Below are 56,955 nucleotides of genomic sequence, written 5' to 3'. Positions count from 1 at the left end.
CGAAGACCAGCACCGCCCGCTCCGGCATCAGCTCGTGCAGCCGCCGCTCCACGGAACCCGGGCGGGCCGGTGGCACCACCATCGCCTCGGGCGGCGAGCCCCAGCGCGGTGCGGCGATCACCGTGCCCCGGTAGCTGCCGAAGCCGACCAGCGCCACCGCCTCGTCGCCGTGCCGCTCCCGGGCCAGCTGACCAATGTTGATCATCCCGTCCGCGGCCATGTCGGTGGCCCGGGCATCCCCGACGTGCGTGTTGTGCGCCCAGACGATCCCCCGGGCGCCCGGACCGTACCGGTCCAGCAGCCGGTCCAGGGTGTCCTGCATGTGGGTGTCGCGGATGTTCCAGGAATCCGGACCACCGGCCACCATCGCCCGGTAGTAGCGCTCCGCACCGGCCACCACCTCCGCGTTCTGCCAGGCCGAGAAGCGGTCCGGGCCGTCCGAGAGGGCCTGTTCCCGGGTCCGCGCCAGCAGTCGGACCACCTCCTCCTCGCACCGGGCCGAGACGAACCGGCTGGCCGCGCCGTACTCCTCCACCCGTTTGCCGTACGGCTCGAAGCACCGGTACGCGTCCTGCGCCGCCTCGAGCGAGCTGGGATCCTCCTCCCCCAGGTAGTCGAAGATCGCCTGCATCGACTCCCAGAGGCTGTACACGTCCAGCCCGTGGAATCCGGCTCGCCGGTCCGCCGGCCGCTCCAGGTTCCACGCCCGCAGCCACCGACTGAACCGGGACACCTCGGCGTTCGCCCACATCCAGGTCGGCCACCGCTCGAACCGCTCCAGCGCGCTCTGCGGCTCGACGATCCCACCCGCGGTGGCGGTGACCGAACGGTTCACCTGGTCGCAGTCCGGCCAGTCGCCCTCCACCGCCACGAACGAGAAACCGCACTCGGCGATCAGCCGTCGGGTGAGCTGCTCCCGCAGCCGGTAGTAGTCGTAGGTGCCATGGGTCGACTCGCCGATCATCACCACCCGGGCATCCCGGACGCGCTCCAGCAAGGGGTCGAAGTCGCTCGGCGCGCCGAGCCGCTGAACCAGCATGGCGGCCGGCTACCCGACGTCCGCTGCGACAAACCGTCGGCGTGCCGCGGGCCGACACGCCGTCGGAGCCGGTGTGTCGGCGCGTGGAGTGGGTAGCCGGCCGGCATGACCGTCACCGGGGTTCAGTTGCAGGAGTACCTGGCCGGGCTCGACTACCCGGTCTCCCGCGAGGACCTGGTCCGCTGGGGCCAGGAGAACGGGGCCAGCACGGCGATGTTGCAGATGCTCCACGCGCTGCCGGCGGAGCAGTTCGATTCGCCGGCCGAGCTGAGCGAGGCGCTGAAGACCCTCGCCTGACCGGCGTCGGAAGGGACCGGGTGGTCCCTTCCGACGCGGCGGTCACCGGCGGAGAGCAGCCGGATCCGGGCGGCCCGCCACGCCGCTCGATCGTGAGGTCAGGCGGGGAGGGTTACGGTGCGGGACTCGGTGCGGGCGGTCTCGGCGGCGGCGAGGATGGCGACGACGTCGCGGCCGAAGCGGACGTCGCACTGGTGGTCCCGGGTGCCGGTGCGTACCTGCTCGATCAGTTGGTCGATCGCCACGCCGAACGCCGTCGCCGGTTCGCTGTCGCCGTTCGGCACGGTTTCGATGCCGTTCTCGCCGTAGAACACGAACTCCCGGGTCATCGCCTCGGTCGGGGCGTCCAGGCTCAGGGCGGCGCTGCTGGTGGCGCCCCCCTCGTGCGTGAGCAGCAGGTGCACGGTCCCGCTCAGGCCGTCCATCGCGGCCACCCGGGTCACCCGGCCCAGCACCGGCAGGATGATCGAGAGCGCGTGCGGGCCGATGTCCCAGAGGGCGCCGTGCTCGCGGCGCCACAGCGAACCGCCGTACGGGCTGCCCTCCTGGAAGATCGAGGCGAACGCGGTGGTCCGGCCGTGCTGCCAGCCTCCGACGGCGGCGGTCGCGGCGAGGAACGCGGTCACGTTCGGCTGGAACCGCTGGGTGAAGAAGATGACCGAGGCCACGCCGGACGCCTCGGCGGCGGCGACCACCCGGTCCGCGTCGGCGACGGTGAGCGCCAACGGCTTGTCCAACAGCAGGTGCCGGCCGGCGGCGGCCGCCCGCGCGGCGATGTCCGCCTGGATGTCCGGTGGCAGCGCGACGGCGATCGCCTCGCACGCGTCGATCAGCGCGTCCACGTCGGCGTACGCCGGCACCCCGTACCGCTCGGCCAGGAAGGCGGCCCGCTCCGGGTTGCGCCCCCACACGCCGACGAGTTCCGCGTCCGGGTGTGCGTGCAGCGCCTTGCCGTGCGTCTCGATCGCCCAGTGACCGGTGCCGAACAAGCCGAACCGCAGCACGAGTACCTCCACCGTTCTCACCCTCGCCGCGGCGACGCCACGGACGTGATCCACGCTAGTCGCCCCGTCGGGGGCGCAGGCGGCGGGTCGACCAACCGGCAACCTCACCGGCGGCCGGATCCACCAGCGACGAGCGCCGCGAATGCTGAGGACACCCCCGATGCGCGCCTGTCGAGCTGCCCCATATCCGGGGCAGCTCGACAGCGAGCGGCTGGACGCCGAGCAACCATCCCGCACTGCTCGGACAACACGACGGTCGACGGGGCGGCTGCGGTTACTACGGCGGTTAGTAGGCTGTGCCGGTGACCGAGGCAACGACCGGGTGGAGCCCGATGACCAGCGCAGCGGCAGCCGCAGCCGCCGACTCGCCGGTGGACGGGGTCCTGGCGACGGCATCGATCGTGCTGTCGCTCGCCCTCGCGGTGTGGGCGCTGGTGGCTGCGCTGCGCAACCGGCCGCCGGACCGGACGCAGTTCATCGGCCTGGCCGTGCTGGAGTTGGCGCTGCTCGCGCTGACCGTGGTGGCGCTGGTCGCCCTCGGGGGCGGCGAGCGTCCGGGCGAGCCGGGGGCGTTCGCCGGATATCTGGTGACGGTGGTCTGCCTGCCGCCGCTGGCCGCGGTGCTGGCCCGGATGGAACCCACCCGCTGGGGCTCCGGCATCGTCTGCGCGGTCTGCCTGGTCACCCCGGTGGTCGTGGTCCGGTTGCAGCAGACCTGGGAGGTGCTCGGTGGTTGAGACGTCGGCGCCGCGACGCGCCACCAACACCGGGCCGGGGCGACTGCTGATCGCGGTCTACCTGCTCTTCGCGATCGCCGCCACCAGCCGCGCCGGGCTGCAGATCGCCACCAAGTTCGACGAGGCGCCGGTGGCGTACCTGCTCTCCGCGGTCGCCGCGCTGATCTACATCGTGGCCGCCGTGGGGCTGGCCCGCGCCGGGCACACCGGGCGCCGGATCGCGCTGCTCTGCTGCTCGGTGGAACTGGTCGGTGTGGTCGCGGTGGGCATCCTCAGCCTGGTCGACCGGGAACTCTTCCCCGACGAGACGGTCTGGTCGCAGTTCGGCAGCGGCTACGGGTACATCCCGCTGGTGCTGCCGGTGCTCGGCCTGTTCTGGCTCTGGCGTACCCGCCGCGACCCGGCCTGAGCGCCGACGGCGCCGTACCCGCCGGCCCGGGACGACCGGACGGCCGCCCTTGCGGTGGGAAGGGCGGCCGTCGAGGTGCGGTCAGTCGCGCGGGCCGCCGGCGACGTAGATGACCTGGCCGGACACGAAGGACGCGCCCTCGCTGACCAGGAACGAGATGGTGTGGGCGACGTCCTCCGGGCGGCCCGGCCGGCGTACCGGGATCTCGGCGGCGGCGTGCTTCTGCAGGTCGTCGAAGTCCACCTTCATCCGCGCGGCGGTCGCGGCGGTCATGTCGGTGACGATGAAGCCGGGCGCGACCGCGTTGACGGTCACCCCGAACGGCCCCAGCTCGATGGCGAGCGTCTTGGTGAAGCCCTGGAGGCCGGCCTTGGCGGCGGAGTAGTTCGCCTGGCCCCGGTTGCCCAGCGCGGAGGTGCTGGAGAGGTTGACGACCCGCCCCCACCTGCGCTCCACCATGTGCTTCTGGGTGGCCTGGCTGAACAGGAACGCGCCGCGCAGGTGCACGCCCAGCACGGTGTCCCAGTCGCCGTCGGTCATCTTGAACAGCAGGTTGTCGCGGAGCACGCCGGCGTTGTTGACCAGCACGGTGGGCGCGCCCAACTCGGCGGCGACCCGCTCGACGGCCGCCTCGACCTGGGGCCGGTCGGACACGTCGGCGCCGACCCCGAGGGCGCGGCCACCGGCGGCGGCGATGGCATCCACCGTCTCCTTGGTCGCCGACTCCTCGATGTCGACCACGGCCACGGCCATCCCGTCGGCGGCCAGCCGGCGGGCGGTGGCCGCGCCGATGCCGCGTGCGGCTCCGGTGACGATGGCGACGCGGGGCTCCTCCGACATGATTACCTCCCGGTAACTTGAGCTCGATCGAAGGAGCTTAACCCGCACTCAGGAAGTTCTCCTATACGAAAGGATCTTGTCGGCGTACGGTCTCGTCCGGTCCTCCGATCGATGCCCTTGCCCGGCGACAACCATCTCGGCGAGTGCATCCGGAGGCGTCGCCGTCCCCTCAGGCGGCGACTGGAGCAGTAGACGAGGCAAGGACGACAACCCGTGAAGTTCCCCCGTCCCCGTGGAGCCCGGCTCGCCGCCGTGGTCTCCGCGGTTCTGGCGGTGACCGGAGGCTCACCAGCCCTGGCCGCCGCTCCCGACCCGGCGGCTCAGCCCGACCGGAAAGCCGCGGCCCCCGCGGCGCACGACCTGCCCACCCCACCCGGCACCCACTCGGTCACCCTGATCACCGGTGACGTGATCACCACCCGGCGCGGCGCGAACGGCGGCACCGTCGACGCGCGGCGTCCGGACGGCACCCCCACCCAGGTGCGGGTGGTGGAATCCGGCACCGACCTGTACGTCTACCCGCAGTCCGTGCTCCCGTACCTGGCCGCCGGCACCCTGGACAAGCGGCTGTTCAACGTCACCGGGCTGATCGCCGACGGGTACGCCGACGCCAAGGTCGATCACCTGCCGCTGATCGTGTCGTACACCGATGCGGCGGCCGGGCTCCGGACCGGCGCCGTGCCGACCGGAGCGACCCGCACCCGCGCCCTGAGCAGCATCAAGGGTGCCGCTCTGCACGAGGACCGCGACCGGGCGGACGAATTCTGGGCCGCGATCACCCCCGCGGCGAAGTCGCCCGCCGGGGCCTCCGGCGGCACGGGACGCTTCGGCGGCGGGATCGCGAAGATCTGGCTGGACGGGCGCGTACACGCCGACCTCGCCGACACCACCGCGCAGATCGGCGCCCCCGAGGTGTGGGCCGGCGGTGACACCGGCGCGGGCGTACGCGTCGGCGTGCTGGACACCGGCATCGACGCCGGCCACCCCGACCTGGCCGACCGCATCGCCGAGTCGGCCGTGTTCGTACCCGGCGAGGAACTCACCGACCGGGTCGGACACGGCACCCACGTCGCCTCCACGATCGCCGGCACCGGCGCCGCCTCCGCCGGGCGCGAGAAGGGCGTCGCCCCGGACGCCCGGCTCGCCATCGGCAAGGTGCTCAGCGACGAAGGGTTCGGGTACGACTCCTGGATCCTCGCCGGCATGGAGTGGGCGGCCCGGGAGGCCGACGCCACCGTCATCAACATGAGCCTGGGCTCGAACCAGCCCACCGACGGGACCGACCCGATCAGCCAGGCGGTCAACACGCTCAGCGCGGAGACCGGCGCCCTGTTCGTCGTCTCCGCGGGCAACCTCGGCGCGCCGGGCACCGTGACCGCCCCGGGCGCGGCGGACGCCGCGTTGACCGTCGGCGCGGTCGACGCCGACGACCAGCTCGCCTACTTCTCCAGCCAGGGGCCACGGATCAGCGACGAGGCGATCAAGCCGGAGCTGACCGCGCCGGGCGTCGGCGTGCTGGCAGCCCGGTCGCAGTACTCGCCCGGCGAGGGCTTCTACGAGCGGCACGACGGCACCTCGATGGCCGCGCCACACGTGGCCGGCGCCGCCGCCCTGCTCGCCGCGAAGCACCCGGACTGGACCGGCCAGCAGCTCAAGGACGCGCTGGTCAGCACGACCAGGGCGACCCCGCAGTACGACGCGTACCAGGCCGGCACCGGCCGGGTCGACGTCGCCGCGGCCGTACGCGCCCCGGTCGTCGCCACCGGCGCCGTCTCCACCAGCGTGCGGTACGAGACCGCGAAGGCGGGCGGCAGCACGCACCCGGTGACGTACACCAACACGACCGGCCAGCCGATCACGCTGGACGTGGCGGTGGACGCCCCGACCGCACCGGCCGGGCTGTTCAGCCTGTCCGCGACGCGGCTGACCGTACCCGCGCACGGCACCGCCGCCGTCACCCTGACCACGGACACCTCCCGGGCCAGCGCCGGCAGCCGGTACACCGGCCAGCTCGTCGCCACCGGAGCCGACCGGGCCGTGCTGACCCGCACCGCGATCGGCGTGGGCACCTACACCCCGTACCACGCGCTCCGGCTGGAACTGACCGACCGGGCCGGCAAGCCGGCCCCGGGCCTCATCGAGCTGGGTCAGCCGGGCAGCTCCGAGCCGGCCTTCATCAACACCGACTCCGACGGCACGGTGCAGCTGAACCTGCCCGAAGGCGTCTACTCGGCGATGAGCTTCCTCAACGTCACCGGCAGCCACGGGCCGAACTCGCTGGGCCTGGCCCTGCTCGGCGACCCGGACATCGACCTGCGCGCGGACACCACCGTCCGGCTGGACGGCACGGCGGCCCGGCGGATCCAGTCGCTGGTGCCGCAGCCGACCGCCGACACGTTCGCCCGGCTGGACTACTACCGGTCCGAGGGGGCCGGCCGCTGGCGCTCGTTCATCGAGGGCGCCGTGTTCTACGACAGCTTCTGGGCCCAGCCGACCAGTCACGACGTCACGCACGGCGACTTCTATGTCGGTGCGCGGTGGCGCCGGGAGCAGCCGGAGCTCAGCGTCGGCACCGCGACCGTCGACTTCGACGACGTGGTGCGGCAGCAGGGCACCACCCAACTGCCGAAGGGCCGGTGGACGCTGCCCGCCGTGTACGCCGGCAACGGCGCGGCGAGCGACTACGCCAAGCTGGACGCCCGCGGCAAGGTGGTCGTGGTCCGGCACAACGAGGCGGTCGGCGACTCCGAGCAGGCCGCGGCGGCGACCGCCGCCGGGGCCAGGCTGATGGTGGTGGTGAACGACAACCCGTGGCGCGAGGTGCGCGACTACGGGGTCGACTTCTTCACCCCCACGCCGATCGAGGTGGCGCTGCTCAGCACGGACGAGGGCGAGGCGCTGATCCAGCGGATCCAGCGCGGCCCGACGAGCGTCGAGGTGGCGTCCCAGCCGGTCGCCGACTACGCGTACGACCTGGCCCAGGGCTACCACAACCGGATTCCGCGCGAGCTGACCCGGACCGAGACCCGCACGACGCTGGCCCGGATCGACGTGGGCTTCGGCGTCCCCACCCCGCAGACCCGGGGTGGTGAGTTCCGGTTCGACTGGCCGTCGTACTCGGACTGGGGCATCGGCCGGACCAGCAACCGGCCGCTCGCCCCGGTCCGCACCGACTGGGTGTCCACCGGCGACCTGTACCAGTGGGGCCAGGAGGCGTACCTCGAATCCGGCACGTACCAGATCGACACCCGGACCAGCTACCGGGCCGGCAGCGGAGGCACGGAGCAGTTCTTCGAGCCGATCGAACGGCCGCACCTGAACAACAACTTCAAGCTGCCCACCCGCTCCGGTGACAACCTCAACCTGGACGTACCCGGTTGGGGCGGGGACGACCACGTCGGCATGGCGCTGAACGGGGCCGAGCAGACCAACCAGCTCTACCAGGGCGACAAGCTGCTCGGCCAGAGCAGCAGCACGTGGGTGAGCGGCACCGCGCCGGGCACGGGGGATCTGCCGTACCGGCTGGTCGTCGCGACCAGGCAGGACCCGGCCGCCGGCCGGTACTCCACCCGCACCGAGACGCAGTGGCGGTTCCGGTCGACGGCACCGGCCGCCGGTGTCGAGTCGAGTGTGCTGCCGCTGCTCCAGCTCGACTACGCGGTCGACACCGACGCTGCCGGCACCGCGAAGGGCCGTACCGACCTGACCGTCTCGGCCGCACAGCTCCCCGGGGCGGCCGGTGCCGGCCGGCTCGGGCCGGTCACGTTGGAGGTCTCGTACGACGACGGCGCGCACTGGCAGAGGCAGACGCTGGACGGGGCGCAGGTCGGCTCCGGGACGGCGCACCTGCGGGCACCGAAGGGCGCGGCGTACGTGTCGCTGCGCGCCAGCGCCACGGACCGCTCGGGCAACTCCGTCGAGCAGACCGTGATCCGCGCCTTCGGCGTGCGCTGATGATCGTTGCGTGACCGCGTGTCGTCCGGCCGGCCTCGGGTCGGCCGGACGACACGCGTGCGGCGAAGAACCGCACGGGCGGTGGTCAGACTGCCGGTGCCCGGCAGAGACGGATCCAGCGGTAGCCGTGACCGGAGAGCTTGAGCCGGTCCAGTTTGCCCACCTCGTCGTAGCCCCGGTCGGTGAGCACGTCGATCGGCAGGTCGGCCTCCGCTTCGAGGGTGCTCAGGTCCACCTCGACGTCCTCGGTGCCCAGGTTGTGCAGGAAGACCATCGTGCCGGTGGGACCGTCGGCCCGGTGGGCGAGCACCCCGGGCGGCATCGGCACGTCGATGTGGACGGTCGTGCCGGAGCCGATCTCCGGTGCCTCCCGCAGCGTGCGGATCATCCGCTCGAACCAGCCGAGCAGGGACCGTGGGTCCTTGCGCTGGGCGGTCACGTTGACCCGGTCGTAGCCGAACTCGCCCTTGTCGATGACCGGCCGTACCAGCTTCTCCGGCTCCGCGGTGGAGAAGCCGCCGTTGGGCTGGTACGACCACTGCATCGGGGTACGGATGGCGTCGCGCCCCCGCAGCGACAGATCCTCGCCCATGCCGATCTCCTCGCCGTAGCGCATCACCGGCGTGCCGCGCAGCGAGAACTGCAGGGCGTACGCCAGCTCGATGTGCCGGCGGTCGTTGCCCAGCATGGGGGCGAGTCGACGACGGATGCCCCGACCGTAGAGCTGCATCTCCTCGCTCGGGCCGAACTTCGCCAGCACGTCGTTGCGCTGGTCGACGGTGAGCCGGGAGAGGTCGATCTCGTCGTGGTTGCGCAGGAAGGTCGCCCACTGGGCGCCCGCGGGCAGCTTCGGGGTGTCCCGCAGCGCGTCGATGATCGCCTCCGGGTCCTCCCGGGCGAGGGCGAGCATGAGCCGGCCGTTGAGCATGAAGTCGAAGAGCATGTGGATGCGGTTGCTCGACCCGCCGCCGTCGCCGAAGTAGACCGGTAGCTGGTCCGGCTCGACGTTCGCCTCGGCCAGCAGGACGGCGTCGCCGCGGCGCCACTGCACGTGCTGGCGCAGCTCGGTGAGGAACTCGAAGTCCTTCGGCGAGTTCGGGTTGCCCGGTTCGGTCTGCTCGATGATGAACGGCACCGCGTCCATCCGGAAGCCGGAGACGCCGAGCTGGAGCCAGAACGAGGTGATCTTCTTGATCTCCTCGCGGACCTTCGGGTTGTTCACGTTGAGGTCCGGCTGGAACCGGTAGAAGCGGTGGTAGTACCAGGCCTTGGCGGTCCGGTCGTAGCTCCACGTCTCGTGCTGCTCACCCGGGAAGACCATGCCCTGGTGCCGGTCGTCCGGCTCGGTGTCGGACCAGACGTACCAGTCGCGGTACGGCGAGTCCGGCGAGGAGCGGGCCGACTGGAACCAGGGGTGCTGGTCGGAGGTGTGGTTCACCACCAGGTCGATGATCACCCGGATGCCCCGGTTCTGCGCCTGGTGCAGCAGCTCGGCGAAGTCGCCGAGGGTCCCGAGTCGCGGATCGACGGCGTAGAAGTCGGTCGCGTCGTACCCGTCGTCCTTGTTGGGCGACGGGTGGATCGGGTTCAGCCAGAGGCAGGTCACCCCCAGCCGCGCCAGATAGTCCAGCCGCCCGATCAGACCACGGAAGTCACCGATCCCGTCGCCGTCGGAGTCGGCGTACGTGTCGACGTCGAGGCAGTAGACAACGGCTTCGGAGTACCAACGCTCACCCATGTCGAAGGAACATCTCCGGTCGATCACCATGGCAAACCCGGGCGACGCACGGCCGGGCCCATCCGGGGGTACGGTGCCGATCATGGAAAACGGACTGGTGCCCCCGAGTGAACCGTTGGACTGGGCCCGGGGCGTCTGGCTGCACCCGCCGGTGCGCGCCGAGGAGGGGCCGACGGGCGAGCTGGTGGTCGAGCCGGCGGCGGAGAGCGACTTCTGGCGGCGGACAAGCTACGGCTTCGTGCACGACAACGGCCCGGCCCTGCTCGCGCCGTTGCCGGTCGGCACCGCCATGGAGGTGAGCTTCACCCTCGACCTCACCGGGCAGTTCGACCAGGCCGGCGTACTGGTCCGGGTGGACGAGCGCACCTGGGTGAAGACCGGCGTCGAGCTAAGCGACGGTGAGCTCTCACTCGGCGCGGTGGTGACCCGGGAGTTCTCCGACTGGTCGCTGGCGCCGGTCCCGCAGTGGGCGGGGCGGGAGGTGACCGTGCGGGTCAGCCGGGCCGGGGACGCGCTGACCGTCCGGGCCCGGGTGGACGACGAGCCGTGGCGGCTGGTCCGCCTCGCCCCGCTGGACCCGCAGGCCGAGGCCACGGCCGGCCCGTTCTGCTGCGCGCCGCTGCGGGCCGGGCTCGCCGTCCGGTTCAGCGGCTGGCGGCAGGGGCCGGCCGACACCGCGGTGCATCCGGACCACTGACCGCCGGATCAGCGTGGCCCGGCTCACCCGCAGGTGTGGGTCGGGCGTTCCGGGGTATCACCGTTGGATCCCCGGCACCTGTGAAAGGACGACCAATGGCGCTCGCCCAGAACGTCGACCCGTCGCAGTTCACCGGGTTGACCGGCTGGGTGGCGGACGTCATCGAGGCGATGGGGCCGCTCGGCGTGGCGCTGCTGGTGGCGTTGGAGAGCATCATCCCGCCGATCCCCAGCGAGGTCGTGCTGGCGATGGCCGGCTACCTCTCCGCCGAGGGCCGGTTCAACGTGGTGCTCGTCGTGCTCGCCGCGACCGTCGGCTCGCTGGTCGGCGCCCTGGTGCTCTACTGGCTGGGCGCGGCGCTCGGCGAGGAGCGGCTCAAGCGCTGGCTGGACCACATCCCGCTGGTCGACCGGAGCGACCTGGAGAAGGCCGACCGCTGGTTCGAGCGCCACGGCCGGTGGGCGGTGCTGATCGGCCGGGTGGTGCCGGTGGTACGCAGCCTGGTGTCGGTGCCGGCCGGGGCGAACCGGATGCCGCTGGGCGAGTTCGTGCTGCTCACCACGCTGGGCAGCGGCGTGTGGAACACCGTCATCGTCGGGCTCGGCTTCGCCCTCGGTTCACGGTGGCAGGAGGTCGATCGGTACAGCAGCTGGTTCAACTACGCGATCTTCGCGATCTTCGCCTTCATGATCGTGAGCTGGGTGGTCAAGAAGGTCCGGAAACGCCGCGCGCGGCGCGACCGGCAGTCGGTGACCGCCGGCCGCTGACCCGCGGCAGAGGTACGGGTGAGAGGGGTTCCCTTCTCTACCGTAGGCGTTAACAGGGGGCCCTTCCTTTCAGTACTGCGCGGTGATCGAGGTGAACTCCCAGGTGTTCTGCGCGATGCCGGAGCAGTTGGAGACCACGCCACCGCCCGGGCAGGGCCGGTCCCGGTTGACCGACCAGAAGGTGAAGCGGGACAGGTTGCGGGCCCTGGCCCAGTCCCGGATCTGGGTCCAGGTGGCCGGCGAGGTCAGCTCCTGCTGGTCGGAGAGACCGTTCATCCCGGAGATCCCCATGTGCGCGTACGCCGTCGCGTCGGACCAGCCGAAGGCGGTCTTCAGCGCGTTCTTCAGCCCCTCCGCCGCGTTGACCGTGCTCTGGTACATGTTCGCGCCGCCGCCGAAGTCGAACGGCATGATGGTGAACGTGTCGATGTTCGCGCCGAGGGCGGCGGCCTGGTTGATCAGCCGGGTGCCCCAGTAGTTCGGTCCGGTGGTCGAGGTCCCGAAGGTGACGATGGTCTTCAGCCCCGGGTTGTTCTGCTTGACGATCTTCAGCGCGCCGAGGATCCGGTCCTGGACCACCTCGTTCTCGAACTCGTCGCTGTTCTCGATGTCGATGTCGATCGCCTTCAGCCCGAACGCGTCGATCACCTGCTGGTAGGCGCCCGCGAGGGCACTCGCCGAGGAGCAGTTCGGCCCGAGCTTGTTGCCGCTCCAGCCGCCGATGGACGGGATCACGTCGCCGCCGGCCGCCCGGATCGCCGCGATGGTGCTGGCGTGCGCGCCGCCGGTGAGCGGGCCGGAGCCGTCCCAGGCCGGGGTGCAGCCGCCGCCGGAGAGCAGGAACGCGATGGTGAACCACTTGACCCCGGTCGCCGACATGACGGTTCCGGGCGCCGGCGGGTCACCCCAGCCCGGGTAGAGGTAGGGCGCCACCGCCATCGAGCCGCCACCACCGGTGCAGCCGGTGGTGCTGGCCGGGACCGCGGCCGAGCGTGCCGACTCGCCGGCCGAGTTGTACGCGGCGACGGTGTAGCTGTGCGCCGAGCAGGCGGCCAGCCCGGAGATGGTGGCCGAGGTGCCGGTCACGGTGGCCCGCACGGTGGAGCCCTCGTACACCCGGTAGCCGGTCACGGTGCCACCGACCGCGTTCCAGGCCAGTGAGACCGCCGACGTGGTGCTGCCGGTGACCCGCAGGCCGCCCGGGGTGGCCGGAGCGCCCGGCGGGGTGGTCGGGCCGCCGGCGCAGGGCGCGCCGTTGACGGTGCAGCCGGTCGGGTCACCGGTGCCGCTGACGATGAAGCCGAACGAGGTGCTCGCCCCCGCCGCGAGCGTGCCGTTCCACGACTGGTTGCGGGCGGTGACGTGCTGCCCGGCGGAGCTGACCAGCGCGTCCCAGGCCGAGCCGACCGTGCTGCCGGCCGGCAGGTCGAACTGGACGTTCCACGAGGTGATCGTCGAGGCGGTGTCGTTGGTGACGGTGAACCTGGCCTCGTACCCGCTGCTCCAGCTGGAGGTGCGGACGAAGGCGGCGGTGGCGGCGGACGCGGCTGGCGGCGCCACGAGGGTGGCCGCGACCAGGGCGGCGGCCAGCGCGACGGCGAACGTGGCCGCGCGGGGGGAGCGGAGTTTCACGGGTGGCCTCCAGGGACCGGTGTGGTGGGGGATTCCGTCCGCGCGGCGCGGGGGCGCCGCGCGGACGGGGAATGCCGGCGCCCGGCGGGCACCGGGGTCAGGGCAGGGTGTCCAGGTGCGGGGCGAGGGTGCGGGCGAAGCCGTTGCCGTTGCTGACGTCCCAGTTCACCGACCAGGTCATCGCGCCCCGGATGCCCGGGTAGGTGCGCGGCGGCCGGAAGCTGCCGCAGTTGGTGCCCCCGGCCAGGCAGTCCAGCGCGGCGGTGACCACGCTGGGCGCGACGATGCCGCCGCCGGCCGCGCCCGGGCCGGCGGGCAGGCCGAGGCCGACCTGGTCGGGACGGAGACCGGCCTCCAGTTGGATGCAGGCCAGCGCGACGATGAAGTTCACCGTGCCCTGGGCGTACGCGGCGTTCTGGTCGCAGCCGAGCATCGCGCCGGAGTTGTAGTACTGGGTGTTGACGACGGTGAGGATGTCCTTGATGTCCAGGGCCAGCTTGAAGTAGCCGCTGGTCGGCGACTGCATGTCGATGGTCTGGGGCGCCATCGCGATGATCAGGCCCGCGCCGACCCTGGCCCGTAGCGCGCGCAGCGCCTGCGCCATGTACGTCGGGTTGAGCCCGTTCTCCAGGTCGATGTCGATCCCGTCGAAGCCGTAACGCGCGATCAGCGCGGCGGCCGTGTCGGTGAAGGCGGTGGCGCTGGCGGCGTCGTTGACGGCGACCCGGCCGGCCTCGCCACCGACGGAGAGGATCACCTTCTTGCCCCGGCCGTGCAGGGTCCGTACGTCGGCGGTGAAGTCCGCATCGGTGTAGCCGCCCAACGCGGCGGCCAGCCCGGGGTCGACGCCGAAGGTGAGCGCACCGGGCGTCGCCGTGGCCTCGGCGAAGGCGACCGCCACCACGTCGTACTCGGCGGGGACGTCGCGCAGTCGTAGCTCGACGGCAGGGTTGTCGAAGTTGTGCCAGTAGCCGGTGAGCAGGTGCTTCGGCAGCCCTCCGGTGGGCGGCGGGTTCGTCGGTGGCGGAGTGGTGGGGGGCGGGGTGGTCGGCGGCGGGGTGGTCGGGGTGGTGCCGCCGCCGCAGGGCGCGCCGTTGAGCTGGCAGCCGGTCGGCGAGCCGGAGCCGCTGGCCAGGAAGCCGAAGGAGACCGAGGCGCCGGGGGCGATGCTGCCGTTCCAGGACCGGTTGGTGAAGGTGTGCCGCTGGCCGGAGGAGCTGAGCAGCGCGTCCCAGTAGCTGCCGAGGGTGCTGCCGGCCGGCAGGTCGAAGGAGAGGCTCCAGCCGTTGATGGTGTAGCCGCCTCCGTTGGTGATCGTGTACTTCCCCTCCCAGCCGGAACCCCAGTCGGAGGTCTTGACGAAGCTCGCCGTGGCCCCGGCGGCGAAGGCCGGCAGTGCCACCCAGGCCGCGCCGAGCGTCGCGGCGAGGGCGGCGACCAGGGACAGGACAAGGGCTCTGGAACGCTTCATGCGACCCTCCACACCCGGATGGGCATCCATGGACGTCAACGTTGCCGCTAATTATTAAGACAGTTAACTGTTTCTGTCCAGGGGTCGACGCACATGAATGGGCCCCCGCCGCGCGGAGCGCGCGACGGGGGCCCGACAGGCGGACCTGTCGATCTAGCCGGTGCTCGCCGGTGCCGCCTGCGGCCGGCGCAGCACCGCCTGCTCCAGCGCCGACCAGGCGGTCGCGGCCACCAGGTAGATCACCGCGGCCAGCGGCAGCACCAGCGCCACCAGCACCGTCGTGTACGGCAGGAGCGGCAGCAGCCGGCCGAGGGTGGCGGCGCCCGGACCCTCGGTGGGCGTACCGGCCACCGTGCCGACCGCGGTCGACGCCCGACGGGCCCGCCGCGAGGACCACCAGGCCAGCACCAGCAGCACGGCCAGCAGGACAGCGAAGAGCGGGCCGGCCATCCCGGTCAGCCCGTCGGCGAGATGGTGTCCCAGCGGCACTCCGGCCAGCCGCTCGTCGAGCAGCCCGGTGCCGCCCTCGTCGGTGCTGAAGAGCCGGTACAGCACCAGCAGGAACGGCGCCTGGATCAGCAGCGGCAGGCAGCCGGTGACCGGGTTGGCGCCGGCGAAGCGGTACAGCGCGAAAATCTCGCTCTGGAGCTTCGCCGGGTCGTCGGCGTGCTGCCGCTGAAGCTCACGCACCTGCGGGGCGAGCGCCGCGCGGCGCCGTTCCCCGCGCACCTGGGCGACGGTGAGCGGCGAGATCAGCAGCCGGACGGCGACGGTGAGCAGCACGATGGCGGCGGCCGTCGCGGCGCCGCCGGTCAGCGGTTCGAGCAGGGTGGTGAGCCAGGAGAGCGCGGTGCCGGCGGCGCCGACCGCGTCGTGCAGTGGTGCGAAGGCGAGCATGGGTGACCCCTCGGTCCGATTCCGGTGCGGTCCTCCCTCCGGCGGCACACGCCGGGTGGGACCGATGACGACGGGATCGGCCGCGTGGCGGCGCGGCGCTACGCGGCCGAGGGGTGCCCGGGCGCACGCGGGCGGGGCCGCCCGGCGGCGTCCGGGTCGACCTGCCGGGGTACCCGACGGCTGCGGGCCCGTGCCCGCAGCCCGGCCCAGCGCCGGGCGGCGCCCGGCCCGCCCGAGTGGGCGACCACCCGCGCGGCGAGCAGCGCGGTGAGCAGAAGCAGGGCGGTCAGCGCCGCGCCGGCGAGCAGGTCGGCCGGGCGCTCGGAGAGCAGGGTGAGCTGGGCGAGCGCGTACGCCCACGCGCCCCAGACGAACCCCAGCGGTACCTGCACGGGGTCAGCCTAGGACCCGGTGTCACGCCGGCCGGCCCGATCGCGGCGACCGACCCGGATCCGGCGGCCCGCGATGCCCGGGTACGACCGGCGCGGCGAGATCGCGAGGCGCGCCGAGGGCGGCGCGCGGTGGCCGGGCGACACGCGGGCCGACGCGCCGGTGCCACGTTTCCCGCCATCGCCACTGTGGGTAACCAGGCGACCGACCGGCGCGGATGGCCCGCGACCGGCAGGAACGGACGGTGGTGGCGATGACCGGCCAGGTGGCGGAGGCCCCCAGCGGTACGGCCGAGGCGGTGGACCTGCTCACGGTGGGTGTCGAGGAGGAGTTCCTCCTCGTCGACCCGCACACCGGGGCCGCGGTACCCGCCGTCGACCTGGTCCTGGAGCAGGTGCCGGCCGAGCTGCGCGGGCAGGTGGAACGGGAGTTCCAGACCAGCCAGATCGAGATCGGCAGCCCACCCGGCCTGGAACTCTCCTCGATCCGGCACTCCCTCGGCGTGCTGCGCACCGCGCTCGCCGACGCGGCCGAGCGGGCCGGCGTACGGCTGCTCGCCATCGGCACCGGCCCGGTGGACGGTCCGGTTCCGCCGGTGGTGGACAAGCCGCGCTTCGACCGGATGGTCGAGCGGTTCCGGCTGCTGGTGCCCGGTCCGGGCAACAACGGCATGCACGTGCACGTCGGGGTGCCCGACCCGGAGACCGGAGTGCAGGTGCTCAACCACGTCCGGCCCTGGCTGCCACTGCTGCACGCGGTGACCACCAACTCCCCGTTCGCCCGGGGTGAGGACACCGGCTACGCCAGTTGGCGCTCGGTCGAGTGGGAGCGCTGGCCGTCGGTGGCGCCGACGCCGTGGCTGGAGTCGCACGAGCACTACCAGCGGCTGATCCGCCAGCTCATCGCCAGCGGGGTGATGCTCGACGAGGGGATGCTCTACTGGTACGCCCGCCTGTCGGCGAAGTACCCGACGGTGGAGCTGCGGATCGGCGACGTCTGCCCGTCGGTGGACGACGCGGTGCTGGTCGCCGCCCTGGTCCGGGCTTTGGTGGCCACCGCGATGGACGAGGTTCGCGCCGGCCGTCCGGCCCTGCGGACCGACCACCACCTGCTGGTCGGCGCACACTGGCGGGCCGCGCACGACGGCCTGGAGGGCGACGGCGTGGACGTGACCACCGGCGAACTGCGCCCGACCTGGGAGCTGCTGGACGAGTTCGTCGACCGGCTGCGGCCGGCGCTGGAGCAGCACGGCGACTGGGCCGAGGTGACCGACCTGCTCGGCGGGCTGCGCCGGCACGGCACCGGCGCCGCGCGGCAACGCGCGGTGTTCGCCCGCACCGGTCGGCTCGCCGACGTGGTGCAGGACGTGGCGCGACAGACCCGCGGCTGATCACCGCGTGACAGGATGATGCCGTGGCGCAACGACTGATCGTCATCGGTGGAGACGCCGCCGGCATGTCGACGGCGTCCCAGGCCCGACGCCGGCGGGGTCGCGACGATCTGGACATCGTCGCCTTCGAACGCGGGCACTTCACCTCCTACTCGGCCTGCGGCATCCCGTACTGGATCAGCGGCCTGGTGCCCGAACCCGAGCAGCTCATCGCCCGCGAGCCCGAGACGTTCCGCAGCGAGTACGCCATCGACGTGCGGATGCGGCACGAGGTGACCGCCATCGACCTGGAACGCCGCGAGGTGGTCGCCCGGGACCTGGAGGGCGGCGGCGAGGTCCGCGAGCGCTTCGACGAGCTGATGTACGCCGCCGGCGCGGTGCCGGTGAAGCCGCAGTGGGCGCACACCGACGCCGACGGCGTGTTCGGCATGCAGACCCTCGACGACGGGGCGGCGCTGCGCGACTGGCTGGTGGCCGAGCCACGGCCGCATCGGGCCGTGGTGGTCGGCGGCGGCTACATCGGGGTCGAGATCGCCGAGGCGCTGATCCAACGCGGCCTCTCCGTCACCCTCATCGAGCAGGCCGACCAGCCCATGTCGACGGTGGACGCTGACATGGCCGAGCTGGTCGCCGACGCCATGAAGGGGCTGGGCATCCACATCCGTACCGGCCTCGCGGTTACCGACCTGGAACAGCGCGACGGCCGGGTGTCCGCGGTCGTCACGGCCGAGGGGCCGATCCCCACCGACGTCGTGGTCCTGGGTCTGGGGGTACGCCCCAACACCGCGCTCGCCGAGGCGGGCGGGCTGCCGCTCGGCCCGACCGGCGGGATCCGGGTGGACCGGCGGATGCGGGTGCCGGGCCTGCCCGGGGTCTGGGCGGCCGGCGACTGCGTGGAGACGCTGCACCGGGTCAGCGGGTTGCCGGTGCACGTGCCGCTGGGCACGCACGCCAACAAGCAGGGCCGGGTGGCCGGGATCAACATCGGTGGCGGGTACGCCACGTTCACCGGCGTGATCGGCACCGCCGTGACCAAGGTCTGCGAGCTGGAGGTGGGCCGGACGGGCCTGCGCGAGCGGGACGCCACCGCGGCGGGCTTCGAGTTCGTCTCGGTGATCGCCGAGTCGACCAACCGGGCCGGCTACTACCCCGGTTCCCGCCCGATGAGCGTCAAACTGATCGCCGAACGGCCCAGCGGGCGGCTGCTGGGCGCGCAGATCGTCGGCTGGTCCGAGGCCGCCAAACGGATCGACGCGCTGGCCGTGGCACTGTGGAACGGCATGACGGTGGACGAGATGACCCAGCTCGATCTGGGCTACGCTCCGCCGTACGCGCCGGTCTGGGATCCGGTGCTGATCGCCGCCCGCAAGGCCGTGGACGTGCTCACCGCCGTCGGCCGCTGACCCCCCTCGTGAAGGACTCGCTGGTGACGCCAGCCCGGCCAACCACCCGCCGCCGCCCCACCATGGTGGACGTGGCCCGCCACGCGGGCGTCAGCCTGAAGACGGTGTCCCGGGTGGTCAACGACGAGCCGGTGGGGCGGGAACTGGTCGACCGGGTGCTGGCGGCCATCGCCGAGCTGGGCTTCCGGCGCAACGACATCGCCCGCAACCTGCGCTCGGGTCAGGTGAGCGCCACCATCGGCCTGCTCATCGAGGAGATCGCCAACCCGTTCTACGCCACCCTCGCCAGCGTCGCTGCCGAGGTGGCCGCCGTGCACCGGACGCTGTTGATCACCGCCTCGTCCGAGGAGGACCCGGCGCGCGAGCGCGCCCTGCTCGCGGACCTCACCCAGCGGCGGGTCGACGGGCTGCTGGTGGTGCCCGCCGGCGACGACCACTCGTTCCTGCGCCGCGAGGTGGAGCTGGGCATGCCGGTGGTGTTCCTGGACCGCCCCCCGGAGCGGCTGCTGGCGGACGCGGTGCTGCTGGACAACCAGGGTGGCAGCCGGGCGGGCATCCGGGCGCTGCTGGACGCGGGACACCGCCGGATCGCCCTCCTGCTCGGGCCGCTGAGGACGTACACCATGCGGGAGCGGTTGGCCGGCGCGCGGGCGGAGCTGGCCGGCGCCGGGGTGCGGGACGAGGCGCTGCTGCGCGACGGCATCACCTCGCCGGAGGAGGCCGAGCGGGCGGCCGCCGCGCTGCTCGACCTGCCCGACCCGCCCACCGCCTTCTTCTGCGGCAACAACCGGCTCACCGTCGGCGCGCTCCAGGAGTTGCACCGCCGGGGCAGTACCGCGGCGCTGGTGGGCTTCGACGACTTCGAGCTGGCCCACCTGATGCCCCGGCCGCTGACCGTCATCGGCTACGACTCCAGGGAGCTGGCCCGGGTGGCCACCGAACGACTGTTCCAGCGGATCGCCGGCGACCAGTCCGGCCCGTCGACCACCCTGCTCCCCACCTGGTTGCTGCACCGCGGTCTGGGCGGCTGACTACGCGCCGCCCGCACCGGGGGCCAGCGGACCGGGGCCGCCCAGCCCACCGGCCGACTGGGACAGCAGCACCGCCTGGTACGCGTGGTAGACGTCCGGCCGGCCGTGCCACACCGTGCCGGCCGGCCGGTTCTCGGCGTCCAGTTCGTGCCGCCAGCCCGTGGCGTCGATCAGGTACCGGCCGGCGTACGCCCAGAAGACCCGCTCCCACTCGGCGTAGACCGCCGCCCCGGTGCGCCGGTGCAGGGTGACCGCCGCCCCGATGGCCTCGGCCACCACCCAGTGCATCCGGGACCGGACCACCGGCCGGTCGTCCCAGTCGATGGTGTAGACGAAGCCGTCGGCACCGTCGACCGCCCAGCCCCGCCGGATGGCGGCGGCGAACAGGGCACGGGCGTCGGCCAGCAGCCACCCCGGCGGGTCGGGCCGGACCGCCTCCAGCTCCAGCAGCAGCCGGGCCCACTCCAGCCAGTGGCCGATGGTGGAGCCGTACGGCCGGAACGGGTCCGCGGGCCGGTCCCGGTTGTAGTCGGGCCGGGGCGTCCAGTCGGCGGTGAAGTGCTCGGGCAGCCGCCAGTCGTGCCGGGCGCCCTCGGAGTGCACCAGGTGGGTGCTGATCCGCAGGGCCCGCTCGGTCCAGCTCGGGTCCCCGGTGGCCGCGGCGGCCGCGAGGAACGCCTCGACCATGTGCATGCTGCTGTTCGCGCCCCGGTAGTCCTCGGTCTCCGACCAGTCCCGGTTCCAGGATTCGCGGACCCCGCCGGCGTCGTCGTCCCAGAACCGGTCCCGCACCACGGTCAGCGCCTCGTCGAGCAGCCGGTCCGCGCCGGGTCGACCGGCCCGCGCCGCGCTGGACGCGGCGAGCAGCACGAACGCGTGCGCGTAGCCGGCCTTGCGTTCGTCGGTCGGGTCGCCCTGCTCGTCGACCGCGCCGAACCAGCCGCCGTACTCCGCGTCCCGCAGCAGGCCGGTGAGCGCGGCGACCCCGTGGTCGACCAGGGCGGCGGCGTCCGGATCGCCGTGCCGGGCGGCGAGCGCCAGGACGTGCGTCATCCGGCAGGTGATCCAGGTGTGCAGCGGCTCACCGCAGTCCGGCGTGCCGTCCTCGGTCAGCCACCAGAAGCCGCCCTCGGGGCGGACCGCGCGGCGGGCGGTGTCGACAAGCGTGCGAGCCTGCTCGGCCAGGAAGCCGTCCAGGTCGGGCAGGTCGGGCAGGTCGGGTGCCCGAGGCGCGGCGGGGGTGGGTTCCTGCGCGGATGGGGACGCCTCGGTCATCTCAGCCCTTCACCGATCCCGCCGCGATGGCGATCTTGTAGTCGTCGCTGACCATACCGAACAGGATGCGGCCCGCGACCAGGCCGACGCCCGGGAACGGGCGACGGACACCCGAACCGGCGCGGCGACACCCTCCGGGCCACGATGGCGGGGTGGAGATCCCCGACGAGATGGCGTGGGTGCGCGGAACGCCCGACGGGCGAGACTGGCTGGCCGAGCTGCCCCGCCGGCTGGACGAGTGCGCCCAGCTCTGGTCGCTACGGCTCGGGCCGCCCTTCCCGTACGCCCACGCATCCCTGGCACTCCCGGCCGAGCTGGCGGACGGGACGGCGGCGGTGCTCAAGCTCCAGTTCCCGGACCGGGAGAGCAGCCACGAGGCCGACGCGCTGGCGCACTGGGCCGGCGACGGCGCGGTCCGGCTGCTCGCCCACGATCGGCCGCGCCGGGCGCTGCTGGTGGAGCGCTGCCAGCCCGGCGCCCCGCTGCACACCCTTCCGGCGGATCGCGCGCTGGACACGGTGACCGCGCTGCTCCCCCGCCTCTGGCGCCCGGCCGGCGCGACGTTCACCCCGCTCGCCGAGGAGGCCGCCGGCTGGGCGGAGCGGATGCCCGGCGCCTGGGAGCGGGCCGGCCGGCCGTACGAGCGGCGGCTGCTCGACGCGGCCCTCGGCCAACTCGCCGACCTCACGGTGGGTCAGGGCGAGCAGGTGCTGGTCAACCAGGACCTGCACGCCGGCAACGTGCTCTCCGCCGGCCGGGAACCGTGGCTGGTGATCGACCCCAAGCCGCTGACCGGCGAGCGGGAGTTCTCGGTGGTGCCGCTGGTCCGCGGCCGCGAGCTGGGCCACTCGCCGGCCGCCGTCCGCTACCGGCTGGACCGGCTCAGCGCCGACCTGGGCCTCGACCGCGAGCGGGTCCGGGGCTGGACTATCGGGCAGACCCTGGCCTGGAGCGTCGCCGAGGACGGCGTGTTCCCCCACCAGATCGAGGTGGTCCGCTGGCTGCTCGGTCTGGAGTGAGCGGGCACGGCCGACGGCCGGTCAGCCCGCCTGGCAGGTGCGGCACCAGTAGAGGTTGCGGCCGGCCAGCTCGCCGCGGCTGACCTCGGTGCCACAGACGTGGCAGGGCCCGCCGGGGCGGCGGTAGACGTACACCTCGCCGCCGTGCCGGTCCACCCGCGGCGCACGGCCCATCGCCTCCGGCAGGTGCGCGGCCCGGACCGTGTCGATCCGGCCACGCTCGACGGCGACCGTCATCAGCTCGACCAGGTCGGCCCAGAGCGCGTCCCAGCCGGCCCGGGTCAGCCGCCGGCCCGGCATCCTCGGCGGCAACCCGGCCCGGAACAGCGCCTCGACCACGAAGATCAGCCCGGTGCCGGCCACCACCGACTGGTCCAGCAGCAGGGCCGCGAGCGGCGTCGGGCTGCGCGAGATCCGGGCGTACGCCCGCTCGGGATCGGCGTCCGCGCGCAACGGGTCCGGCCCGAGGCGGGCCCGCAGCGCATCCACCTCGGGCGGGGTGAGCAGCTCGCAGGCGGTCGGCCCGCGCAGGTCCAGCCAGTGCCGGTCGCTGGCCAGCCGCAGGCGCAGCTGGCCGACCGGATCCGGCGGCTCCCCCGGCCCGTCGGTGAACTTCCCGTACAGCCCGAGGTGCACGTGCAGGGTCAGCTCGCCGGCATAGTGGTGCAGCAGGTGCTTGCCGTACGCCTCGGTGTCCTCCAGCACGGTGCCGGAGATCCGGGCCGCGCCCTCGGCGAAGCGGCCCTGCGGGCTCACGGCGTGCAGCTTCTCCCCGGCGAACAGCTCGGCGTGCCGAGCCGCCAGGCGATGAATGGTGTGTCCCTCTGGCACGACCACCAAGCGTAGCCAGCGGTACGTGGGAGTGTCGGGTGGCCGCCGTACGACCTCGGATGACGTGATCACGGCACCGCCGGCCGAACCGTACCCGGGAATGGTGTCGGGAAACGCCCAGGTGGGTATCTCTGGGAGGTACCGCGTGGGTGCCACCCTGCTTCATCGGCCACCACGCATTCAACTGGAGGTGTGTTGTGGTCAAGATTCCTTCGCTGTCCCGCCGGTCGGAGCCGACGCGGGACGAGAACCTCGACGGCCGGATCGACGGTCGCGACACTCCGGCCGCCACCGGCCGGGACGGCTCCACGGAGACCGGCGCGGGCCGGTCCGAAGACGGCGACATCACCCGGCCGGTGGTCACCGACCGGGACGCCGACCAGACGACGTACCGCAGCAGCGCGGCGACCGGCGACCAGGCCGGCGAGGCCGAGCGCCGGGCGGCCGAGCGGGCCGCGGTGGCCCGCGCCGCCGCGATCAAGCGCCCGGTGGCCGGTGACCCGGACCCGACGCTGGAGCGGACCGTCGACCGCGGCGCCGCCGTCGACCTGGACCGGGACGCCGCGATCACCGCCGGCCGGAGCGACGGCCCGGACCGGGACCGGACCGGCCGGGGCACGCTGCTCGACCGGGACCACGGCCGGGCGGCAGAGCGGAACGACGACCTGACCAGCGACGGCGTGCGGCGGGAGGACGAGGTCACCGAGCGCGCACCAGTCGGGCCCAAGCCCCGGGCCAGCATGCTCGCGACCCTCGGCCTGGTGGTCGCCGTCGCCGGGGCGCTCTTCGTGCTCACCGGCACCCTCGCCGGATACGGCATCGGGCTCGGCGCGGTCGGCGCGGTGCTCTCGGTGCTCGGCCTGATGGCCACCCGTCGCCGGCACATCGCCGGCAAGACCGACGCCCTGCTGGGCATCCTGCTCGGCCTGGCCGCGGTGGTGCTCGGTGTGCTGGCGATGACCGGCCAGTTCGACTGGCCGACCACCGACGGCGACTGGGTGCAGCGGTTCCGCGAGTGGCTCGACTCACAGTTTGTCGATCGCTTCTAGCGGGCACTGTCCCGCTCGCCGACGATGCGCCGGCGATGCCGGCGGTTCGCCGGCCAGCCCGACCAGTCCGGTGGTTCACCGGCCGGGCGACACCCTTTCAGGGGCGGCGGTTCGCCGCCCCTGAAGTGTTTCCGGGGTCCGAGCGACGCTGACGCAACAAATCGTGGTCCCTGATCGCTCACACGCAACGAATGTTCGGTCCGCGCAACTCTCAGCGGTGGATCCTGCCACTGGCGCCGCATACCGTTGAGAAACGGCGCCAGCCCCGTGGGCCGAAGGTGGCCGGGGCGCGCCCGACCCCTGGGAGCAGGACAAATGACGATGGACGCCCGCAGCCAGCGCTTTCTGATGTGCCGGCCGACGTACTTCGCCGTCGACTACGCGATCAACCCGTGGATGGACCCGACCGCGCCGGTGGACGCCGCGCTGGCCGTCCGGCAGTGGGAGCAGCTGCGCCAGACCTACCGCGACCTGGGCCACACCGTCGAGGAGATCGCTCCGGTGCACGGCCTGCCCGACATGGTCTTCGCCGCCAACGGCGGCACCGTGATCGACGGCAAGGCGATGGCGGTGCAGTTCCGCGACCCGCAGCGCGCCGACGAGGCTCCGGCCTACCGGGCCTGGTTCGAGGCCGCCGGCTTCGAGATGTACGACCCCAAGCACGTCAACGAGGGCGAGGGCGACGTCCTGCTCGCCGGCGACCACCTGCTGGCCGGCACCGGCTTCCGCACCGCGCACGCCTCGCACGCCCAGTTGCAGGAGGTCTTCGGCTACCCGGTGGTCACCATGCAGCTGGTCGACCCGCGCTTCTACCACCTGGACACCGCGCTGACCGTGCTCGACGAGCAGACCGTGGCGTACCTGCCCGAGGCGTTCTCCCCCGGCAGCCAGGCCGTGCTGCGTCGGCTCTTCCCCGACGCCGTGCACGCCACCATGGCCGACGCCGAGGTGCTGGGGCTCAACGCGGTCAGCGACGGGCGGCACGTGGTGCTGCCCGCGCAGGCCACCGACCTGGCCGCCAAGCTGCGCGACCGAGGCTACGAGACCATCGGTGTCGACCTGTCCGAGCTGCGTAAGGCCGGCGGCGGACCGAAGTGCTGCACGCTGCGACTCCGTCAGGGAAAGGCAACAAAGTGATCGTCGACGACATGCTGCGGACGCCGGGAGCGGTCCGCGACGCGGAGCGCTGGACGGCGCACAACTACCACCCGCTGCCGGTGGTGGTCGCGTCCGCCGAGGGCGCCTGGGTGACCGACGTGGACGGCCGCCGCTACCTGGACTGCCTGGCTGGCTACTCCGCGCTCAACTTCGGCCACCGGCACCCGCAGCTGATCGCCGCCGCGCACGCCCAGCTCGATCGGCTCACGCTGACCAGCCGAGCGTTCATCCACGACCAGTTCGCCGACTTCTGCCGCGAGCTGGCCGAGCTGTGCGGCAAGGATCTGGTGCTGCCGATGAACACCGGCGCCGAGGCGGTGGAGACCGGGATCAAGGTGGCCCGCAAGTGGGGCTACCAGGTCAAGGGCGTACCGGCCGGTCAGGCGAACATCGTGGTGGCCGAGGGCAACTTCCACGGCCGGACCACCACCATCGTGAGCTTCTCCACCGACGAGGACGCCCGCGCCGACTTCGGGCCGTACACCCCGGGCTTCACCGTGGTGCCCTACGGCGACCTGGACGCGCTGGCCGCCGCGATCGACGAGAACACCGTGGCCGTGCTGCTCGAGCCGATCCAGGGCGAGCAGGGCGTGGTGGTGCCGCCGGAGGGTTACCTCCCGGGCGTCCGCCAGGTCTGCACCGAGCGCAACGTGCTCTTCATCGCCGACGAGATCCAGTCCGGCCTGGGCCGGACCGGCACCACCTTCGCCTGCGACCACGAGGGCGTGGTGCCGGACATGTACCTGCTGGGCAAGGCGCTCGGCGGCGGCATCGTGCCGGTCTCCGCGGTGGCCGCGAACGCCGACGTGCTCGGCGTGCTCAAGCCCGGTCAGCACGGCTCCACGTTCGGCGGCAACCCGCTGGCCTGCGCGGTGGCGATCGAGGTCGTCCGGCTGCTGGCGACCGGCGAGTTCCAGCGCCGCTCGGCCGAGCTGGGCGAGCGCCTGCGCGCCGGCCTGGAGGGGCTGATCGGCAAGGGCCTGGTGGCGGTGCGGGTGCGCGGCCTCTGGGCCGGCCTGGACATCGACCCGGCGCTGATGACCGGCCGCGAGGCGTGTGAGCGCCTGATGGCGCGTGGGGTGCTCGCCAAGGACACCCACGGCTCCACCATCCGCCTGGCTCCGCCCCTGGTCATCACCGAGGAGGAGATCGACCACGCGGTGGCCCAGCTCGCCGCCGTGCTGGCCGGCTGAGCCGACCTGCCTCGAAGGGCGGGCGTCGGGACCACGGGTCCCGGCGCCCGCCCTTCCACGTCAGGGACGGGGCAGGCGCATGGCCATGGTGGGCGCCTCGGCCATCACCGAGGCGGGGGTGAACGTGGCGCCGCTGGGCAGTTCCTCGGCGCGGCCGATCTGGACGCCGGGGTAGAGCTCGATCATGTCGTTCTCGGCCAGGACCCGGGACTGCTGCGGGGCCAGGGGGATCCGGTCCGCCTCGGCCATCGAGCCACCCGGGCGGATGCCGGAGCCGTTGGTGCTCACGTCGGTCACGATCACCTCGCCGACCCGCAGCTCGAACCGGACGTGACCGCGGCTGATCCACCGCCGGGCCTCGTCGTTGAGCCACTGCCCGAGCATGATCCCGCCGTCCTGCTCCGGAGCCCGGCCGGCCACCAGCGGCTGCTCCTCGGTCAGGACGAATCGCCGCCGGACCAGCCCGCCGACCCGGACCGCCAGCACCTCGCTGCGCGGGCGCGGGCCCACGTCGCCGAGGCGCGAGCCGTGCCGGGGGCAGGTCGGCACGCCGCCGCGCAGGGTGGGCGGCGGTTGCGCGGCCGGGCTGCGCTGCACCGCGGCGAGGTCGGCGAAGGCGCCGCCACCCCCGGCGCCGCCGAACAGCGCGCAGCTCGACTCGGGGCAGCGCCACTCGCGGGCCAGCAGCTTCACGCCGACGGCCGAGCGGGTGCCGGCGACCGGAGCGTGGCCACCCCCGACGTGCGCGATGAACACCGGGCCGCCCGCGCCGGGCACCGGGGCGAGCACCCGACCGGGCTGCTCGACCAGCCACGGGAACCGCCCGCGCAACCCGTCGAAGCGGACCCGGGTGAGCACCGGCAGGCCCAGCAGGTCGGCGACCTCCAGCATCCGGTCGCCCGGGTTGTCGAGCACCTCCACCAGCCCGTCGTCGGCCCAGCGCCGGACCACCATCCGCTCGTTGGAGGTGAGGTCGGCGTCGGAGAGCAGCGCGCGGTGCACCACCGCGTAGACCTGGACGCTGTCCTCCTCCAACTCCCGGGAGAGCGCGTCGATGACCATGCCGAGCCGGAGCAGGCTGGCCGGACGGCCGCCGTCGATGTCCTGGTAGCGGATCACCTCGGCCAGGTCGAGGACGGCCCGGGCCAGCGACGGGTCGGTGCAGACCCGGCCCTCGATGGCGTCCAGTACCTTGCTGATCTCGAACCTCATCGGGCACTCCGGATGATCTCGTCGATCCGGCGGGCCAGGCCGATGTCGCGGTGGGTCACGCCACCGGCCGAGTGGGTGACGCACCGGAAGGTCAGCGTCCGCCAGCGGATGTCGATGTCGGGGTGGTGGTCGAGGTCCTCGGCCGTCTCGGCCACCCGGTCCACCACCGCGATGGCCGCCGGGAAGCTGCTCAGCTCCACCGTACGGCTGATCCCGGTACCGTCGCCCGACCAGCCCGTCAGCCCGCCCAGCTCGTCTCGCACCGCCTCCGCGGTGAGCAGGTCTGCCATGCTGCGACCCTACCGGGGCCGCCCGGGCGGCACCGATCAGCGGTGGCCGGGTGTCGGCCCGAGCGGACCCGATCCGGCGGGCATGGAGCCGTACCGCTGCGTCGCCGGCCGGTCCGCAGCCGGCGCCCCCGCGTCGGGCATCGACGCGCGGCTGTGGAGCCGGCCCGCTAGGCTGGCCTGCGGCCCGGCCGAAGATCGACTGACGTCGTCCTCGGCCCACCCTTCACGAGGAGTACCCACGATGCAGACACGACGGCTGGCGACCACGGGGGTCGCACTCGTCGCCGCGCTCGGGCTCGGCCTGACCGGGTGCGGCACCAAGACGGGAGCCGACGCTCCGGCCGCCAACGGCAGCGCCAGCGCGGCGGCCAGCGCCCCGGCCGACGCGCTCGGTGAACTGACCGCCGCCGCCCAGAAGCTCAACCAGCAGAGCGTACGAATCAAGATCGATTCGGCGGTGCTCAGCGGTGGCGGGGTGCTGGACCCGGCCAAGAAGAGCGGCGACATGACGCTCACCATGGGCGCGCAGGGCAAGTTCCGCATCCTGATGGCCGGCGACGACGCGTACCTCAAGGTGACCGGCCTGACCGGCCTGCCGGACAAGTGGATGCATATGGACGCCACCAAGCTCGGTGCCAGCGGGCAGCTCAACCTGATGCCCGACGGCGACCCGGGCGGCGCCCAGAAGATGATCAAGAGCGTGGTCGACGTGCGGAAGACCGGCGAGGGCGCCTTCGCCGGCACCATGGACTACACCCGCACGCTCAGCTCCGACAAGGACATCCAGGCGCTGGGCGACAAGGCCAAGGCCGTGCCGTTCACCGCGAAGACCGACGCCGAGGGGCGGCTCGTCGAGTTCGCCATCGACACCAGCGTGATCCAGGCGGCGCTGGGCACGATGACCTCGACCTACTCGGACTTCGGCACCGCGGTGAAGGTGACCCCGCCGCCGGCAGGCGAGACCCAGGAGGCACCCGCCGAGCTGGTCAAGGCGTTCGGCGCCTGATCCGACAGCAGCGGGGGCGGTGCCGGTCGGCACCGCCCCCGCTGCGTGCTCCGGTAGTTCAGCCGCGCAGCGGCCGGCCCACCCCGTGCAGGTGGGCGAGCGCCTGCCGGTACGACTCGACCAGCCCGGTCTCGGCGTACGAGATGCCCTGCTCCGCGCAGTACGCCCGCACGATCGGCTGGGCCCGCCGCAGGTTCGCCCGCGGCATGTTCGGGAACAGGTGGTGCTCGATCTGGTAGTTGAGCCCGCCCAGCGCGGTGTCGACGAGACGGCCGCCCCGCACGTTGCGCGAGGTCAGCACCTGCTTGCGCAGGAAGTCCAGCTCGTCCTCGGCGGTCGGCATCGGCATGCCCTTGTGGTTCGGCGCGAACGACATGCCCATGTAGAGGCCGAACAGCGCCTGGTGCACCACGGCGAAGAGCAGCGCCTGCACCGGCGACATGGCCACCAGCAGCACACCAACGTAGGCGGCGGTGTGCGCCACCAGCAGCAGCGCCTCCACCACCCGGTGCCGCATCGGGGTCGCGTACCGGCCGTCCGGCTCCCGGCCGACGATCGCCTTGATGCTGTTGACGTGCAGGCTCAGCCCCTCCAGCAGCAGCATCGGGAAGAAGAGGTACGCCTGCCGCCGGGCCAGCCAGCGGCCGAACCCGCGGGTCTCCAGCGCCTGCTCCTGCGTCCACACCAGCGCGCCGGCACCGACATCCGGGTCCTCGTCCTCGTGGTTCGGGTTGGCGTGGTGCCGGTTGTGCTTGTCGACCCACCAGCCGTAGCTGATGCCGACCGCCACGTTGCCAGCGATCATGCCCACGGCTTCGCTGGGACCGCGCCGACGGAACATCTGCCGGTGCCCGGCGTCGTGGCCGAGGAACGCGACCTGGGTGGTGGCCACCGCCAGCACGGCCGCGAGCAGCAGCTGCCACCAGGAGTCGCCGAGCAGGAACACGGCGACCCAACCGGCCACGAAGACACCGAGAGTGAGCACGATGCGGGCGGCATACCGGCCGGGACGCCGGTCCAGCAGGCCGGCCTCACTGATCCGTCGGGACAACTGTGCGTAGTCACTACCCCGCCGTCGTACCGGCGGGTCCGCCACCGCTCCGAGCGCCATCGCTGCTCCTGTTCTGCTCCGACCCGTACCGGAATGCCGGGCTCGTCACCAAGTCTCCCGGCAGCGGTTGCGCTGAGTAACCCTGACTACCCCCCGATGGGAGGTAGGGCAGGCCCTACCTCCCCCGGGCCCGACGACTCGGAACGGGCCGTCAGCCGAGTCGGGTCACCGCGGCGCGCAGCCGGGCCAGGTCGCGGCGGCGCCGCTCGTAGGTGGCGGCCAGCCCGATCAGCGCGAGCCCGCCGACGGCCAGGTAGATCCACCGGGGCAGCAGGTCCCAGCCGCGGGCCACCTCGTGCAGGGCCAGCGCCGCCAGCACGGCCCCGCCGAGCAGCACCGGCGCCTGCCAGCGACGGGTCGCGCCGACCAGCACCGCGCCGAGCGCCGCCGCACCGAGCAGCAACCGCCGCCACGGCTGCGGCTCCGGCGCGGCCAGCACCGACACCAGGCTGGGCAGCAGCGCCGCAGCCAGCCCCGGGCCGAGCGCCGACCAACTGGTCAGCCCGGGCCGGGTCCGCAACGCCACCAGACCCGCGCCGAGGGCGAGCCCGGCCGCCGGCAGGGTGTACGCCTCCACCAGCGTCACCCCGCCGGCGGCCAGCAGCAGCCACGCCCCGAGCAGCTCGCTGCCGCCGGCGATGCCGGCGAACAGCCACCGCCGCCCGGCCGGCTCACCCCGGCGCAGCAGCCGCAGCCCGACGGCCGCGCCCCACAGCACGCACACCGTCGCGGCAGGTCGGGCGACGTCGTGGGTCAGCAGGAGCGCGACCAGGGCCACCGCCTGCGCCGCCGCGTCCAGCACCCGCCCGAGACGCACCCGGACCGGCCCCGCCGCACCGGCGGCACCCGAGCCCGGCGCACCGGGGGCACCCGGGCCCGGCGGGACCGTGGGTGGCGCGGTGGTCACGGCGGCGACGGCCAGGACGAGCACGGCCACCAGGAGCACCGGGTACGCCGCCGTCTGGCGTGGCAGTCCGCCGGCCAGCGGGGCGGTGACCGCGAGTGCCGTCGCCGCCGTCACCGCGGCGAGGCAGCCGGCGAGGCGCACCTCCAACGCCCGGGCACCGAAGCCGACGGCCACCGCCGCCACCAGCAGCACGCCCTCGGCCGCGAGGGTGCCGGCCCGGGTGGCGAGCAGCCCCACCGTGCCGGCGACGGCCAGCACCGTGCCCACCGGCACCGCGATCGGCGCGATCCGGGGTGCGGTCAGGGCGGTGACCAGCAACGCGGCCAGCCCGGCGAGCAGGGTGGCGGCCGGGAGCAGCGGCCAGGGCGCGCCGACCGCCAGGAGCAGGACCGGCAGCGCGGCCCCGGCGAACGGCAGCGCGGCGAGCGCCGGCGGGCGGAACCAACGGCCGGCCAGCGCGGCGGCCGGGGCCAGCGCCGCCAGGGCCAGCCCGGCGGGAAGCGCCGCCGGCTCGGCGGTGACCGTGGGCACCCCCGACCAGAACCGTCCGGAATCACCGTACGGGGCGATGAGCGCGGTCAGCAGCTCCGGCAACACGGCCAGCGTGGTGACGGCGGCCAGCGCGGCGGCGGCCACCCGCGGCGGGGCCGGGTCGCCGACGCGGCGGGCGACGAACGTGAGACCCAGCGCCGCCAGCGCGGCGTAGAGCGGGACCGGCTCGTCGCCGGGCACCACCACGGCTCCCAGCCCCGACGCCAGCACGGCGACGGCGGCGCCGAGTGCGGCGTACCCGGTCAGGTCGGTCCGGTAGCGACGCGCCGCGAGGAGCGCGAGCAGCGGAAGCCCGGCGGCGATCAGCGCGGCCCGGGCCTGCCACCACGGTGGCGCTCCGGCGGCGAACAGCGCCACAGCGGCGGCCGCCGGCAGGGCGAGCTGCGCGGTCAGCAGGCCGGCGCCGGCCACCCGCCGGTACGGCCCGGCCACCCGCGCGGTGGCCAGCCCCAGACCGAGCGCGGTGACCGTCCCGAGGGCCGCCAGGGCGCCGGCCGGGGCGGCCAGACCGACGAGGAGCCCGTGCGCGAGCAGGACGGCGCCGCCGAGCGCCCCGGCGGCGAGCACCGCTGGCCGGGCCGTCGGTCGGGCTCGGACGGCCAGCAGCAGCACCGCCGCGCCGACCAGGTCCACCGCCAGCACCGCCGGCCAGCCGGCCGGCCACGCGGCCGGCACGGCGAGCAGCGTCAGCGCCGCGCCGGCCGCCGCGAGCGCCGGACGCGCCCCCCGGGGCAGCAGCAGCGCCGCCGCGGCGACGATCAGCGGCACGGCCACCGGCAGCTGCCAGCCCCAGTCCAGCTCCGGGCCGAGCCCGGCGACTCGCCAGGGCGGCACCGACCGGGCCGCGGCGGCGACCGCCAACGCGCCGGTGATCAGTACGGCGACCTGCGCTGCGCCCGCCGCCACCAGCAGCGATCCGACGCGCGGGCCGGTCCGCCAACCGGCCGGCAGCAGCCGCACCGCGCCAGCCAGAACCACCGCCACCGTCGCCGACGCGAGCAGCAGCAGCGACGGCCGCAGCTCGGCCACCGGTCGCAGCAGCGCGGCGGCGAGCACCGGCACCAGCCCGGCGGCCACCGTCCGCAGCACCTGGCCACCGGCGAGCAGCGCCGAGCCGAGCCCGGTCAGCGCGACCAGCAGCAGCGGCGCTCCGGCCAGCAGCGGCGAGTCGGCGGCCCGCCCGAGCACCAGCGGCACCAGGGCACCGCCGGCCGCGGCGACCAGCGCGGCGGCGTTGCCGGTCCAGGCGAGGACGCGGCCGGCGAGCACCGCTGGCCGCCGCCCGTCCCGGTCGTGCAAGCCGACCAGCACGGCCAGGTTGCCCAGCGCCACCCCGACCAGGACCAGCGCCCAGCCGTCCGGCCCCGGTCGGGCCTCGGCCGCGAGCAGCGGCAGCACCGGCTGTGCGGCCACCAGCGCGGCGAACCACGGACCGGTCAAGCGGCTGTACCGGGCGTACCCGGCCGCGACCGCCGCGCTGACCCCCCCGACCAGCGCGGCATAGCGGCTGCCCGGCCAGCCGGCGACGCCGGCCAGGTCCACCATCCAGGCGGCGTAGCCGTCCAGCACCACCAGCAGCAGCCCTACCGCGGCGAACGTCTCGGCGGTGCCACGCAGCCCCCGCCGCGCCGCCACCAGCGGGGCTGCCAGCGCCAGCGCGGTGACCGCCGCGAGGATCAGTGCCCGCCCGCCAACTCCCACCGCCGCCCAGGCCACCGCCGTGAAGACCACCGCGGCGGTGCCCAGCAGCAGTCCACCGAGGACGAACAGCAGCCCCTGCACGGTCCGGGTCGAGGTCTCGGCGCCCCCCGCCGCCGGCGACCCTCCCGCCGGCACCCCGGGGACACCCGCCACCGGACCGTCCGACGGCAGCGGTCGGCCGGGTGGCGGCACGGCCTCGGCACGGACGGGCACGGCCTCGCCGGCGTAAGCGGCCCCGCCGGCGCGGACCGGCCCGGCCGCCTCGGCGCGGACCAGTGCGGCCAGTTCGGCCCGCCGCCGCTGGCCGGCGTCCAACCGCGCGGCCAACTCGGTGTACGTCCGGCGGGCCTGCTCCACCTCCGGCCCGAGCCGGGCGATCTCCCGACCGAGTCGGATGACCTCGGCGGCGTCGGGGTTGGGCGCTCGGCCGCAGCCGGGGCAGCCGACGCTCAGGCTCGCCGGGGAGCCGCAGGCGGGGCAGGGGTAGCCGGTGTCGTCCACCCGGCCATCATTCAGACCGGGTCGGGCGTCGGCCCAGAGTGCGCGTACTCAGGGGCGGCTGTGCTCGTGCACCCAGCGGGCGTACCCGGGGTCGCCACTCTCCACCCTGGTCACCAGGATCTCCGGCACCTCGTACGGATGGCTGGCCCGGATCTGGTCGACCAGCGCCGCCAGCCGGTCCGGCGCGGTCTTGAACTGCACCGACCACTCGGTGCTGGTCTCCACCCCGGACCGCCACCAGTAGGTGCTGTCCACCTGCCCGCCGACCTGCGCGCAGGCGGCGAGCCGCCCGGCGACGGCCGCGGCCGCCAGCACGTCGGCCACCGAGCGCGCGTCCACCACCGTCGTCACCACGCAGATCTGGTCCACGACCGCACCCTACGCGGCACCGTCCCGGTTGGCCGCGATCCAGTCGTCGATCCGCGCCCACCAGTCGTAGAGCCAGTCGATGCGTTCCTGCCGTCCGACCGGCACCTCCTCCGGCGGCACCGACCAGAACCGCATCACGATCCGCTTGTCCATCGGCAGCTCCCGCCACACGTCGGTGACGGTGAGCAGCCGGTCCAGGCCGGTGTGCGCGACGAAGACCACCCCGGCGTCCGGTGCCGCGTCCAGGGCGGCGAGCAGCCCACCGGGCTGCGGGGCGAGCACGTGCCGCATCCGTTCCGCGCGCAGCGCCATCCGCTCCAGGCCCAGCGAGCGCAGCCGGGCGATGGCCCGCACCCGCCGGCCGGGGGTGAAGTTGCCGCCCTCGGGGAAGATCACGAACGCGTCGTCGTCGTCCAGGCCGGTCGCCAGGTGCCCGATCTGCCGGATGGTCGCCTCGCCACGCTCCGGGGCCGGCGCGATGAACCGGTTGGGCAACCGGTTGAGCAGCACGTCGATCGCCGGGTCCCACTGGAGGCTGTCCTTAAGCACGATGCGTGGCTCCCGGTTGAACCAGTTGACCAGCGCGTGGATCAGGATGAACGAGTCACCCGGCCCGGCGTGCCGGCAGAGCACCAGCTCGGGCCGGCCGGGCAGCGCGGTGTCCGGGTCGGTGCCCACCACCTCGATGCGCAGCCGCAGCGTCCACCGGGCCTGCCAGAACAGCACCCGCAGGAACCAACCGGCGACCAGATAGTGCGCGCGTTGGAAGGCCGGGGTCCGGGCCCACCGGCCGAAGCCGGACGCCAACCAGAGCCCGAAGAGGGCGAGCAGCGCGGCGGCGTCCCAGACCAGGTAGACGCAGCCGATCCAGAGCAGCCGCAGCGGGCGCAACCGGCCCGGGACCAGCGGCGAGGCGGCCGCCGCGAGCAGCGCCCAGACCGGCAGCGTGGTGACCACCACGAGCGCGAGCAGCACCACCCCGGGGGCGAGCAGCAGCCGGCGCAGCCACCTCGGCGGCAGCGGCATCAGCCCTCCAGGTGCGTGGCGAGGTAGCGGCGGGAGGCGGTGTACGCGCGGCTGATGCGCCGCCCCACCGCCGCGATGTCCCGGTACGCCCACGGGGTGTCATCGCGCGGGTTCAGCCCGCCGGTGGGCAGGACGTGCACCTCCACCCCCTCGGGCAGCGCCGCCATCTCCCGGAAGAACCGGTGCCGGCGGGAGATCTCGAACGCGACCTGCGCGACCTCCCACGGCCGCCGGGGCGGCGTCAGCTCCCGTTCGATCCGGCCCACCTGAAGGACGAAGATCTGGCCGGCGCCGGCGGCGACCGCCTCGCCGATCGGGATGGAGTTGACGATGCCACCGTCCACGTAGTGCGCGCCGTCGATCTCGGTCGGGGGAAGCAGCCCGGGCACCGAGGCCGACGCCAGCACGGCCGGCACCACCGGCCCGCTGTCGAACCAGTGCTCGGCGGCCCGCTCGATGTGCGCGGCGCAGCAGCGGAACGGCACCCGCAGGTCGGCGAAGGTGGTCCCCTCGCCCAGCTCGGACTCGAGCAGGCGACGCAACGGCCGGGGCGAGTGCAGGTGGGTCCGGGCGGCGAAGCGGCGTACCTGCCGGGCCACCGAGTCGCCGTACACCTCGCTGGCCTCCGGCGAGGCCCAGAGCCGGACCAGCCGGTCGGTCACCGCCTCCGACGGGTCGGCGGCGACCAGCGCGCCGTTCACCGCGCCGATCGACGTGCCGATCACCAGATCCGGCTGGATGCCGGCGCGGAACAGGGCGCGCAGCATGCCCACCTCGACCGCGCCGAGCACTCCCCCGCCGCCGAGCACGAACGCCACCGGTCCCCGCGCCATGCGTTCATCCTGGCACGCGTCCGCCGACCCTTCGAACGGCCGGTGGTGCGGGCGGTGACCGCGCCGCCGCCGCCGCACCGCCGTCGGTCGCCGAGCACGTGCTCGCCGGCCGCCCGGCCGGGCACCGTGATGGAGGCCGCCAACCGGATCGAGGGCGGCGTACGCCGGGAGGCTGGACACGGCGATCGCGGAGCTGGGCGCGGCCCGGGTGTGCGGCGGGGCCCGATGGTTCAGCGGGTCGCCGCCCGGGCCGGCTCGCGGCGCTTCTCCGGCGCGGCGAAGCGCTGGTAGATCGCCTCGTACTCGCGCGTCATCCGCTCCACGGAGAAGTTCTCCAGGACGTGCGTCACGCAGGCCACCGGGTCGAGCCGGTTCGCCGCCCGCAACGCCGCCGGCAGTTCCTCCGACCGCTGACAGACCAGCCCGGTCAGCCCCGGCCGGACCAGCTCCGGCACCGCGCCCCGGTTGAGGGCGACGACCGGGGTCCCGGTCGCCATCGCCTCCAGCATCACCATGCCGAAGGGTTCCTCCCACTGGATCGGCATCACCAGGCAGCGGGCGTCGACGAGCATCTGCAGGGTGGTCTCCCGGTCGGCGTTGAGCACGACGGTCACGTCCTCGCCGAGCAGCGGCCGGACGACCTGGTCGTAGTAGCGGCGCTCGGCCGGCTCGTTGCACTTGCCGGCCAGCAGCAGCGGCAACCCCGCCGCCCGGCAGGCCCGGATCGCGATCTCCGGCCCCTTGTCCGGGCTGAACCGGGCCAGCCAGAGCACCGGCCCGTCGGAGGGCACGGTCTTGCGCGGGAACCCGCGCGCATCCAGCGCGTTGTGCACGGTGCCGGCCCAGGGCAGGCCCGGGTTGAACCGGCGCTGGGCGTGCGAGATGGCCACCAGGCCGATCCTCCGGTCGACGTCGCCGAGCACGTCGCCGTACTCGCCCACCGGGTTGCCGTGCACGGTGGCCACCGTCGGCACGGACCGGCGACCGGCGACCAGCGGACCGATGGTGGTGTGGTCGTGGATCAGGTCGAAGTCGTCCGCGGTGATCAGCTGGTTCAGCCGGGCCAGGTGGGCGAGCTCCGGCAGGCTCTCGCCGAGCCGCTCGTACTGGAGTTCGGGCACCGTGGAGACGAAGCCGCTGGCCGCCGTGCCGTGCTGACCGCCGGCACCGAACAGGGTCACCCTGTGCCCGAACCCGACCAGCCCGTCCACCAGCCCGGCGACAACCTGCTCCAGACCCCCGTAGCCCGGGGGCGGAACGGTCAGCCAGGGCGGGACCACCATCGCGATCCGCAACCGCCGCTCCGACGGACGGTCGACAGGCAGGTGGTTCACGGCCACGAAACCTCCCCATTGCTCCCGGTACGGGGTCGTGCCGGTGGGCGTAGGACCGCTCCCGGTGCACGTGGTCGGCGGCGGTTTCCCGCTGCCGACCCCGGTAAACCGGACATGGCGGGCACCTATCCGCCGACGAGGAGTTCGTCGCGGACCTGCCGCACGCCGGTGGCGGACCACGCCATCCGCTCGGCCTGCTCCCGTTCCCACCACGAGCGGACCACCCCGCCCAGGACCACGGTGTCGCCGTCCACCTCGACCGTCACCCGTTCGGTGCCGAGCGCCCGTAGCAGCGCGCGCTGCACGTCCCGCCGGATCCGCCCGTCCGGTGGCCGCACCGGCGGACGGACCTCGATCAGGTTGGTGATCCCCCGGACCCCGCGCAACCGGCGCAGTTCGCGCTCGGCGGTCCGCCGTTGGAAGCCGAACTCCACCTCGCCGCGGAGCATCAGCCACCCGTTCGCCACGGTCACGTCCAACCGGTCGGCGGGTACGAAACTGTCCCACTCCAGCGCCCGCGCGGCGGCGACGGCGAGTTCCTCGTCGGTACGCCCCGGTGTGCCGGGCAGCCGCACCTCGATGTCGTCGGCCACCACCCGGACCCCCCGGACCCGCTGCGCGCAGCGGGTGGCCGCCCACCGGCGCGCCGCGCTGTCCACGAAGCCGGTCAGGGTGACCACGCCCCGGTCGACGCTCACCCCGATCTCGTTCGGCTGCACCTGCGCGTCCCAGGCCAGCTCGGCCAGGACATCGCGCTGGATGCGCTGGTCGTCACGCACGTCCGCTGTCGTACTCATGGCACCCCTCCCCACGCCTGCTGGTGCAGCCTGTCGGGGAAACGGGTGACGGCGGTTCACCCGGTGGGGGTGAACCGCCGTCGGGGCGGAGAAGAGCGGCGGGTGACGGAGCCAACCCCCTTGGCCCCGCCACCCGCCGCCGGAGGGAGGAGGCAGGTTCAGATACCGGTCAGGACGTCTCGGCGAGCGTCACGGTTGCCGTCTTCTCGGCACCATTGCGCTTGAACTGGACCTCGACCCGGTCACCGACCTTGCCGGCCTGCACCGCGCCGACCAGATCGTCGGAGTCGTTGACCGCCTTGTCGCCGAACCGGGTGATCACGTCGCCCCGCTGGATGCCGGCCTTCTCGGCGGCGCTGCCCGGAGTGACCGCGGCGACCATCGCGCCGCCGCCCTCGGCCATGTTGACGCTGACCCCGAGCGACGGGTGGCTCACCTTCTCGCCGCGCTGGAGCTTGCCGGCGACGTCCTTGGCCTTGTTGCTCGGGATGGCGAAGCCGACGCCGATGTTGCCGGTGCTCTGCCCGGAGGTGGCGATCGCGGTGTTGATGCCGATCACCTCGCCGCGGGTGTTCACCAGCGCGCCGCCGGAGTTGCCCGGGTTGATCGGGGCGTCCGTCTGGAGCAGGCCGGAGATCGAGCTGACCGCCTCGCCCTGCTGGCGCGGGTCCTGCTGCTGGCCCTCGCCGGCCCGGATGGTGCGGTCCCGGGCGCTGAGGATGCCGGCGGTGACCGACCCCTGCAGGCCGAGCGGGCTGCCCAGGGCGAGCACCTGGTCGCCGACCTGCATGGCGTCGCTGTCGCCGAGGGTGGCCGGCTTCAGGCCGCTGACCCCGCTGGCCTTGACCACGGCCAGGTCGGTCTTCGGGTCGGTGCCGATGATCTTCGCCTCGGCGTTCTTGCCGTCGGCGAAGACCACCCGCACGGTGTCGCCGCCGGCCGAGGCCACGACGTGGTTGTTGGTCAGCACGTAGCCGTCGGCGCTGAGCACCACGCCGGAGCCCTCACCGCTGCCGGTGGTGATGGAGACGACGCTGTCCTGCACGGCGGCGGCGATCTTCGGCAGGTCGGCGCTGTTGAGCACCGGTGCCGCCGAGTAGGTGCGGGTGACGCCCCCGCCGTCGCCGTCGATGGCGAGCGCGAGCGCACCGCCGGCCACGCCGGAGCCGAGCATCAGGGCGAACACCGCGACACCGGCACCTGCGAACTTGGCGATCCGGCTCGGCCGGGGCCCGGTGCCGGGCGGCGTCGCCGCCGGACCCCAGGGCGGCACCGGCTGGCCCGGGTGCTGTGCCTGGTGGTGCTGGTGCGGCGGGTACGCCGCGCCCGGCTGGCCCCCGCCGGCCCAGCCGGACTGCTGGTTGGCGTACCAGCCACCGCCCGGGTAGCCGGACGTCGGCTGCGGATAGCCGGACTGGCCGGGGGCCGGGTAGCCGGAGGTGGGGTACGGCGGCGCGGAGGGCGTGGCGGCCTGCGGCGCGTACCCCGACGGCTGCGGGTGGGCGGCGGCCGGGTGACCGGTCGCGGCGGTGGTGGTCGTCACCGGCACGGTCGGGTCGGCCTCCGGGGCGGCCGGCGCGGGAGTGGTCGGGGAGTCGGACTGCGCGCGCTCGTCGCGCGGCAGCTCGGCGGTGGGATGCGACGGCTCGGCGTCGGTGGGGGCCGGCCGGCGCTGCGGGTCGGACTCGTACTCGTTCATGGGACTACCTTCTCCCCCGGCTCTGCGTTCATCCTGGAACGGTCCTGGAAGTTGCCTGAAAGTCATTCGCCGGCACCGTCGGTCTGCGGCACCAGCGGCAGTCGCACCCGGAAGGTGGCTCCACCGCCGGGGGTCTCCCCCACCTCGACCGTGCCGTGGTGGGCGGTGACCAGCGCCGCCACGATGGCCAGGCCGAGGCCGGTACCGGTGTTGCCGTCGGCCCGTCGGGTACGTGCCGCGTCGGCCCGGTAGAACCGCTCGAACACCCGTTCCGCCTGTTCCGGGGAGAGCCCCGGGCCGGTGTCGGCCACCTCCACGACGCCGAGGTTGCCCGGCTCGGCGCGCAGCCGCACGGTCACCGCGGCGTCCGGCGGGGTGTGGGTGAGCGCGTTGGTCACCAGGTTGCCGATCACCTGACGCAGGCGGGCGTCGTCGGCGAACACCACCAGCGGACCTGCGCCGGGCTCGATGTCCAGCGTGATCCGCCGGTCCGGGGCGACCGCCCGGGCGGCCTGGACCGCGTCGGAGGCGAGCACCGGCAGTTCCACCGGGGCGAGCGAGAGCGGCCGCTCCCGGTCCAGCCGGGCGAGCAGCAGCAGGTCCTCCACGAGCAGCCCCATCCGGGCCGCCTCGTCCTCGATCCGGCGCAGCAGGCCGGCCGTCTGCTCGGGTGCCCGGGCCGCCCCCTGCCGGTACAGCTCGGCGAAACCGCGGATGGTGGTCAACGGGGTACGCAGCTCGTGCGAGGCGTCCGCGACGAACTGCCGCATCCGCTCCTCGGAGCGGCGGGCCCGCGCCTCGGACGCCTGGGCGGCGGCGGCCGCGTCCCGGGCGGTGCTCTCCGCCGAGCGGGCCGCGGTCTCCGAGGCGGCCCGGGCGGTGAACGCCGCCTCGATCTGGGTGAGCATCGCGTTCAGCGCGCGGGAGAGCCGACCCAACTCGGAGGTCCGCTCCGCCTGCCCCTCCTCCGGGTCGGGCACCCGGCGGGTGAGGTCGCCGCCGGCGATCGCCGCCGCGGTCCGCTCGATCTCGACCAGCGGCTTCAGGCTGGTCCGCACGATGGCGGCGCCGACCGAGGCCAGCATGATCAGCACCGCGCCGCCGACCAGCAGGTCGATCCAGACCAGCCGCTTCACCGCGAGGTCCACCTCGGTCAGCGGCTGCCCCACCGCGAGGACCTCGTTGTTGGGCTGGGCCGCGTAGTACAACCGCCAGCGGGTCCGGCCGTCCTGCGAGACGGCGTCGAGCGGCTCACCCTCCCGCTCGACGAAGCCGGCCACGTTGCTCGGGAAGCGGGGAAGCTGCTCCAGGTCGAGGGTGAAGTCGTCGTAGCGGGGTTGGGTGACTCCGTTCGGGCTGGCCAGCACCACCACGTAGTCGCTGGGCAGCATCGCGCCGATCTGGCCGGTCCGTAGGCCCGGCAGCAGCGGCCCGATTGCCTGGGCGGTGCCCTGGAGCTGCGCGTCGACCTGACCGACGAGGTAGCTGCGCAGGAAGAACGTGGTCAGCGAGCTGATCACCAACAGGGCGGCGGCGACCAGTGTCAGCACCGCCGTCACCAGCTTCACCCGCAGGGGTACGCTGCGCAGCCGTCCCTTCGCCTGCTGGACCGCGTTCACGCAGCCGGCTTGCGCAGCACGTAGCCGACCCCGCGCAGGGTGTGGATCAGCCGGGGCTGGGTGGTGTCGACCTTGCGCCGCAGGTAGGAGATGTACGACTCGACGATGTTGTCGTCCCCACGGAAGTCGTAGTTCCAGACGTGGTCGAGGATCTGCGCCTTGGACAGCACCCGGTTGGCGTTCAGCATCAGATAGCGCAGCAGCTTGAACTCCGTCGGCGACAGCTGGACCCGCTGCCCGGCCCGGTGCACCTCGTGGGTCTCCTCGTCCAGCTCCAGGTCGGCGAAGGTGAGCCGGGACGGAGCCTGCTCACCGGTGGAGGTACGCCGCAGCACGGCGCGGATCCGGGCGGTCAACTCCTCCAGGCTGAACGGCTTGGTGACGTAGTCGTCGCCGCCCAGGGTCAGCCCCCGGATCTTGTCGTCGGTGGCGTCCCGGGCGGTCAGGAACACCACCGGGGTACGCGTACCGCCCTCGCGGAGCATCCGGATGACCTCGAAGCCGTCCAGGTCCGGCAGCATCACGTCGAGCACCACCAGGTCGGGCCGGTGGTCCTTGGCGGCGTGCAACGCCGCGCTGCCGCTGGTCGCGGTGGCCACGTCGAAGCCGGCGAAGCGCAGGCTCGCGGAGAGCAGTTCGAGGATGTTCGGGTCGTCCTCGACAACGAGCAGTCGCGCCTCGGTCTGGGTAGCGGGCATGGCCCCATCATCCGGGACCTCACTGCGCTACCGCTGGACGGTTCCTGCAAAGAACCTGTGAGCCGTCGCGGGTCAGCGCAGCAGCCGGCGCAGCCCATCGAGCGCGCCGTCGAGCAACCGGATCGCGGTGCGCAGCTGCGACTCGCTGAACCGCCGGGCCCGGACCAACCGGCCCACCTCGGCGGTGAACGCGGCCAGCCGCTGGTCGAACTCGTCGAGCAGCGCGGCCCCCGGCCCGGGCCCCGGTCGGGCCGGGGGCGGCGGGGGCTCCCACCGCGTACGCCGGGTCTGCCGGGCGGCCTCGCTCAGCTCCCGCTTGAGGTCGCGCACGGACCCGCTGACCTCGGTCCGGATCTGACCGGCCAGGGCGGAGAGGTCCTCCACCGAGGCGGCGATGTCCGTCTCCAGGGTGGCCAGCTCGTCGGCCCGCTGGCGCAACTCGGCGCGGCCGGCGTCGGTGATGCCGTACGTCTTGCGACCCCCGGCGGCGGTGTGGCTGACCAGCCCCTCGGCCTCCAGGCGTTGCAGCCGCGGGTAGATGGTGCCGGCGCTGGGCGCGTACAGGCCGAGGAAGCGGTCCTCCAGCAGCCGGATCAGCTCGTAGCCGTGCTTGGGACCGTCGTCGAGGAGCTTGAGCAGGTAGAGCCGCAGCCGCCCGTGACTGAACACGGCGGTCACGGCAGCTCCTCGTCGTCGTCCACCGGGCGGGCGAGCAGCGCGATGCTGCCCGAGGTGGCGGAGGCCCAGAGCTTACCGTCGCCCGAGCCGAGCACCCCCGCGCTGTTGGCCAGCGGGAACGTCGAGGTCTGCAGCTGCGGAAATCCGCTGGTGATGCGGCCGGAGGCGGTGTGCAGCTGAACGGCGAGGTCGCTGTCCTCCCGGACCCGGACGGTGATGCCGCCGGAGATGGTGGTGAGCCGGATCTCGCTGCCCCGGGGGTTGTCCAGGTCGCACGTGATCGACCCGGAGACGGTCTGGGCGTGCACCCGGTCGGCGGCGCTGTCGGCGAGGATCACCTCGCCGGAGACCGTCTCCATGCGGAGGTCGTCAGCCACTCCGAGCGCCTCCACCGGCCCGGCAGTGATGGTGGCGGACGTGCTGCCCCGCAACCCCATCAGGGTGATCTGACCGGAGGTGACATCGGCCCGCGTCTGCCGGCGCAGACCCGAGGCGACCAGCGAGCCCTCGACCAGGCGCAGGTCGGCCGGGACGTCCGCCGGAACCGCGACGGACACGTCCACCTTCGGGAAGCGGGTGAACGGGCGCAACCAGCGCAGGGCGTCCGCCCACTCCCGGCCGCGCTGCTGGCGGATCAGCAGCCGGCCGTCCTGGTGCGTGACCAGGATCGGCCGACGGCCGACCCGGCTGACGTCGACCCGGGCCGGGCCGTCGGTGGCGACCACGTTCAGACGGCCGCTGATCAGGCTGACGTCCAGCCGGGTGACCGGGCCGTCCACGGTGAGCCGCTGTGGGCTGTCGACCGTCCAACCGGTCATGGCGTCCTCCCCTCGACGACGCACCCGTGGCGCGTCCGACGAGAAGACAGTAACGCGATACATCGCGACAGCACAAGACTGTCGCGAGTCGTCAGGCCGCCAGGTCCAGCTCCTGCCCCGAAACCGCGGTGGTGGCGGGCGCCGGGACCGGCCGGATCCGCACGACGCCCGGCGCGGTTCGCGGACCGGAAGCGGGCACCAGGTGCACGGCGGACTCGGCGGCCCGGGCCAGGAACCGCCGGTCGGCGTCCCGGGCCGGGTGCAGCGCGGCCGTGACGGTCACCGACACCACCAGCTCCCGCGCCGCGAGCACCCGGGCGACCGAGCGCAGCAGGGTGTCCTCGCCGAGGAACGCGGCGACCGTGGCGGCCGCCCCGGTGCCCGCGTACCGGTAGCTGAGCCGCAGCGGGACGACCGGGCTGCCGGCGTCGATGGCGGCCTGGAACATCGCCGGCCGGAAGCCGCTGCCGGGCCGGCAGTCGGCCGCCCGGTCGCCGGCGCACCAGGTCGTACCCTCGGGGAACACGGCCACCGACCGGCCGGCGCGCAGCGCGTCGGCGACCCGGCGCACGGTGGCCGGCAACGCGCGCGGACGGGACCGGTCCACGAAGACCGTGCCCGCCGCGGCGGCCAGCAGACCGACCAGCGGCCAGGAGCGGACCTCCCGCTTCGCCACCATCGGAGCCGGTGCGACCGCCAGCACCGCGAGGATGTCCAGCCACGAGACATGGTTGGCGACCAGCAGCGCGCGGCGGCGGGGCGACCTACCCCGGACCAGCAGCCGTACGCCGAACGCGCGGGCCGTGCCCCGGGCCCAGGCCCCCACCGCCGCCTGCCGCTCGCGGCCCGGCAGCACCGGCAGCAGCACGGCCAGGCCGACCCCGGCCAGGAGCATCCCGAGTACGGCGAGCAGCCGGACCAGCCGGCGGGCCACCGGCACCGTCGGCACCTGCCCGGCCGCCGGCAGGCAACCGTCGTCACAGCCCGAGCTGGGGCGCCAGAGGTCGTGCGCGGCGGGGGTGCTCACGCCTGCTCCCCGAGGAAGTGCCGCAGGTAGCGCGGGTTCATCCGATCCAACGAGAAGAGGACGTAGAAGTCGGCGACGCCGAAGTCCGGGTCGTACGCCGGCTCGCCGCAGATCCAGGCGCCGAGCCGGAGGTAACCCCGCAGCAGCGGGGGCACCAGCGCCGACCCGCCCGCGCCAGCCGCCGGGAGCCTGCCGGCGGCGGCTGCCGTCGTGCGGGTGCTGGCGGCGGCGGGCTCGGCGAACCAGGGACGCAGCGGGCGGACCCGTAGCGGCGGCGGCGCCAGGTGCCGGGCCTGGGCCTGCGCCCACACCTCGGCCACCGCCCGGCCACCGTCGGCCACCGGCACCGAGGCGCAGCCGCCGAGCCAGCGGGAGCCCCGCAGATGCAGGTAGCGGATGATGCCGGCCCACATCAGGTTGATCACCGCGCCGGAGCGGTGGTCCGGGTGCACGCAGGACCGGCCGGCCTCGACCAGGTCGTCGCCGAGCGGCGCGAGCCGGGTGAGGTCGAACTCCTCCTCGGCGTACCGCCGGTCGGTCCGGCCGGGCGGCAGCAGCCGGTACGTCCCGACCACCTCGCCGGTGCTCTCCTGCCGGACGATCAGATGGTCACAGTGGGCGTCGAAGGAATCCACGTCGAGTCCGGCCCGGCCCGGCTGGAGAATGGCGCCGAGCTCGGTGGCGAACACCTCGTGGCGCAGGCGTTGCGCGGCCGCGACCTGGGTGGGGTCGTCGGCGATCAGCAGGGTGTATCCGCTGGTCGTCAGGGGTGCGCCAGCGGCATGCAGAACGGCCATGGGATCTGTGTAGGTGCCCCGGGTTGCCAGCCCCGGCGTCAGCGGTGTCGCTCGGGTGAACGTCGGCGGGCGGCCCGTACCCGAACAGCCCGGCGCCCCGGCGGCTCCCCGGGCCGGGGGTCCGAGTCGCTATCGAGCTGCCCCAGATCTGGGGCAGCTCGATAGGCGGTCGGGAAGGGTGCGTCCCGATCGTCCCGCCCGTCCACTGCACGTCGGATGCGGCCGGCGGACCGGTCACCGACCGGCCGTGCGAGGCTGCGGGGCGGATCCCGGCGACGGCGCCGGGCCAGCCCGCCTGCCCTGCCCGGAGGTCGACGATGCACATCGAATCCCGCTACAACGGACCGCCCGGCTCCGGCAACGGCGGCTGGAGCGCGGGAGTCTTCGCCACAGCGGCGGGTGGGCCCGGGCCCGTCGAGGTGACACTGTGCCGGCCGCCGCCGCTGGAGACCACGCTGACCCTCGTCGACGGCGAGGTCCGCGACCCGGCCGGCGAGTTGGTCGCCGAGGTCCGGCGCATCCACGCGCTGGACGCGGTGGTGCCGCCGGTGGACCGGGCGACGGCGGCGGAGGCCGCCACCCGCTACCCCGGCCTGGTCGACCACCCGTTCCCCGGCTGCTACGTGTGCGGCCCGCAGCGCACGGACGGGTTGCGGATCTTTCCCGGGCGGTTGCCGGACGGGCGTACCGCCGCGCCGTTCCAGGTGCCCGACGGCAGCACCGACGCCACGGTCTGGGCGGCGCTGGACTGCCCCGGCGGCTGGGCAGTGATCGCGCCCGGGCGCCCGTACCTGCTGGGCCGGATCGCCGCCGTGGTCACCGCGCTGCCGGCGCCCGGCGACGAGTGCGTGGTCACCGGCGCGCTGGTGCACGCCGAGGGCCGCAAGGCCGTGGTGCACACCAGCCTGTACGGCCCGGACGGCGCCCTGCTCGGCGCGGCCCGGGCAACCTGGATCGGCCGTTGATTGACCTTGTTGCGCCGGACCGCCACGCTGTGCCACGGCGTACCTCGACGCCATGCACGGGAGGAGAACGATGACTGACGGGCAGCGAAGCCCCACCAGTGACGGCCAGATCGTGGTGTCCGGCCTGACGAAGCAGTACAAGAACGTTCGCGCGGTGAACAACCTTTCCTTCACCGTCGCGCCGGGGCGGGTGACCGGCTTCCTCGGCCCCAACGGCGCCGGCAAGACCACCACCCTGCGGATGCTTCTGAACCTGGTCACCCCGACCAGCGGCACGGCGACCATCAGCGGCCACCGGTACGCCGACCTGACCCAGCCGCTGCGCCACGTCGGCGCGGTGCTGGAGGCGTCCAGCGCGCACAAGGGACGCACCGGCATCAACCATCTGCGGGTGATCTGCGCGGCCGCCGGGCTGCCGAAGCAGCGGGCCGACGAGGCACTGGCGCTGGTCGGGCTGACGCCGGCGGCGAAGCGCAAGTTCAAGGGCTACTCGCTGGGCATGAAGCAGCGGCTCGGCATCGCCGCCGCGATGCTCGGTGACCCGCGGGTGCTGATCCTGGACGAGCCGGCCAACGGCCTGGACCCGGAGGGCATCCGGTGGATGCGCGGGTTCCTCAAGAACCTCGCCCACGAGGGCCGCACCGTGCTGGTCTCCAGCCACCTGCTGTCGGAGATGCAGCTGCTCGCCGACGACGTGGTGATCATCGCGGCCGGCCAGCTGGTCAAGCAGGGGCCGGTCGACCAGGTCATCGGCTCGATGGCGCAGGGCTCCCGGATCCGGGTCCGCACCCCGCAGGCCGAGGCCCTGACCACCGCGCTGAAGGCGCAGTCGGCCACGGTGGACACCGACGAGCACGGCGTCCTGCTGGTTGCCGGGGTGGACGCCCCGACGGTCGGCCGGGTGGCCCTGGCCGCCGGTGTGGAGCTGCACGAACTGACCACGGAACGGCCCGACCTGGAACGGGTCTTCCTGGAGCTGACGGCCGGAAAGGCGGGCATCCGATGAACCTCGTCCGGTCCGAACTGCTCAAGATCCGCACCACCAACACGTGGTGGGTCTTCGCTCTGATCAGCCTGCCGCTCTGGGCGCTCACCCTGCTCGTCAACTGGTTGCAGGCCGATACGCTGACCAGCAACAACCTCGGCGACGTGCCGGCCGAGCAGGCGGCCCAGTTCGAGGCCGCGGCCACCCCGGACGCGCTGTCGTCGAACCTGTTCACCACCGGCCAGTTCTTCGGCCTGCTGATCGTGATGCTGCTCGGCATCATCGTGGTGACCAGTGAGTTCTTCCACCAGACGGTGACCACCACGTTCCTCACCTCGCCGCACCGCACCGCGGTGATGGTGGCCAAGCTGGTCGCGGCGGGTGTGCTGGCGCTGCTGTTCTGGCTGGTCACCACCGTGTTCAACCTGGTGGCCGGCTCGGCGGTGCTGAACGCGGTGGGGCTCGACTCGCAACTGGGCAACGACGCGGCCTGGCGGGCCATCGGGCTGAACCTGCTGGCGTACCTGCTCTGGGCGGTCTTCGGCGTCGGCATCGGGGTGCTCATCCGCAGCCAGATCGGCGCCACCGTGACCGGCATCCTGCTCTACCTGGGTGGTTCGATCGGCGCCATCGTGGTGATCAGCATCCTGGCCGAGCGGTGGGGTGACTGGATCAACAACCTGCAACTGCTCGTGCCGTCGCTGGCCTCGTCGCTGATGGTCACCGGGGCGGAGATCCCCGGCAACCCGCCGCGCTGGGCCGGCGCCGCCGTGCTGATCGGCTACGCGGTGGTCACCGGCGTGGTCGGCACCCTGTTGATGCGTCGGCGCGACATCTCCTGATCCGGCGGCTCCGGGGTGGCGGCGGCACGGCCACCACCCCGGAGCCGGCGGCCGCTCTAGCAGTCATCGGCCGGGCCCCGCAGCGGTTGCCGAACTTCTGGCATCTTCTGTGAAACGGACCACCCGACCGAGGCGGAAATGCCTGCGGGATCCGTACGGCGTAGCCTGGGAGCCGTCCTGTCCGCGCCCCGAAGCGGGCGCTCCGGACGCCGCGTGACACACAAACCCGCGTGAAAGAGGCGATTACCGGCCGTGTCGACCCAGCAGACTTCGCAGGAGAACCCACTGGCGGGTTTCGGCCCGAACGAGTGGATCGTCGAGGAGATGTACCAGAGGTACCTCGCCGACCCCACGAGCGTCGATTCGGCCTGGCACGACTTCTTCGCCGACTATCGCCCGGCGCCCGGCGCGGCCACACCGCGTGGCGGTGAGCAGAAGGCCGCTCCGGCCGCCGCGCCGGAGCCCGACGGGCAGCCCGAGCCGGCCGCCGAGGTGAGCCAGCCGGCCGCCAAGCCCGCCGCCGCGCAGCCGCAGGCCCCGACGAAGCCGGCCCCCGCCGCCAAGCCGGCAGCGCCCGCCAAGCCGGCAGCGCCCGCCAAGCCGGCCACCGCGCCCGCACCGGCCAAGGCCGCCCCGGCCAAGCCGGCCGCCCCGAAGCCGACCGCGCCGAGCGCCGGTGGCCCGCAGACCACGCCGCTGCGCGGTGTCGCCGCCAAGATCGTCCAGAACATGGACGCCTCGCTGAGCGTGCCGACGGCCACCAGCGTGCGCGCGGTGCCGGCCAAGCTGCTGGTGGACAACCGCATCGTCATCAACAACCACCTCGCCCGCGGGCGGGGCGGCAAGGTCAGCTTCACCCACCTGGTGGGCTACGCGATGGTCCGGGCGCTGGTCCAGCACCCGGAGATGAACAACTCCTTCGCCCAGACCGACGGCAAGCCGGCGGTCGTCCGCCCGGAGCACGTCAACCTCGGCATCGCCATCGACCTGACCAAGCCGGACGGCTCCCGCAACCTGGTGGTGCCCTCCATCAAGGGCTGCGAGCAGATGGACTTTCGGCAGTTCTGGCAGGCGTACGAGGACGTGGTCCGGCGGGCGCGGCGCAACGAGCTGACCATGGAGGACTACTCCGGCACCACGATCTCGCTGACCAACCCGGGCGGCATCGGCACCGTGCACTCGATGCCGCGGCTCATGCAGGGGCAGAGCGCGATCATCGGTGTCGGCGCGATGGAGTACCCGGCGCCGTACCAGGGCATGTCCGAGGCCACCCTGGCCGAGCTGGCGGTCAGCAAGGTGATCACGCTGACCAGCACGTACGACCACCGGATCATCCAGGGCGCGCAGTCCGGCGAGTTCCTCAAGGTGATGCACGAGCTGATCCTGGGCGAGCACGGCTTCTACGACGAGATCTTCACCTCGCTGCGGATCCCGTACGAGCCGGTGCGCTGGGTGCGCGACGTCGCGGTCAACTCCGAGGGCCAGATCAACAAGACCGCCCGGGTGCACGAGCTGATCCACGCGTACCGCGTGCGCGGCCACCTGATGGCCGACACCGACCCGCTGGAATTCAAGATCCGCAAGCACCCCGACCTCGACGTGCTCCAGCACGGGCTGACCCTGTGGGACCTCGACCGGGAGTTCCCGGTGAACGGCTTCGCCGGCAAGCAGCGGATGAAGCTGCGCGAGATCCTCGGCGTGCTGCGTGACTCGTACTGCCGCCGGGTCGGCATCGAGTACATGCACATCCAGGACCCGGAGGAGCGGCGCTGGATCCAGGAGCGGATCGAGCGCAAGTACACCAAGCCGGCGCCGGACGAGCAGAAGCACGTGCTCAACCGGCTCAACGCCGCCGAGGCGTTCGAGACCTTCCTGCAGACCAAGTACGTGGGCCAGAAGCGCTTCTCGCTGGAGGGCGGCGAGTCGCTGATCCCGCTGCTCGGCGAGATCCTGGAGTCCTCCGCCGAGGGCGGGCTGGACGAGGTCGTCATCGGCATGGCCCACCGGGGTCGGCTCAACGTGCTGGCCAACATCGTCGGCAAGCCGTACGAGAAGATCTTCTCCGAGTTCGAGGGGCACCTGGACCCGCGGTCGACGCAGGGCTCCGGCGACGTGAAGTACCACCTGGGCCAGAACGGCAAGTTCACCACTCCCGACGGCGAGCACGCGGTCAAGGTGTCGGTGGTGGCCAACCCGTCGCACCTGGAGGCCGTCGACCCGGTGCTGGAGGGCATCGTCCGGGCCAAGCAGGACCGGATCGACCTCAAGCTGGAGGGCTACACCGTGCTGCCGCTGGCGGTGCACGGTGACGCCGCCTTCGCCGGGCAGGGCGTGGTCGCCGAGACGCTCAACCTGTCGCAGCTGCGCGGCTACCGCACCGGCGGCACGGTGCACGTGGTGGTCAACAACCAGGTCGGCTTCACCACCGCGCCGGAGTACAGCCGGTCCAGCCTCTACAGCACCGACGTGGCCCGGATGATCCAGGCGCCGATCTTCCACGTCAACGGCGACGACCCGGAGGCCGTGGTCCGGGTGGCCCGGCTGGCCTTCGAGTACCGGCAGGCGTTCAACAAGGACGTCGTGATCGACATGGTCTGCTACCGCCGGCGCGGGCACAACGAGGGCGACGACCCGTCGATGTCCAACCCCCAGATGTACAAGATCATTGACTCGAAGCGCTCGGTCCGCAAGCTCTACACCGAGGAGCTGATCGGCCGCGGCGACATCACCGTGGAGGACGCGGAGGAGCTGCTGCGCGACTACCAGGCGCAGCTGGAGCGGGTCTTCAAGGCCACCCGGGACGCCGCCTCGGCGCCCCGGCAGGTGGCCCGCCCGCGCCGGCAGAGGGAGCCGGAGCCGCAGGTCGACACCGCCACCGACGCCGCCGTGGTCAAGGCGATCGGCGAGGCGCACGTCAACCTGCCGGAGGGCTTCACCCCGCACAAGCGGATCCAGCAGTTGCTCGACCGGCGGGCGAAGATGTCCGTCGAGGGCAACATCGACTGGGGCTTCGGCGAGATCATCGCCTTCGGCGCCCTGCTGCACGACGGGGTCACCGTCCGGCTGGCTGGTCAGGACTCCCGGCGCGGCACCTTCGTGCAGCGGCACGCCTCGGTGGTGGACGCCAGCACCGGCGACGACTACCTGCCGCTGAAGACGCTCACCGGCGACGGCGAGCGCTCCCGGTTCTTCGTGCACGACTCGCTGCTCAGCGAGTACGCCGCGATGGGCTTCGAGTACGGCTACTCGGTGGAGAACGTCAACGCGCTGGTCGCCTGGGAGGCCCAGTTCGGCGACTTCGTCAACGGCGCCCAGTCGGTGATCGACGAGTTCATCTCCTCCGGTGAGGTGAAGTGGGGCCAGCGCTCCGCGGTCACCCTGCTGCTGCCGCACGGCCACGAGGGCCAGGGCCCGGACCACACCTCCGGCCGCCCGGAGCGGTTCCTGCAGATGTGCGCCGAGGACAACATGCGGGTGGCCATCCCGACCACCCCGGCGAACTACTTCCACCTGCTGCGGCGTCAGGCCCTGTCACCGAAGCGCAAGCCGCTCGTGGTCTTCACGCCGAAGTCGCTGCTGCGGCACAAGCTCTGCATCTCCCAGGTGGAGGACTTCACCACCGGCACGTTCCAGCCGGTGCTGCGCGACTCGGCCGCCCCGGCGCCGGCGTCGGTGAAGCGGGTGCTGCTCTGCTCGGGCAAGGTCTACTACGACCTGCTCCAGGCCCGTAACGAGCGCGGCGCCAACGACACCGCGATCATCCGGATCGAGCAGCTCTACCCGATGCCGGTCGAGGAGATCCGGGCCGCCCTGGCGGAGTACCCGAACGCGGAGGACTTCGCCTGGGTGCAGGAGGAGCCGGCCAACCAGGGTGCCTGGAGCTTCGTGGCGCTCAACCTGCTGGAGCACCTGGCCGACGTCCGGCTGCGGCGGATCTCCCGCCCGGCCGCGGCCGCTCCGGCGGTCGGCTCGGCCAAGATGCACGAGGCCGAGCAGAACGCGCTGATCGAGGCGGCTCTCCCCCGCCCGTGACCTGATCGCACCGCGAGAGCCGGGGCAGGGCCGTCACCACGGCCCTGCCCCGGCTCCGTCGGTCCACCCGCCCGGCACGCCGGGCCGAGCACGAGGACGCACCGATGTACTTCACCGACCGTGGTATCGAGGAACTGGTCGAGCGCCGGGGCGACGAGCAGGTCACCCTGGAGTGGCTGGGTGAGCGCCTGCGCGACTTCGTCGACCTCAACCCCGAGTTCGAAACCCCCATCGAACGCCTCGCCACCTACCTGGCCCGCCTCGACGACCCCGAGGACGACTGACCCACCCGGCACCTGGGGGTCGCGCGATCTTCTAGGGTGGGGGCGTGGCCCGGAGCGTGTATCTGACGAGTGTGGGATCGGGCGGGGGCAAGTCCACCATCGCGCTCGGGCTGGCAGAGCTGCTGTCCCGCCAGGTCGGGCGGATCGGGGTGTTCCGGCCGCTGGTCGCCGGCGCCGGGCCGGATCCGATCCTCGCCCTGCTGAGTGAGCGCTACCGGGTCGAGCTGCCCCTGGCCGACCTCGCCGGGGCGACCTACGCCGAGGCCACCGCCCTGGTCGCCGACGGTCGGCGGGAAGAGCTGATCTCCCACATCGTGGAGCGCTACCGGTCGGTGGAGCGGCGCTGCCCGGCCGTGGTCGTGGTGGGCAGCGACTTCGACGACCCGGGTGACCCGGCCCACCCCCGCGAGCTGGCCTTCAACGCCCGGCTGGCCACCGAGTTCAGCAGCGTCGTGGTGCCGGTGGTCGACGGGTTCGGGCAGGAGCCGGAGGCCGTCGCGGCGGCGGTGCGGGGGGCGTACCACGATCTGGCGGACCTGGGCGCGACGGTGCTCGCGGTGATCGCCAACCGGGTGTCCGGGCCGATGCCGCTGCCCGAACTGCCGGTTCCCGCGTACGCCATCCCCGAGGTGCCGACCGTGTCGGCGCCGACGGTGGCCGAGGTGGCCACCGCGCTCGGCGCCACCCTGCTGGCCGGGGACGACGACGCCCTCGCCCGGGACGTACTGGACTACGTGGTCGGCGCGGCTCACGTGCCGACCCTGCTGGACCACCTGACCGACGGCGCCCTGGTGATCACCCCCGGGGACCGGGCCGATCTGCTGGTCGCGGCCAGCGCCGCGCACGTGGCCGGGCAGGTGTCGGTGGCCGGGCTGGTGCTCACCCTGGGCGAGCAGCCCGACCCCCGGGTGATGCGGCTGGTGCGCGGGCTGAACACCGGGCTCGCGGTGCTCTCCGTGCGCAGCGACAGCTACGACACGGTCGCCGCGTCCAGCCGGATCGAGGGCCGACCCAGCGTCGCCAACCCGCGCAAGGTGGAGGCGGCGCTCGGCGCGTTCGAACGCTGCGTGGACACCGACGACCTGGCCCGCCGGCTGCGCGTCAGCCGCTCCGAGCGGGTCACCCCGCTGATGTTCGAGAACGAGCTGATCGACCGGGCGCGGGCGCAGCGGCGGCACCTGGTGCTGCCGGAGGGCACCGAGGAGCGGATCCTGCGCGCCGCGGAGGTCCTGCTGCGTCGCGGGGTGGCCGAGCTGACCCTGCTCGGCCGACCGGACGAGATCACCCGCCGGACCCGTGAGCTGGGCATCGACATCGGCGACGCGCACGTGGTCGACCCAGCCGGCAGCGAGTGGCGCGACGGCTTCGCCGCCGAGTACGCCCGGTTGCGCGCGCACCGGGGGGTCACCGCCGAGTTGGCGTACGACGTGGCCGCCCAGCCGAACTACTTCGGCACCATGATGGTGGCCGCCGGGTACGCCGACGGGATGGTCTCCGGGGCGACGCACACCACCGCCGCCACCCTGCGGCCCGCCTTCGAGATCATCCGTACCGTGCCGGACGTCTCGGTGGCCTCCAGCGTCTTCTTCATGCTGCTCGCCGACCGGGTGCTGGTCTACGGCGACTGCGCGGTCAACCGCGACCCGGACGCCGCCCAACTGGCCGACATCGCCATCTCCTCGGCGCAGACGGCGGCCCGGTTCGGCATCGAGCCCCGGGTGGCCATGCTGTCGTACTCCACCGGCAGCTCAGGCGCGGGCGCCGACGTGGAGAAGGTCGCCGCGGCCACCGCGCTGGTCCGCGAGCGCCGCCCCGACCTGCTGGTGGAGGGCCCGATCCAGTACGACGCGGCGATCGACCCGGCGGTGGCGGCCACGAAGCTGCCGGGCAGCACGGTCGCCGGCCGCGCGACGGTCTTCATCTTCCCGGACCTGAACACCGGCAACAACACGTACAAGGCGGTGCAGCGCTCCGCCGGCGCGGTGGCGGTGGGCCCGGTGATGCAGGGCCTGCGCCGGCCGGTGAACGACCTGTCCCGGGGCGCCACCGTGCCGGACATCGTCAACACGGTGGCGATCACCGCCATCCAGGCCGCCAGCGGGGAGTCGTCGTGAGTCGGGTGCTGGTGCTCAACTGCGGTTCGTCGTCCGTGAAGTGGCGGCACTACGACGGCGAGCGGGTGCTCGACCGGGGCACCGTCGAGCGGGTCGGTGAGCCCGGCGGCGGTCCCGCCGACCACACCGAGGCGGTACGAAAGGTCCTGGACGACCTCGACCTCACCGACCTCACCGCGATCGGGCACCGGGTGGTGCACGGCGGGCGCACGTTCAGCGCGCCGGTCCTCATCGACGACGCGGTGCTCGCCGCGATCCGCGATCTGGTGCCCCTCGCCCCGCTGCACAACCCGGCGAACCTCGCCGGCATCGAGGTGGCCCGGGCGGCGCTGCCGGCGGTCCCGCAGGTCGCGATCTTCGACACCGCGTTCCACCACACCCTGCCCGAGGCCGTGGCCACCTATGCCATCGACACCGAGGTCGCCGAGCGGTACGGCATCCGCCGCTACGGCTTCCACGGCACCTCGCACGCGTACGTCTCCCGGCGGGTCGCCGAGCTGCTGGACCGCCCGTACGAGCAGCTCAACACCATCACCCTGCACCTGGGCAACGGGGCCAGCGCCTGCGCGGTGGCCGGCGGGCGCAGCGTCGCCACCTCGATGGGCATGTCCCCGTTGGAGGGGCTGGTGATGGGCACCCGCAGCGGCGACCTGGACCCGGCGATCATCTTCCACCTGCGCCGGGAGGGCGGGTTGTCGGTGGACGACATCGACGACCTGCTCAACCATCGCAGCGGCCTGCTCGGGCTGACCGGGGCGAACGACATGCGTGAGGTGCTCCAGCGCCGCGCGGCCGGAGACGAGGCCGCCAGCTTGGCCTTCGACGTCTACTGCCGGCGAATCACGGGGTACGTGGGGGCGTACTACGCGCTGCTCGGCCGGGTGGACGCGGTCGCCTTCACCGCCGGAGTGGGCGAGCACGCGGCCCCGGTCCGGGCGGCCGCGCTGGCCGGTCTGGACCGGCTCGGCATCGCCGTGGACCCGCAGCGCAACGCCGGGGACGGCGACCGGGTGATCTCGCCCGACGGCGCCGAGGTGAGCGTCTGCGTCATCGGCACCGACGAGGAGCGGGAGATCGCCCGGCAGACCCGGGACGTGGTCGAGGCCGCCCGCTGACGGACCGACGGGATCAGCGTCGGGCCCGCCGACGCCGCTGCCGGGCACTGCCCGTCCGGCGAACCCGGTCCCGACCCGGTCCACGCCGGGGCAGCGGACGTCGGGGCGCGCCGGCCGGCAGGGTGGAGATGAAGATCGTCAGCCCGCCGATGGCCGCGACCACCAGCCCGAACGGAATCCCGCCCCAGGCGTTGAGCACGAAGACCGAGTCGTCGGTGTTGCCGTTCTCGGCGACGAACTGATCGGGGTGCGCCGGATCCACCCGCACCGTCATCGTCTCCGGTGGCTCCCGAAAGCAGCCACCGGCCGAGCCGCAGAGGATCCGCCGCGAGTAGCGGACACCCTGGTAGTCGTAACCGACCCGGATCGTGTCGGTGCCGCCGCCGCGGCCGACGGTGTTCCGCCGGTCGGTCACGTCGGCCAGCACCGGTACGCCCTCGACCCGCAGCCGCTCGGCCTTGGCGTGCAGATGCCACTTGTAGCTGCCGATCGCCGTCGCGTACGCCAGGCCGGCGACCAGCACCAGCACGCCGAGGGCCGCCGGACGCCAACGGGCGGCGCGCAGCCGAGCGCGCAGTGGCCCTGGATGGTCCGGGTCGGTCGTGTCGTTCCCCTGAGCCGGCAGCTCGGTCGGCACGGGCGCCGGGTCAGCTCAGCGCGAGCCAGGCGACCAAAATCACCAGCAGCACGGCGACCACCGCCGCACCGATGACCAGCGGCGTCCGGGAGGGGGTAGCCGCGGCGGGCGCGGGCTCCGCCGGCTGGGCGAAGGCGCGGAACGCCTCGGTGTTGCCGCTGGGGTCGGTGTAGTTCTCAGGCATGCCGGTGACCATAGCGAAGCCGGTCGTGCCGTACCGTCCCCGCCCACGCGCGCCGGGAACGGTCGAGCCGGCCGGCCGAGTGGACCGAGCCGGACGGGGGGATGGTCGCGGACGCCCGGCCACCCAGCGTGCGACGATGGGCGGGACACCGCCGGCGCGCCGGGCGCCCGAGGAGTCGTACACCGTCGGCGTGCGTACGACCCTCTCGATCCGCGCTCGGCGCGCCCCCGGCGCCGGCGGTGGGCCGCACCGCCCGCCGGAGCGGTGAGCCGGGTCACCGGGTGGGCACGCTGCGCCCAACCCGGCCGGAGCGCCCCGCCGGGCGAGGCACAATCGGATTCATGTCGCGTCGCGTCGCTCCCGCACTGCTGGCCAGCGCCCTGCTCGCGGCCGGTCTGACCGGCTGTTCCGGAGATGCCGGGCCGACCGAACGCTGGCAGGCGCCGGCCGAGCCGTGGCCGGCCGCCACACCGTCGCCGCGGGTACCCGCCGGGACCGCCCCGCAGCGCGGCTTCGCCGTCGGGGTACGCCAACTCAAGCTGAACCGGGACGGCCGGGCCCTGCCGGTGACGCTCTGGTACCCGGCGACCGGCGCCGCCGG

Annotated in this window: 51 protein-coding genes (2 of these 51 only partly in view); 23 read left to right on the top strand and 28 right to left on the bottom strand. The window is 73.6% G+C overall.

The window, feature by feature from the left end; translation table 11 throughout:
* Positions 1-1,039 carry the 5' portion of an erythromycin esterase family protein gene (locus ACFOW4_RS27620; protein ID WP_377533072.1) on the bottom strand. Its footprint begins 218 nt before the window's first position, so 1,039 of the gene's 1,257 nt are visible here — the first part of the coding sequence; its start codon is at positions 1,037-1,039; its stop codon lies off the left edge, out of view.
* A 105-nt stretch (positions 1,040-1,144) separates the two neighbouring features.
* On the opposite strand from ACFOW4_RS27620, the gene ACFOW4_RS27615 reads away from it, so the two are divergent.
* Positions 1,145-1,336 carry a DUF2795 domain-containing protein gene (locus ACFOW4_RS27615; RefSeq protein ID WP_377533070.1) on the top strand — a complete coding sequence of 64 codons (192 nt, stop codon included), beginning with the start codon at positions 1,145-1,147 and terminating at the stop codon, positions 1,334-1,336.
* Positions 1,337-1,434: 98 nt separating this feature from the next.
* Here the strand turns inward: ACFOW4_RS27615 and ACFOW4_RS27610 are convergent, their stop codons facing one another.
* Positions 1,435-2,340, bottom strand: a complete 906-nt coding sequence (locus ACFOW4_RS27610) for a Gfo/Idh/MocA family protein (RefSeq protein ID WP_377533173.1) — start codon at positions 2,338-2,340, stop codon at positions 1,435-1,437.
* Between the two features lie 296 nt (positions 2,341-2,636).
* On the opposite strand from ACFOW4_RS27610, the gene ACFOW4_RS27605 reads away from it, so the two are divergent.
* The gene (locus ACFOW4_RS27605; protein ID WP_377533069.1) at positions 2,637-3,077 is read left to right on the top strand and encodes a hypothetical protein; all 441 of its coding nucleotides are present in this window, start codon (positions 2,637-2,639) and stop codon (positions 3,075-3,077) included.
* Entirely contained in the window at positions 3,070-3,486 is a 417-nt protein-coding gene (locus ACFOW4_RS27600) for a hypothetical protein (RefSeq protein ID WP_377533067.1), read from the top strand. The genes ACFOW4_RS27605 and ACFOW4_RS27600 overlap by 8 nt, the downstream gene beginning before the upstream one ends.
* An 81-nt stretch (positions 3,487-3,567) precedes the next feature.
* On the opposite strand, the gene fabG is transcribed toward ACFOW4_RS27600, so the two are convergent.
* Positions 3,568-4,326: a 3-oxoacyl-ACP reductase FabG gene (gene fabG, locus ACFOW4_RS27595; protein WP_377533065.1), complete on the bottom strand. Its 759-nt coding sequence runs from the start codon at positions 4,324-4,326 to the stop codon at positions 3,568-3,570.
* Between the two features lie 213 nt (positions 4,327-4,539).
* Here fabG and ACFOW4_RS27590 point away from each other — a divergent pair, with 213 nt between their 5' ends.
* Positions 4,540-8,280 (top strand): S8 family serine peptidase, encoded by a 3,741-nt coding sequence (locus tag ACFOW4_RS27590; RefSeq protein ID WP_377533063.1) that lies wholly within the window; start codon positions 4,540-4,542, stop codon positions 8,278-8,280.
* An 85-nt stretch (positions 8,281-8,365) separates the two neighbouring features.
* Here ACFOW4_RS27590 and ACFOW4_RS27585 read toward each other — a convergent pair whose 3' ends face one another.
* Positions 8,366-10,018, bottom strand: coding sequence for an alpha-amylase family protein (locus tag ACFOW4_RS27585; RefSeq protein WP_377533061.1), 1,653 nt, complete (start codon positions 10,016-10,018; stop codon positions 8,366-8,368).
* Positions 10,019-10,100: 82 nt separating this feature from the next.
* Here ACFOW4_RS27585 and ACFOW4_RS27580 point away from each other — a divergent pair, with 82 nt between their 5' ends.
* Both ACFOW4_RS27580 and ACFOW4_RS27575 read left to right on the top strand, forming a co-directional pair.
* Positions 10,101-10,715, top strand: a complete 615-nt coding sequence (locus ACFOW4_RS27580) for a DUF1349 domain-containing protein (RefSeq protein ID WP_377533059.1) — start codon at positions 10,101-10,103, stop codon at positions 10,713-10,715.
* 95 nt (positions 10,716-10,810) lie between these two features.
* Positions 10,811-11,482 carry a DedA family protein gene (locus ACFOW4_RS27575; RefSeq protein WP_377533057.1) on the top strand — a complete coding sequence of 224 codons (672 nt, stop codon included), beginning with the start codon at positions 10,811-10,813 and terminating at the stop codon, positions 11,480-11,482.
* 69 nt (positions 11,483-11,551) lie between these two features.
* On the opposite strand, the gene ACFOW4_RS27570 is transcribed toward ACFOW4_RS27575, so the two are convergent.
* From ACFOW4_RS27570 to ACFOW4_RS27555, 4 genes are all read right to left on the bottom strand, one after another.
* Positions 11,552-13,114, bottom strand: a complete 1,563-nt coding sequence (locus tag ACFOW4_RS27570) for a cellulose binding domain-containing protein (protein ID WP_377533055.1) — start codon at positions 13,112-13,114, stop codon at positions 11,552-11,554.
* Between the two features lie 97 nt (positions 13,115-13,211).
* Positions 13,212-14,585 carry a chitinase gene (locus tag ACFOW4_RS27565; protein ID WP_377533053.1) on the bottom strand — a complete coding sequence of 458 codons (1,374 nt, stop codon included), beginning with the start codon at positions 14,583-14,585 and terminating at the stop codon, positions 13,212-13,214.
* 153 nt (positions 14,586-14,738) lie between these two features.
* The gene (locus ACFOW4_RS27560; protein ID WP_377533051.1) at positions 14,739-15,482 is read right to left on the bottom strand and encodes a YidC/Oxa1 family membrane protein insertase; all 744 of its coding nucleotides are present in this window, start codon (positions 15,480-15,482) and stop codon (positions 14,739-14,741) included.
* Between the two features lie 98 nt (positions 15,483-15,580).
* Complete coding sequence (locus tag ACFOW4_RS27555) at positions 15,581-15,874, bottom strand: DUF6412 domain-containing protein (protein ID WP_377533049.1); 294 nt, start codon at positions 15,872-15,874, stop codon at positions 15,581-15,583.
* A gap of 251 nt (positions 15,875-16,125) precedes the next feature.
* Between ACFOW4_RS27555 and ACFOW4_RS27550 the strand changes: the two genes are divergently transcribed.
* From ACFOW4_RS27550 to ACFOW4_RS27540, 3 genes are all read left to right on the top strand, one after another.
* A complete protein-coding gene (locus ACFOW4_RS27550; protein ID WP_377533047.1) occupies positions 16,126-17,262 on the top strand; it encodes a glutamate--cysteine ligase in 1,137 nt (378 codons plus the stop codon).
* A gap of 23 nt (positions 17,263-17,285) precedes the next feature.
* Positions 17,286-18,665, top strand: coding sequence for an FAD-dependent oxidoreductase (locus tag ACFOW4_RS27545; protein ID WP_377533045.1), 1,380 nt, complete (start codon positions 17,286-17,288; stop codon positions 18,663-18,665).
* Positions 18,666-18,727: 62 nt separating this feature from the next.
* Complete coding sequence (locus ACFOW4_RS27540; RefSeq protein WP_377533171.1) at positions 18,728-19,696, top strand: LacI family DNA-binding transcriptional regulator; 969 nt, start codon at positions 18,728-18,730, stop codon at positions 19,694-19,696.
* On the opposite strand, the gene ACFOW4_RS27535 is transcribed toward ACFOW4_RS27540, so the two are convergent.
* Positions 19,697-20,971, bottom strand: a complete 1,275-nt coding sequence (locus ACFOW4_RS27535; RefSeq protein ID WP_377533043.1) for an AGE family epimerase/isomerase — start codon at positions 20,969-20,971, stop codon at positions 19,697-19,699.
* A gap of 152 nt (positions 20,972-21,123) precedes the next feature.
* Between ACFOW4_RS27535 and ACFOW4_RS27530 the strand changes: the two genes are divergently transcribed.
* The gene (locus ACFOW4_RS27530) at positions 21,124-21,990 is read left to right on the top strand and encodes an aminoglycoside phosphotransferase family protein (RefSeq protein ID WP_377533041.1); all 867 of its coding nucleotides are present in this window, start codon (positions 21,124-21,126) and stop codon (positions 21,988-21,990) included.
* A 21-nt stretch (positions 21,991-22,011) separates the two neighbouring features.
* Here ACFOW4_RS27530 and ACFOW4_RS27525 read toward each other — a convergent pair whose 3' ends face one another.
* Complete coding sequence (locus tag ACFOW4_RS27525) at positions 22,012-22,821, bottom strand: Fpg/Nei family DNA glycosylase (protein WP_377533039.1); 810 nt, start codon at positions 22,819-22,821, stop codon at positions 22,012-22,014.
* Positions 22,822-23,018: 197 nt separating this feature from the next.
* Here ACFOW4_RS27525 and ACFOW4_RS27520 point away from each other — a divergent pair, with 197 nt between their 5' ends.
* The 3 genes from ACFOW4_RS27520 to rocD all read left to right on the top strand — a co-directional run bounded on the left by ACFOW4_RS27520 (position 23,019) and on the right by rocD (position 26,221).
* Positions 23,019-23,870 (top strand): thrombospondin, encoded by an 852-nt coding sequence (locus ACFOW4_RS27520; RefSeq protein ID WP_377533037.1) that lies wholly within the window; start codon positions 23,019-23,021, stop codon positions 23,868-23,870.
* Positions 23,871-24,191: 321 nt separating this feature from the next.
* Positions 24,192-25,007: a dimethylargininase gene (ddaH, locus tag ACFOW4_RS27515; protein WP_377533169.1), complete on the top strand. Its 816-nt coding sequence runs from the start codon at positions 24,192-24,194 to the stop codon at positions 25,005-25,007.
* Positions 25,007-26,221 carry an ornithine--oxo-acid transaminase gene (gene rocD, locus ACFOW4_RS27510; protein WP_377533167.1) on the top strand — a complete coding sequence of 405 codons (1,215 nt, stop codon included), beginning with the start codon at positions 25,007-25,009 and terminating at the stop codon, positions 26,219-26,221. Before ddaH ends, rocD begins: the two co-directional genes overlap by 1 nt.
* Before the next feature lie 60 nt (positions 26,222-26,281).
* Here the strand turns inward: rocD and ACFOW4_RS27505 are convergent, their stop codons facing one another.
* Both ACFOW4_RS27505 and ACFOW4_RS27500 read right to left on the bottom strand, forming a co-directional pair.
* Positions 26,282-27,433, bottom strand: a complete 1,152-nt coding sequence (locus tag ACFOW4_RS27505; protein ID WP_377533036.1) for an FHA domain-containing protein — start codon at positions 27,431-27,433, stop codon at positions 26,282-26,284.
* Positions 27,430-27,723 (bottom strand): 4a-hydroxytetrahydrobiopterin dehydratase, encoded by a 294-nt coding sequence (locus ACFOW4_RS27500; RefSeq protein WP_377533034.1) that lies wholly within the window; start codon positions 27,721-27,723, stop codon positions 27,430-27,432. Before ACFOW4_RS27500 ends, ACFOW4_RS27505 begins: the two co-directional genes overlap by 4 nt.
* A gap of 241 nt (positions 27,724-27,964) precedes the next feature.
* Here ACFOW4_RS27500 and ACFOW4_RS27495 point away from each other — a divergent pair, with 241 nt between their 5' ends.
* Complete coding sequence (locus tag ACFOW4_RS27495; protein WP_377533032.1) at positions 27,965-28,729, top strand: hypothetical protein; 765 nt, start codon at positions 27,965-27,967, stop codon at positions 28,727-28,729.
* Positions 28,730-28,787: 58 nt separating this feature from the next.
* Here ACFOW4_RS27495 and ACFOW4_RS27490 read toward each other — a convergent pair whose 3' ends face one another.
* From ACFOW4_RS27490 to ACFOW4_RS27425, 14 genes are all read right to left on the bottom strand, one after another.
* Positions 28,788-29,840 carry a fatty acid desaturase family protein gene (locus ACFOW4_RS27490; RefSeq protein ID WP_377533030.1) on the bottom strand — a complete coding sequence of 351 codons (1,053 nt, stop codon included), beginning with the start codon at positions 29,838-29,840 and terminating at the stop codon, positions 28,788-28,790.
* A 151-nt stretch (positions 29,841-29,991) separates the two neighbouring features.
* Positions 29,992-33,501 carry an SCO7613 C-terminal domain-containing membrane protein gene (locus tag ACFOW4_RS27485; protein ID WP_377533028.1) on the bottom strand — a complete coding sequence of 1,170 codons (3,510 nt, stop codon included), beginning with the start codon at positions 33,499-33,501 and terminating at the stop codon, positions 29,992-29,994.
* Positions 33,502-33,549: 48 nt separating this feature from the next.
* Positions 33,550-33,870 (bottom strand): divalent-cation tolerance protein CutA, encoded by a 321-nt coding sequence (cutA, locus tag ACFOW4_RS27480; protein WP_377533026.1) that lies wholly within the window; start codon positions 33,868-33,870, stop codon positions 33,550-33,552.
* Positions 33,871-33,879: 9 nt separating this feature from the next.
* On the bottom strand, positions 33,880-34,896 hold the full coding sequence (locus tag ACFOW4_RS27475) for a 1-acyl-sn-glycerol-3-phosphate acyltransferase (protein ID WP_377533024.1): 1,017 nt from the start codon (positions 34,894-34,896) through the stop codon (positions 33,880-33,882).
* Positions 34,896-35,729, bottom strand: coding sequence for a patatin-like phospholipase family protein (locus tag ACFOW4_RS27470; RefSeq protein WP_377533022.1), 834 nt, complete (start codon positions 35,727-35,729; stop codon positions 34,896-34,898). The genes ACFOW4_RS27475 and ACFOW4_RS27470 overlap by 1 nt, the downstream gene beginning before the upstream one ends.
* Positions 35,730-35,959: 230 nt before the next feature.
* The gene (locus ACFOW4_RS27465; RefSeq protein ID WP_377533165.1) at positions 35,960-37,012 is read right to left on the bottom strand and encodes a glycosyltransferase family 4 protein; all 1,053 of its coding nucleotides are present in this window, start codon (positions 37,010-37,012) and stop codon (positions 35,960-35,962) included.
* Between the two features lie 176 nt (positions 37,013-37,188).
* On the bottom strand, positions 37,189-37,860 hold the full coding sequence (locus tag ACFOW4_RS27460) for a BON domain-containing protein (protein ID WP_377533020.1): 672 nt from the start codon (positions 37,858-37,860) through the stop codon (positions 37,189-37,191).
* Positions 37,861-38,029: 169 nt separating this feature from the next.
* Positions 38,030-39,559 (bottom strand): trypsin-like peptidase domain-containing protein, encoded by a 1,530-nt coding sequence (locus ACFOW4_RS27455; RefSeq protein ID WP_377533018.1) that lies wholly within the window; start codon positions 39,557-39,559, stop codon positions 38,030-38,032.
* A 62-nt stretch (positions 39,560-39,621) separates the two neighbouring features.
* A complete protein-coding gene (locus ACFOW4_RS27450; RefSeq protein WP_377533016.1) occupies positions 39,622-41,178 on the bottom strand; it encodes an ATP-binding protein in 1,557 nt (518 codons plus the stop codon).
* Positions 41,175-41,876, bottom strand: coding sequence for a response regulator transcription factor (locus ACFOW4_RS27445; RefSeq protein ID WP_377533014.1), 702 nt, complete (start codon positions 41,874-41,876; stop codon positions 41,175-41,177). The genes ACFOW4_RS27450 and ACFOW4_RS27445 overlap by 4 nt, the downstream gene beginning before the upstream one ends.
* Before the next feature lie 72 nt (positions 41,877-41,948).
* Positions 41,949-42,554 (bottom strand): PadR family transcriptional regulator, encoded by a 606-nt coding sequence (locus tag ACFOW4_RS27440; RefSeq protein WP_377533012.1) that lies wholly within the window; start codon positions 42,552-42,554, stop codon positions 41,949-41,951.
* Complete coding sequence (locus ACFOW4_RS27435; protein WP_377533010.1) at positions 42,551-43,372, bottom strand: DUF4097 domain-containing protein; 822 nt, start codon at positions 43,370-43,372, stop codon at positions 42,551-42,553. The genes ACFOW4_RS27440 and ACFOW4_RS27435 overlap by 4 nt, the downstream gene beginning before the upstream one ends.
* A 91-nt stretch (positions 43,373-43,463) precedes the next feature.
* Positions 43,464-44,399, bottom strand: a complete 936-nt coding sequence (locus ACFOW4_RS27430; RefSeq protein ID WP_377533008.1) for a lysophospholipid acyltransferase family protein — start codon at positions 44,397-44,399, stop codon at positions 43,464-43,466.
* Complete coding sequence (locus tag ACFOW4_RS27425; RefSeq protein WP_377533006.1) at positions 44,396-45,196, bottom strand: GNAT family N-acetyltransferase; 801 nt, start codon at positions 45,194-45,196, stop codon at positions 44,396-44,398. The genes ACFOW4_RS27430 and ACFOW4_RS27425 overlap by 4 nt, the downstream gene beginning before the upstream one ends.
* Before the next feature lie 317 nt (positions 45,197-45,513).
* On the opposite strand from ACFOW4_RS27425, the gene ACFOW4_RS27420 reads away from it, so the two are divergent.
* From ACFOW4_RS27420 to ACFOW4_RS27390, 7 genes are all read left to right on the top strand, one after another.
* Positions 45,514-46,161 (top strand): hypothetical protein, encoded by a 648-nt coding sequence (locus tag ACFOW4_RS27420; RefSeq protein WP_377533004.1) that lies wholly within the window; start codon positions 45,514-45,516, stop codon positions 46,159-46,161.
* A 70-nt stretch (positions 46,162-46,231) separates the two neighbouring features.
* Positions 46,232-47,167 (top strand): ABC transporter ATP-binding protein, encoded by a 936-nt coding sequence (locus tag ACFOW4_RS27415; RefSeq protein ID WP_377533002.1) that lies wholly within the window; start codon positions 46,232-46,234, stop codon positions 47,165-47,167.
* Positions 47,164-47,988 (top strand): ABC transporter permease, encoded by an 825-nt coding sequence (locus ACFOW4_RS27410; RefSeq protein WP_377533000.1) that lies wholly within the window; start codon positions 47,164-47,166, stop codon positions 47,986-47,988. Before ACFOW4_RS27415 ends, ACFOW4_RS27410 begins: the two co-directional genes overlap by 4 nt.
* 252 nt (positions 47,989-48,240) lie before the next feature.
* Complete coding sequence (locus tag ACFOW4_RS27405) at positions 48,241-52,020, top strand: multifunctional oxoglutarate decarboxylase/oxoglutarate dehydrogenase thiamine pyrophosphate-binding subunit/dihydrolipoyllysine-residue succinyltransferase subunit (protein ID WP_377532998.1); 3,780 nt, start codon at positions 48,241-48,243, stop codon at positions 52,018-52,020.
* Between the two features lie 104 nt (positions 52,021-52,124).
* Positions 52,125-52,304, top strand: a complete 180-nt coding sequence (locus ACFOW4_RS27400) for a DUF6104 family protein (protein WP_354858500.1) — start codon at positions 52,125-52,127, stop codon at positions 52,302-52,304.
* Positions 52,305-52,348: 44 nt separating this feature from the next.
* A complete protein-coding gene (pta, locus tag ACFOW4_RS27395) occupies positions 52,349-54,418 on the top strand; it encodes a phosphate acetyltransferase (protein WP_377532996.1) in 2,070 nt (689 codons plus the stop codon).
* Positions 54,415-55,533: an acetate/propionate family kinase gene (locus tag ACFOW4_RS27390; RefSeq protein WP_377532994.1), complete on the top strand. Its 1,119-nt coding sequence runs from the start codon at positions 54,415-54,417 to the stop codon at positions 55,531-55,533. Before pta ends, ACFOW4_RS27390 begins: the two co-directional genes overlap by 4 nt.
* A gap of 13 nt (positions 55,534-55,546) precedes the next feature.
* Here the strand turns inward: ACFOW4_RS27390 and ACFOW4_RS27385 are convergent, their stop codons facing one another.
* Both ACFOW4_RS27385 and ACFOW4_RS27380 read right to left on the bottom strand, forming a co-directional pair.
* Positions 55,547-56,170: a DUF3592 domain-containing protein gene (locus tag ACFOW4_RS27385; RefSeq protein WP_377532992.1), complete on the bottom strand. Its 624-nt coding sequence runs from the start codon at positions 56,168-56,170 to the stop codon at positions 55,547-55,549.
* 10 nt (positions 56,171-56,180) lie between these two features.
* Entirely contained in the window at positions 56,181-56,354 is a 174-nt protein-coding gene (locus tag ACFOW4_RS27380; RefSeq protein WP_377532990.1) for a hypothetical protein, read from the bottom strand.
* A gap of 136 nt (positions 56,355-56,490) precedes the next feature.
* Between ACFOW4_RS27380 and ACFOW4_RS27375 the strand changes: the two genes are divergently transcribed.
* Positions 56,491-56,622, top strand: coding sequence for a hypothetical protein (locus ACFOW4_RS27375; RefSeq protein WP_377532988.1), 132 nt, complete (start codon positions 56,491-56,493; stop codon positions 56,620-56,622).
* A 73-nt stretch (positions 56,623-56,695) separates the two neighbouring features.
* Positions 56,696-56,955 carry the 5' portion of an alpha/beta hydrolase family protein gene (locus ACFOW4_RS27370; RefSeq protein WP_377532986.1) on the top strand. The gene runs 706 nt beyond the window's last position, so the window shows 260 of its 966 coding nt (coding positions 1-260); its start codon is at positions 56,696-56,698; its stop codon lies beyond the right edge, outside the window.

The sequence above is a fragment of the Micromonospora sp. GCM10011542 genome (genome assembly GCF_042650685.1).
Taxonomy (GTDB): Bacteria; Actinomycetota; Actinomycetes; order Mycobacteriales; family Micromonosporaceae; genus Micromonospora.
The sequence above is the reverse complement of the archived record's forward strand: the minus strand, read 5'-3'. Positions and strand labels throughout refer to the sequence as shown.

Coding starts and splice junctions, on each gene's coding strand:
- ACFOW4_RS27410 (WP_377533000.1), top strand. CDS start 47,164: ATGAACCTCGTCCGGTCCGAACTGCTCAAGATCCGCACCACCAACACG.
- ACFOW4_RS27490 (WP_377533030.1), bottom strand. CDS start 29,840: ATGGCGCTCGGAGCGGTGGCGGACCCGCCGGTACGACGGCGGGGTAGT.
- ACFOW4_RS27550 (WP_377533047.1), top strand. CDS start 16,126: ATGACCGGCCAGGTGGCGGAGGCCCCCAGCGGTACGGCCGAGGCGGTG.
- ACFOW4_RS27420 (WP_377533004.1), top strand. CDS start 45,514: ATGCACATCGAATCCCGCTACAACGGACCGCCCGGCTCCGGCAACGGC.
- ACFOW4_RS27585 (WP_377533061.1), bottom strand. CDS start 10,018: ATGGGTGAGCGTTGGTACTCCGAAGCCGTTGTCTACTGCCTCGACGTC.
- ACFOW4_RS27565 (WP_377533053.1), bottom strand. CDS start 14,585: ATGAAGCGTTCCAGAGCCCTTGTCCTGTCCCTGGTCGCCGCCCTCGCC.
- ACFOW4_RS27445 (WP_377533014.1), bottom strand. CDS start 41,876: ATGCCCGCTACCCAGACCGAGGCGCGACTGCTCGTTGTCGAGGACGAC.
- ACFOW4_RS27425 (WP_377533006.1), bottom strand. CDS start 45,196: ATGGCCGTTCTGCATGCCGCTGGCGCACCCCTGACGACCAGCGGATAC.
- ACFOW4_RS27380 (WP_377532990.1), bottom strand. CDS start 56,354: ATGCCTGAGAACTACACCGACCCCAGCGGCAACACCGAGGCGTTCCGC.
- ACFOW4_RS27495 (WP_377533032.1), top strand. CDS start 27,965: ATGCAGACACGACGGCTGGCGACCACGGGGGTCGCACTCGTCGCCGCG.
- ACFOW4_RS27400 (WP_354858500.1), top strand. CDS start 52,125: ATGTACTTCACCGACCGTGGTATCGAGGAACTGGTCGAGCGCCGGGGC.
- ACFOW4_RS27465 (WP_377533165.1), bottom strand. CDS start 37,012: ATGGTGGTCCCGCCCTGGCTGACCGTTCCGCCCCCGGGCTACGGGGGT.
- ACFOW4_RS27455 (WP_377533018.1), bottom strand. CDS start 39,559: ATGAACGAGTACGAGTCCGACCCGCAGCGCCGGCCGGCCCCCACCGAC.
- ACFOW4_RS27500 (WP_377533034.1), bottom strand. CDS start 27,723: ATGGCAGACCTGCTCACCGCGGAGGCGGTGCGAGACGAGCTGGGCGGG.
- ACFOW4_RS27575 (WP_377533057.1), top strand. CDS start 10,811: ATGGCGCTCGCCCAGAACGTCGACCCGTCGCAGTTCACCGGGTTGACC.
- ACFOW4_RS27375 (WP_377532988.1), top strand. CDS start 56,491: ATGGGCGGGACACCGCCGGCGCGCCGGGCGCCCGAGGAGTCGTACACC.
- fabG (WP_377533065.1), bottom strand. CDS start 4,326: ATGTCGGAGGAGCCCCGCGTCGCCATCGTCACCGGAGCCGCACGCGGC.
- ddaH (WP_377533169.1), top strand. CDS start 24,192: ATGGACGCCCGCAGCCAGCGCTTTCTGATGTGCCGGCCGACGTACTTC.
- ACFOW4_RS27580 (WP_377533059.1), top strand. CDS start 10,101: ATGGAAAACGGACTGGTGCCCCCGAGTGAACCGTTGGACTGGGCCCGG.
- ACFOW4_RS27415 (WP_377533002.1), top strand. CDS start 46,232: ATGACTGACGGGCAGCGAAGCCCCACCAGTGACGGCCAGATCGTGGTG.
- ACFOW4_RS27615 (WP_377533070.1), top strand. CDS start 1,145: ATGACCGTCACCGGGGTTCAGTTGCAGGAGTACCTGGCCGGGCTCGAC.
- ACFOW4_RS27540 (WP_377533171.1), top strand. CDS start 18,728: ATGGTGGACGTGGCCCGCCACGCGGGCGTCAGCCTGAAGACGGTGTCC.
- ACFOW4_RS27475 (WP_377533024.1), bottom strand. CDS start 34,896: ATGCCGCTGCCGCCGAGGTGGCTGCGCCGGCTGCTGCTCGCCCCCGGG.
- ACFOW4_RS27460 (WP_377533020.1), bottom strand. CDS start 37,860: ATGAGTACGACAGCGGACGTGCGTGACGACCAGCGCATCCAGCGCGAT.
- ACFOW4_RS27470 (WP_377533022.1), bottom strand. CDS start 35,729: ATGGCGCGGGGACCGGTGGCGTTCGTGCTCGGCGGCGGGGGAGTGCTC.
- ACFOW4_RS27505 (WP_377533036.1), bottom strand. CDS start 27,433: ATGAGGTTCGAGATCAGCAAGGTACTGGACGCCATCGAGGGCCGGGTC.
- ACFOW4_RS27535 (WP_377533043.1), bottom strand. CDS start 20,971: ATGACCGAGGCGTCCCCATCCGCGCAGGAACCCACCCCCGCCGCGCCT.
- ACFOW4_RS27435 (WP_377533010.1), bottom strand. CDS start 43,372: ATGACCGGTTGGACGGTCGACAGCCCACAGCGGCTCACCGTGGACGGC.
- ACFOW4_RS27560 (WP_377533051.1), bottom strand. CDS start 15,482: ATGCTCGCCTTCGCACCACTGCACGACGCGGTCGGCGCCGCCGGCACC.